Here is a 57279-nt window from a genome sequence, read left to right as displayed (position 1 = left end):
TGGCGCTGAAACCGGCACTTTTTAGCATGGAGCCATAATCTTTAGCATGATAAGTATGCCCAAGAGTGATACCTCCTGCCTGAATAGCTTTACGGGTAAATTCTGCACAACGCTTTTGAGAATGGCTGCCTGCATGAGATTTTGCATAATTTGTTGCTGCTGTTTTATCCCAGCTCATCACGACTCCTGTTAAGAGAATATTTAATAAGTTCGTGTATTGCTTTAACAGGATTTAATCTGACGAGAATGACCGATAGTGCTATTAATATCGAAAATACATTTACTTGAAATATTAATTAATCCGTTTGGTAAATTATTGGTGATAAATTTATAATTTATGTTTATTCTTTATAACCGTTTTTTTGTTGATTTAGAGAGATAGCGTGACGGCCAAATGACGTCCGGCGTAGTTTCCAGCGCCTGGGCGATGATCTGTTCTGCGCGCGGCCAGCTTCGGGTAAATACATTACGCAGCGAATCAGGAGATAAACCCGCCGAACGTGACAATTCTCTGAGCGTAATGCCTCTTTTTTCCAGTGCACTTTTAATATCTGCACGATGCCAGTCTTGGCTTTTGTGTTCCATTCTGTAATCCTAAGAAGATGTGTTATCGGCGCCGATATTTTCAGGGTATAAATTAGAAAGGCAAAAAGAATGTAACTTTCTTTTTGTCGTTGGAATATTGCCAGAATTAATCTGAAATTTCGCGCAAAAGAAAAAATATTTTTATTTCATCAGCGGAAAGGAAAATAACTGATGGTAAAAGAGTGGTTTACGGTGAAGGAGTGTCTTGAATTGCCTGGGTTTCCGAGAAGCGCACCAGCCGTTCGCTTGCGATTAAATACCTACAGTGAAGGGAAGGAGGGCGTTAAGCGCAAGCGTGCGAAGTCTAAGGCTGAGGAATTCCATATTTCTGTGTTTCCGCTGTACGTCCGCTCGTATCTGAATAAAAATGAGCAAACAGAAGTGCCTGATCGTAACATCGTGCAGGAAGCCGAGCCCAAAGAGATTTGGGATATGATGTTCCGGCTCCTGACGCCGCAGCAGCGTGAACAGGTAACCGGGTTGTTCAGAACGAAGGGAATTGACGCTGTATTTCCCTTTTTGTTCGTAGACAAGTCATCGTTTTGATGCGTGTAGCTATGCTTTCACAGTTGACAGCCAGGGCCCCTCACAGGCAGACTCCAGCTTCAACATTATCCTCTTGATAATGCGTAAGCGTTTAACGTTATCCAACGCACCTTAATCCTGAAAGTCAGGTAGAGGGGGCGTGGGCATTCCTCGCCTTACTCTGCATTTTGGAGTAACGCATGACAGCAGTAACCCAACAAGAAAAAACACCGTCGGCGAACTTTTCGCTGTTTCGTATCGCTTTTGCGGTTTTCCTGACCTACATGACGGTCGGTCTGCCTTTGCCCGTCATTCCTCTGTTTGTGCACCACGAGCTGGGCTATGGCAACACCATGGTTGGTATCGCCGTAGGCGTACAGTTTTTGGCAACGGTCTTAACCCGCGGCTACGCCGGGCGCTTAGCCGATCAATATGGCGCTAAACGTTCGGCGCTACAGGGGATGTTTGCCTGTGCGCTGGCGGGGGCGGCGTGGCTTTTAGCCGCGCTATTGCCTGTCTCTGTCCCGGTGAAATTTGCGTTGTTAATCGTCGGGCGTTTGATCCTCGGCTTTGGCGAAAGCCAACTGCTCACCGGAACCCTGACCTGGGGACTGGGGCTGGTTGGCCCAACGCGATCCGGTAAAGTAATGTCGTGGAACGGGATGGCGATTTACGGTGCGCTGGCTGCCGGTGCGCCGTTGGGCTTGCTGATCCATAGCCACTTTGGCTTCGCGGCGCTGGCGGGAACCACGATGGTATTACCGCTGCTGGCCTGGGCATTCAACGGCACCGTTCGTAAAGTGCCTGCGCATGCCGGGGAACGACCTTCACTGTGGAGCGTGGTCGGGCTTATCTGGAAACCGGGCCTGGGTCTGGCATTGCAGGGCGTGGGTTTTGCCGTCATCGGTACGTTTATTTCGCTCTATTTTGTCAGCAATGGCTGGACGATGGCGGGATTCACCCTGACCGCGTTTGGCGGGGCATTTGTGCTGATGCGCATTCTGTTTGGCTGGATGCCGGACCGGTTCGGCGGCGTGAAGGTCGCCGTTGTTTCATTGCTGGTTGAAACTGCGGGCCTGATCCTGCTGTGGCAGGCTCCCTCTGCCTGGGTTGCTCTGCTCGGGGCGGCATTAACCGGGGCCGGGTGTTCGCTTATCTTCCCGGCATTGGGCGTTGAAGTTGTGAAGCGAGTGCCAGCACAGGTTCGTGGTACGGCGTTAGGCGGTTACGCCGCATTTCAGGATATCTCCTACGGCGTAAGCGGCCCTGTCGCCGGGGTGCTGGCCACCGCGTACGGTTATCCCTCGGTATTCCTTGCCGGGGCGATATCCGCCGTGGTGGGGATTGTTGTGACGTTGCTGACTCTGCGAAAAGGCTAAGCGACCAGCCAGAAAATGGCTAACGCAATCATCAAGGCAATAAATATCAGTCCCGGTCGTGCCGACAGTGATTTAACCGTTTCAATCATCGGCGCGAACGGGCTGTAAATGGGTTGGGGATGGCGCGGATCGTTTAATTCCTGCTCCCGGTCACGTTCCACGCGGCGCAGGAAGATTTGATTCAGCAAGTCCAGCACCTGAACTGTGGTCAGAATCGATTGTGGTTGGATCTGATATGTCTGCTGCGCGTACTCTTTGATTGCCGTCAGCTCATTGGGCTCTAACGGCAGCTTCAGCGCCGCCTGCAGCGTTTGTAGCGTCGGGGCATTTTGCAGACTGAGCGTCTGGCGCGCCTGCAGCCAGGTGACCAGATGCGTAAATTGTTTGGCGGGGATTAGCTCTCCGCTTTTTACCCCAGACAGCTCCAGCATAGATTGCCAGATCATCTTACCGGATTCTCCCGTAGCCGCCGCCAGCTTGGTAACTAACTGGTTCAGCGTATTGTGCTCTGCGGGTAATAACGGGCGATCGGTAGCCGGACGCTGCTGCGGCTGCGGTATTGAAAGCTGACCTTGTTGCAACAGGGTCAGCACGTTCTTCAATTGTTCTGGCGTGAGTTGGCTAAGCGCCGTCTGCCCATACTGCTGGCGAATAAAATCACTCACCGCCTGACGGTTATTTCCCTGACTTAACAGTTCAGTAAGCTGCGACAGCACCTGACGATTAGCATGGTTCTGCTGTGCGACTTCCAGCCGCTGGTTCAGGTTTTGCTCTGCGGCAGGAAAGTGACGTGACTGCAACGGTGTGTCACTTTTAACGCCCAGATCGTGTTTCATTCCAGCCCACACCTCAGCGCTTTGCTGTTGGGTGAGCGAAATCAAACGGGTAATCAGCCGTTCCAGCACGGTACGTTGTAACGTGGATAACGGTTGCTCACCTGCAACGGAGGGGACATTTTGGCCTTCGCCGGGAGGGCGAGCGGGCGTACCTGAAATGGGCTGCATCGTCTCTGTTCCTTAAATCTGTGCTGACCAGGTCTCGCAGTATGCCTGGCGGCGAGATTATGGCACACTTGCCCGGTTAACTCTCGTTCTCAAACAGGTGCGAAAGACGTGAAAATCCTCGTTGATGAAAATATGCCCTATGCCCGCGAACTGTTCAGTCGTTTGGGGGAGGTCAAAGCGGTTCCTGGTCGTCCGATTCCCGTTGCTGAACTGGATGATGCGGATGCTTTAATGGTGCGCTCGGTGACGAAAGTCAATGAATCACTGCTCAGCGGAAAACCGGTTAAATTTGTTGGTACGGCAACCGCAGGCACGGACCATGTGGATGAGGCCTGGCTTGCGCAGTCGGGAATCGGTTTTTCCGCAGCGCCCGGATGTAATGCGATTGCGGTCGTAGAATATGTTTTTTCAGCGTTGTTAATGCTGGCGGAGCGCGACGGTTTTGCGTTACGCGATCGTACCGTGGGTATCGTCGGTGTTGGCAACGTAGGTGGACGTTTGCAGGCGCGACTGGAAGCGCTGGGGATGCGTACTTTGCTGTGCGATCCGCCAAGAGCCGATCGCGGTGACGAGGGCGATTTCCGCTCGCTGGACGAACTGGTACAGCAGGCCGATGTGCTGACTTTCCATACGCCACTATTTAAAGACGGCCCGTATAAGACACTGCACCTGGCGGATGACGCGCTGATGAGTCGACTGAAGCCCGGCACTATTCTGATCAACGCCTGCCGTGGGCCGGTTATCGACAATACGGCATTACTGAACCGGCTTAACACCGGGCAGGCGCTGAGCGTGGTGCTGGATGTCTGGGAAGGCGAGCCGGATCTCAATGTGGCGTTGCTGGAGAAAGCCGATATCGGCACCGCGCACATTGCCGGATATACCCTGGAAGGAAAAGCACGTGGGACCACGCAGGTCTTTGAGGCCTATAGCAAGTTTATTGGTCGCGAGCAGCACGTGGCGCTGAACACCCTGTTACCTGCGCCGGAATTCGGTCGTATCACGTTGCACGGCCCGTTAGATCAGCCAACGCTGAAAAGGTTGGCGCATTTAGTGTATGATGTGCGCCGCGATGATGCGCCGCTGCGTAAAGTCGCTGGAATTCCGGGTGAATTTGATAAACTGCGTAAAAATTATCTTGAGCGCCGTGAATGGTCGTCTTTATACGTGATGTGTGACGACGAGACGACAGCCACCTTGCTGTGTAAGCTGGGTTTTAACGCTGTTCATCACCCGGCACATTAATGTCTTCTTAATGCTCCCTGTCGAATAATGCGACAGGGACGCTTATGTATTTCTGGAGTAAATCACCATGTCTGAAGGCTGGAACATTGCCATTCTGGGCGCAACGGGCGCCGTAGGCGAAGCCCTGCTCGATACGCTGGCTGAACGCCAGTTCCCGGTCGGTGAAATTTTTGCGCTGGCGCGTAACGAAAGTGCCGGTGAGCACCTGCGTTTTAACGGTAAATCGGTCATTGTTCAGGATGTTGCAGACTTTGACTGGACGCAGGCACAACTGGCATTTTTTGTTGCGGGCGCTGAGGCCACCGCTGCATGGGTGGAAGAAGCAACCAATGCCGGTTGTCTGGTTATCGACAGCAGTGGTTTGTTCGCACTTGAGCCTGACGTTCCGCTGGTGGTTCCGGACGTTAACCCGTTCGTGTTGGCAGATTACCGCAACCGCAATGTGATTGCGGTCCCTAATAGCCTGACCAGTCAACTGTTGTCTGCGCTGAAACCGCTGATTGATGATGGTGGTCTTTCACGTATTACGGTGACCAATATTCTGTCGGCCTCTGCGCACGGTAAAAAAGCGGTGGATGCGTTGGCAGGGCAAAGTGCGAAACTGCTCAATGGTATCCCGATTGACGAAGACGATTTCTTTGGTCGCCAGCTGGCATTCAATATGCTGCCGCTGCTGCCAGATCGCGAAGGTAGCGTGCGTGAAGAACGTCGTATCGTTGATGAAGTGCGCAAAATTATGCAGGATGACGGTCTGCTTATCTCCGCTAGCATCGTACAGTCACCGGTATTCTACGGTCACGCGCAGATGGTGAATTTTGAAGCTCTGCGTCCATTAGCTGCGGAAGAAGCGCGCGATGCGTTTTCTCGCGCTGAAGACGTGGCGTTGTCGGAAGAGACCGATTTCCCGACTCAGGTTGGCGATGCGTCAGGTACGCCACATCTTTCCATCGGCTGTGTACATAACGATTACGGTATGCCGGAGCAGGTTCAGTTCTGGTCCGTGGCAGACAACGTGCGTTTTGGCGGCGCGTTGATGGCGGTGAAAATTGCGGAGAAACTGGTGCAGGAGTATCTGTACTAATGTCGGACCTGCAACAGCCGCTAACCCATAAAATTGCGCTGGGCATTGAGTATGACGGCAGCAAATATTATGGCTGGCAGCGCCAGAACGAAGTGCGTAGCGTTCAGGAAAAGCTGGAAAAAGCGCTTTCTCAGGTCGCGAATGAGCGTATCAATGTCTTTTGTGCGGGGCGCACGGATGCGGGCGTTCATGGCACAGGGCAGGTCGTGCATTTTGAAACGCACGCTGTGCGTAAAGACGCCGCCTGGACGTTGGGCGTAAATGCGAATTTACCTGGTGACATCGCCGTGCGCTGGGTGAAAGCTGTACCTGATGATTTTCATGCCCGATTTAGCGCCACGGCTCGCCGTTATCGCTACATCATCTACAATCATCGGTTGCGCCCTGCGGTTTTGGGCAAAGGGGTAACCCATTACTATGAGCCGCTGGATGCTGAACGTATGCATCGTGCAGCCCAGTGTCTGATCGGCGAAAATGATTTTACCTCGTTTCGTGCGGTGCAGTGCCAGTCGCGCACACCGTGGCGTAACGTGATGCACATTAACGTTGAACGTTTTGGTGCATATGTGGTGGTGGATATTAAAGCGAATGCCTTTGTACATCATATGGTCAGGAATATTGTCGGCAGCCTGATGGAAGTAGGCGCCAACAACCAGCCGGAGAGCTGGATAGCAGAACTGTTAGCAGCGAAGGACAGAACGCTGGCAGCGGCAACGGCGAAAGCGGAAGGACTGTATTTGGTTGCGGTAGATTACCCTGACCGGTTCGACCTGCCAAAACCGCCAATGGGCCCGCTATTTCTGGCGGACTAATTTGAGTCGTATAAAGGCAAAACTATGGACCTGATTTACTTTCTTATCGATTTTATTCTGCACATTGATGTGCACCTGGCAGAGCTGGTCGCGGAATACGGTATCTGGGTATACGCGATTCTGTTTCTGATCCTGTTCTGTGAAACCGGGCTGGTAGTGACGCCGTTCCTGCCGGGGGACTCACTGCTGTTTGTTGCTGGCGCGCTTTCTGCGCTGCCAACTAACGATCTCAATGTTCATCTGATGGTGGCGTTGATGATTGTGGCTGCGATTGTCGGCGATGCGGTGAACTATACGATTGGCCGGTTGTTCGGTGAAAAACTCTTTAGTAACCCGAACTCCAAAATTTTTCGTCGCAGCTACCTGGATAAAACCCATGCGTTCTACGAGCGTCATGGCGGAAAAACGATTATCCTGGCGCGTTTCGTGCCTATCGTGCGGACATTTGCGCCATTTGTTGCCGGTATGGGACACATGTCCTACCGCCACTTTGCGATGTATAACGTTGTAGGCGCACTGCTGTGGGTATTGCTGTTCACCTATGCAGGCTATCTGTTTGGCGATCTGCCCATCGTTCAGGAAAACCTGAAATTATTGATTGTGGCGATTATCGTCCTTTCCGTATTGCCGGGTGTGATTGAAGTAATTCGTCATAAACGGGCTGCGTCACGGGCTGCAAAATAGAAAGTAACTCAGCGGTTCGACCACTTTTTTATCCAAAGTTTCGGGCTGTTATGTTTTAATGTGCAACATTCATGGTCTGTTAGGGGCAAAAATGGCATTATGCGCCCCTTATAACAAAGCTGACTAGGGTTCAGGCAGAAAGGTCACCAATGAGCTGGATTGAACGAATTAAAAGCAACATTACTCCCACCCGCAAGGCAAGCATTCCTGAAGGGGTGTGGACCAAGTGTGATAGCTGCGGTCAGGTTTTATACCGTGCTGAGCTGGAACGTAATCTTGAGGTCTGTCCGAAGTGTGACCATCATATGCGCATGTCGGCGCGCAATCGCCTGCATAGCCTGTTAGATGAAGGTACTCTTGTGGAACTGGGTAGCGAACTTGAGCCGAAAGACGTGCTGAAGTTTCGTGACTCCAAAAAGTACAAAGACAGACTGGCCTCAGCACAGAAAGAAACCGGCGAGAAAGATGCGCTGGTGGTGATGAAAGGCACGCTTCACGGTATGCCGGTCGTTGCGGCTGCATTCGAGTTCGCGTTTATGGGCGGCTCCATGGGTTCTGTCGTCGGTGCGCGTTTCGTCCGTGCCGTTGAGCAGGCGCTGGAAGACAACTGTCCGCTAATCTGCTTCTCCGCTTCTGGCGGGGCGCGTATGCAGGAAGCGCTGATGTCTCTGATGCAGATGGCGAAAACCTCTGCTGCGCTGGCGAAAATGCAGGAACGCGGTTTACCGTACATTTCTGTACTGACCGACCCAACGATGGGCGGTGTTTCCGCAAGCTTCGCGATGCTGGGCGATCTCAACATTGCCGAACCGAAAGCGTTGATCGGCTTTGCGGGTCCGCGTGTTATCGAGCAAACCGTACGTGAGAAACTGCCGCCGGGATTCCAGCGCAGCGAGTTCCTGATTGAAAAAGGCGCTATCGATATGATCGTCCGCCGTCCGGAAATGCGTCTGAAACTGGCAAGCATTCTGGCGAAGCTGATGAATCTTCCGGCGCCGAATCCGGATGAGCCGCGTGAAGGCGAGGTGGTACCTCCGGTACCCGATCAGGAATCAGAGGCCTGATAACTGAAAAGGGCAGGGCCACAGGCGCTGCCCTTTTGCTTTTCTCAACGTAAAGAATCTACAGGCATCATGGACAATAAACGTATTCCTCAAGCCGCGTCGCCCCTGGCGTCGTGGCTTTCTTATCTGGAAAACCTGCACAGTAAAACCATCGATCTGGGCCTTGAACGCGTCAGTCAGGTGGCGCGTAAATTGGGTGTGTTGAAACCCGCGCCATTTGTCTTTACGGTGGCGGGAACCAACGGAAAAGGCACGACCTGCCGTACGCTGGAATCGGTGCTGACCGCAGCAGGTTATAAAGTCGGAGTATACAGTTCGCCGCATCTGGTGCGTTACACGGAACGCGTGCGCGTGCAGGGGCGTGAACTGCCGGAATCCGCGCATACCGCTTCGTTTGCTGAGATTGAAGACGCACGTGGCGATATTTCCCTGACCTACTTTGAATACGGTACGCTATCGGCGCTTTGGTTGTTTAAACAGGCTCAGTTGGACGTAGTCATTCTGGAAGTGGGGTTAGGCGGTCGCCTTGACGCGACGAATATCGTCGATGCCGATGTTGCGGTCGTCACCAGTATTGCGCTTGATCATACTGACTGGCTGGGCCCGGATCGCGAGAGCATTGGTCGTGAGAAAGCGGGGATTTTCCGCGCAGAGAAACCGGCCATCGTTGGCGAACCGGAAATGCCATACACTATTGCGGATGTGGCGCAAGAGTGCGGGGCGATTTTGCAACGCTGTGGTGTGGACTGGCGCTATACGGTAACGGAGAACGACTGGTCCTTTACGGACGCTCACGGCACGTTGGCGCATCTGCCATTGCCACAGGTTCCACAACCGAACGCTGCGACCGCACTGGCTGCGCTGCGTTCCAGTGGTCTTGACGTCAGCGAGCAGGCAATTCGTGACGGAATCAAACAGGCGATTTTACCGGGGCGCTTCCAGATTGTGAGCGAGTCGCCGCGGGTGATTTTTGATGTTGCCCATAACCCGCATGCGGCGGAATATCTGACCGGACGTCTGAAAAAGTTAGTGAAAAGCGGGCGTGTACTTGCAGTTATCGGTATGCTACATGATAAAGATATTGCCGGTACGTTGGCCTGGTTAAAAAGCGTGGTCGATGTCTGGTACTGCGCGCCACTGGAAGGGCCGCGTGGCGCAACGGCAGAACAGCTGTTAGAACATCTGGGCAAAGGTGAAGCCTATGACAGCGTGGCGCAGGCATGGTCTGCGGCACTGGCCGAGGCGAAGCCAGAAGATACCGTGTTGGTGTGTGGATCGTTTCACACTGTCGCACATGTCATGGAAGTGATAGACGTGGGGAGAAGCGGTGGCGAGTAAGTTTCAGAATCGATTAGTTGGCACAATTGTGCTGGTCGCGCTTGGGGTGATTGTGCTCCCCGGACTGCTTGACGGGCAAAAAAAACATTATCAGGATGAGTTTGCTGCGATCCCTCTGGTGCCCAAACCGGGCGATCGCGACGAACCGGACATGATGCCTGCGGCAACGCAGGCGCTGCCGACGCAACCGCCTGAAGGGGCGGCAGAAGAGGTGCGCGCGGGCGATGCCGCCGCGCCATCGCTGGACCCATCGCGCATGGCAACGGCAAACAGCGCGGAGTTAGATCCTGTCCCTGCACCTGTTGAACCGCCGAAACCTAAACCGAAGCCGCAACCCGTTGCCGCCACACCGGCACCAACCCCTGCGCCTGCTCCAGCACCGAAACCAGTCGCGGAAGACGCGCCAGCCCCGACCGGCAAAGCGTATGTTGTGCAGCTCGGCGCGCTGAAAAATGCGGATAAGGTCAATGAGATCGTGGGTAAACTTCGTGGCGCGGGCTTCCGGGTATATACTTCCCCGTCAACGCCGGTACAGGGTAAAATAACCCGCATTCTCGTAGGGCCTGACGCCTCCAGAGATAAGCTGAAGAACTCGCTGGGCGAGCTGCAGAAGATCTCTGGTCTGAGTGGGGTTGTGATGGGGTATACCCCTAATTAAGGGGCCGTCTCATGTCGGCCGGATACGGTGTTTTCATCGCTATCCGGCAGTGTCCGAAGAGGCATAAAACCGTATGGCGTTGAAGATTTTTTCAGCGCCATTTTTATTTACGCGTGGAAAGGAAATCCCTACGCAAACGTTTTCTTTTTCTGTTAGAATGCGCCCCGAACAGGACGACAGGGCGTAAAATCGTGGGACACTTATGGTCTGGATTGATTACGCCATTATCGCGGTGATTGGTTTTTCCTGTCTGGTTAGCCTGATCCGTGGCTTTGTTCGTGAAGCATTATCGTTGGTGACTTGGGGTTGTGCTTTCTTTGTCGCCAGCCATTACTACACTTACCTGTCTGTCTGGTTTACGGGCTTTGAAGACGAACTGGTTCGAAATGGGATTGCTATCGCGATACTGTTCATCGCGACACTTATCGTCGGCGCTATCGTTAACTTTGTGATAGGCCAACTGGTAGAGAAAACAGGTTTGTCGGGTACCGACAGGGTGTTGGGGGTTTGCTTTGGTGCTCTGCGAGGAGCGCTGATCGTCGCCGCCATACTGTTCTTTCTCGATACGTTTACCGGTCTGTCGAAAAGTGAAGACTGGAGTAAGTCGCAGCTGATCCCGCAGTTCAGTTTCATCATCAGATGGTTCTTTGACTATCTGCAAAGCTCGTCAAGTTTCTTGCCCAAAGTATAAACTTTGGGTCGTTGCTGAACGAGGAAAAGACGTATGTGCGGTATTGTCGGTATCGCCGGTGTTATGCCGGTAAACCAGTCGATTTATGACGCGTTAACGGTGCTCCAGCATCGTGGTCAGGATGCTGCGGGCATCATCACTATTGATGCCAACAACTGCTTCCGCTTGCGTAAAGCAAACGGAATGGTGAGCGATATTTTTGAAGCGCGCCATATGCAGCGTTTGCAGGGCAATATGGGCATCGGTCATGTGCGTTACCCAACGGCTGGCAGCTCCAGCGCCTCCGAAGCTCAACCTTTTTACGTTAACTCACCGTATGGCATCACGCTTGCCCATAACGGCAACCTGACCAATGCGCATGAGCTGCGTAAAAAGCTGTTTGAAGAAAAGCGCCGCCACATCAATACCACTTCAGATTCTGAAATCCTGCTGAATATTTTCGCCAGCGAACTGGATAACTTCCGCCATTACCCGCTGGAAGCAGACAATATTTTTGCGGCCATTGCGGCAACCAACCGCCAGATCCGTGGCGCCTATGCCTGCGTGGCGATGATTATTGGCCACGGTATGGTTGCCTTCCGCGATCCTAACGGTATTCGCCCACTGGTACTGGGCAAACGCGATATTGGCGACGGTCGCACCGAGTATATGGTGGCTTCCGAGAGCGTGGCGCTGGATACGCTGGGCTTTGAATTCCTGCGCGATGTAGCACCTGGCGAAGCGGTGTACATCACCGAAAAAGGCCAGCTGTTTACCCGCCAGTGCGCCGATAACCCGGTCAGCAATCCGTGCCTGTTCGAATACGTTTACTTTGCGCGTCCTGACTCCTTTATCGACAAGATTTCCGTCTACAGCGCCCGTGTGAATATGGGAACTAAGCTCGGCGAAAAAATTGCCCGCGAGTGGGAAGATCTGGATATCGACGTGGTGATCCCGATTCCGGAAACCTCTTGTGATATCGCGCTGGAAATCGCCCGTATTCTCGGCAAGCCGTACCGTCAGGGGTTTGTGAAAAACCGCTATGTGGGGCGTACCTTTATCATGCCGGGCCAGCAGCTGCGTCGTAAATCCGTGCGCCGTAAACTGAACGCCAACCGTGCGGAGTTCCGTGATAAGAACGTGCTGCTGGTGGATGACTCTATCGTACGTGGCACCACCTCAGAACAGATTATCGAGATGGCGCGTGAAGCCGGGGCGAAGAAGGTGTATCTGGCCTCTGCCGCACCGGAAATTCGCTTCCCGAACGTGTATGGTATCGATATGCCGACGGCGACGGAGCTGATTGCCCACGGTCGCGAAGTGGACGAGATTCGTCAGATAATCGGCGCAGACGGGCTTATCTTCCAGGACCTGAACGATCTGATTGAGGCCGTTCGCGCTGAGAACCCAGATATTCAGCAGTTTGAATGTTCAGTGTTTAACGGCGTCTATGTCACCAAAGACGTTGACCAGCAGTATCTCGATTTCCTCGATTCCCTGCGTAATGACGATGCCAAAGCGATATTGCGTCAGAATGAAGCGGAAAACCTTGAGATGCACAACGAAGGTTAATGTTTGCTCGCAAGCAAGGGCGCAATCCGCACCCTTGCTTGCAACTCCCCATAAATTCCTGCAAAGTCGGCCCTGAAGCAAGCAAGGGCGATTAAACATGAAACGACTCATCATTGGTATTTCTGGCGCAAGTGGGGCTATTTACGGCGTGCGCCTGCTGCAGGTTTTGCGTGACGTTACTGATGTGGAAACCCATCTGGTGATGAGCGCCGCTGCCCGGCAGACGCTGGCGCTGGAAACGGATCTCTCTGTGCGCGACGTGCAGGCGCTGGCGAATGTGACTCACGATACGCGCGATATCGCCGCCAGTATTTCCTCTGGCTCTTTTCAGACCGCCGGGATGGTTATCCTGCCCTGTTCAATTAAAACGCTTTCTGGCATCGTTCATAGCTATACCGATGGGCTGCTCACCCGTGCGGCTGACGTGGTCCTGAAAGAGCGTCGTCCGCTGGTGCTGTGCGTGCGCGAAACGCCATTGCATCTGGGGCATCTGCGGCTAATGACGCAGGCGGCAGAAATTGGGGCGGTGATTATGCCACCGGTGCCGGCGTTTTATCATCGCCCGCAAACCCTCGATGACGTGATTAATCAAACGGTTAATCGTGTCCTTGACCAGTTTGATATCTCCCTTCCTCATGACCTCTTCACCCGCTGGCAAGGGGCGTAAGCCGTTCCATCAGGGTGCAAAGAAACATCCGTTGCCCTGTTTCAGGGCAATTTTGTAACCGCGATCATATCCTCAACATTTAATTCGTCAAAACTCAACGAAACGCTGCGTTTCAACCGTCAGACCTGCTATCTTCAAAATCAGGACAATATTGCAACGTTTTATTAACATATTTAACGTCGAATATCCTCAACGACGCGAAAATGGCATAAGACCTGCATGAAAAAGTCTGCAAACACACAACACAACGTAAAACATAATAAAATTACGCCACTTGAGGGTTATGTATGAAGAAGACGGTTCTTGCTTTGTCTTTGCTGGTAGGACTTTCCGCAACCGCGGCCAGCTACGCAGCACTTCCGCAGACAGTTCGTATTGGTACAGATACCACGTATGCACCTTTTTCCTCTAAAGATGCCAAAGGCGATTTCGTCGGTTTTGATATCGATCTGGGAAATGAGATGTGTAAGCGCATGCAGATCAAATGTACCTGGGTTGCCAGCGACTTTGATGCACTGATCCCGTCGCTCAAAGCGAAAAAAATTGATGCCATCATCTCCTCGCTTTCCATCACCGAGAAGCGTCAGCAAGAGATTGCCTTCTCAGACAAGCTTTACGCCGCAGATTCTCGTTTGATCGCCGCGAAAGGTTCGCCGATTCAACCGACTCTGGACTCCCTCAAAGGTAAACACGTAGGCGTACTACAAGGCTCTACTCAGGAAGCCTATGCCAATGATAACTGGCGCAGCAAAGGCGTGGATGTGGTGGCCTACGCGAACCAGGACCTGATCTATTCTGACCTGACGGCGGGACGTCTGGATGCGGCATTGCAGGATGAAGTCGCGGCCAGCGAAGGTTTCCTGAAACAACCGGCAGGTAAAGACTACGCTTTTGCCGGTCCTTCAGTTAAAGATAAAAAATACTTTGGCGACGGAACCGGGATTGGCTTGCGCAAAGATGATGCGGAGCTGAAGGCGGCTTTCGATAAAGCGCTGGGTGAACTGCGCAAAGACGGCACCTACGACAAAATGGCGAGTAAGTATTTTAACTTTAATGTCTACGGCGATTAATTCATCGACGTGGGGAGTTGGCTGCACCATGGCGGGTAACCATTATGGTGCATCATAAATTCAGTGCACTGTTTTGGTGCCTTTATCGCTGACTTAATAAGCATGAGTGCATACTTAAGCGCTTTTCATGCAAATAAATACCGCCGACAAGGTAGAATGCTTTGCCTTGTCGGCCTGATTAATGGCACGATAACTGCACCTGGTCCTGTAAAGATCCCCTATAAAAGACAGTCTGTTGAGGATAGTTATGAAAAAACTGGTGTTGTCTCTTTCTTTGGTCCTGGCTTTCTCCAGTGCTACCGCAGCATTTGCAGCCATTCCGCAAAAAATTCGTATCGGCACCGATCCTACTTATGCGCCGTTCGAATCGAAAAATGCGCAGGGTGAATTAGTCGGTTTTGATATCGATCTGGCTAAAGAGCTATGCAAACGTATTAATACACAATGTACCTTCGTGGAAAACCCGCTGGATGCGCTGATCCCTTCGCTAAAAGCGAAGAAAATCGATGCGATTATGTCCTCGCTTTCCATTACTGAAAAACGTCAGCAGGAAATCGCGTTTACCGACAAGCTTTATGCAGCTGACTCGCGTCTGGTTGTCGCTAAGGATTCTGCTATTCAGCCGACCATTGAATCGCTGAAAGGCAAACGTGTCGGCGTGCTGCAGGGTACCACTCAGGAAACGTTCGGCAACGAACACTGGGCGCCAAAAGGCATTGAAATTGTCTCCTATCAGGGACAAGACAACATCTATTCTGACCTGACAGCCGGGCGTATTGACGCCGCATTCCAGGATGAAGTCGCTGCCAGCGAAGGCTTCCTGAAACAGCCAGTTGGTAAAGATTACAAATTCGGCGGCCCGTCTGTGAAAGACGAGAAATTGTTTGGCGTGGGTACCGGTATGGGACTGCGTAAAGACGATAACGAGCTGCGCGAAGCACTGAATAAAGCCTTTGCTGAGATGCGCGCCGACGGCACTTACGAGAAGCTGGCTAAAAAGTACTTCGATTTTGATGTTTACGGCGGTTAATCACCGCAGGTGCTGATAAAGCCCGTAGATTTTTGACGCGTTAAATTTATGCCTGATGGCGCTGCGCTTATCCGGCCTACATTGATTTTGTAGGCCGGATAAGGCAAAGCCGCCATCCGGCATTGAACGGTTAGTCTGAAATCAAAAGAGGCTTATTACTCCACCACACACGACAGGACAGGCAGCATGTTGTATGGCTTTTCAGGTGTTATTTTACAGGGCGCAATTGTTACGCTTGAGCTGGCGCTCAGTTCAGTGGTGCTGGCGGTTCTGATAGGCCTTGTCGGCGCGGCAGCAAAACTGTCGCAAAGCCGGGCGTTGGGGCTTATTTTCGAAGCGTACACCACGCTTATCCGCGGCGTGCCCGATCTGGTCTTAATGTTGCTCATCTTCTATGGATTACAAATCGCGCTGAATACCATTACCGATGCAATGGGGGTCAGCCAGATTGATATCGATCCGATGGTAGCGGGGATAATCACGCTCGGATTTATCTACGGGGCCTACTTTACGGAAACGTTCCGCGGCGCGTTTATGGCTGTGCCCAAAGGCCATATTGAAGCCGCGACGGCATTCGGCTTTACCAGTTCACAAATTTTTCGCCGCATTATGTTCCCGGCAATGATGCGCTATGCCTTACCGGGAATTGGTAATAACTGGCAGGTTATTCTCAAAGCCACTGCGTTGGTATCGCTGCTCGGTCTGGAAGATGTGGTGAAAGCGACTCAGCTTGCCGGGAAAAGTACCTGGGAGCCGTTCTATTTTGCCGTCGTGTGCGGGGTCATCTATCTGGTGTTTACCACAGTTTCTAATGGTGTGCTGCTGTACCTTGAGCGCCGCTACTCCGTGGGTGTGAAGAGGGCTGACCTGTGATTGAGATTATTCAGGAATACTGGAAGTCCCTGCTGTGGACCGACGGATACCGCTTTACTGGCGTGGCTATCACCCTGTGGCTTCTGATTTCGTCGGTGGTGATGGGCGGGATACTGGCGCTGTTTTTGGCGATTGGTCGCGTTTCCAGCAATAAATTTATCCAGTTCCCGATCTGGTTATTTACCTATGTTTTTCGTGGCACGCCGCTGTATGTACAGCTGCTGGTGTTTTATTCCGGGATGTATACGCTGGAGATAGTCAAAGGAACGGACTTCCTCAACGCATTTTTCCGCAGCGGGTTGAATTGCACTGTACTGGCGTTGACGCTGAATACCTGCGCCTATACGACGGAGATTTTCGCCGGGGCGATTCGTTCTGTGCCGCACGGCGAGATTGAAGCCGCGCGCGCTTACGGTTTCTCGTCATTCAAACTGTATCGCTGCATAATTTTGCCTTCCGCGCTGCGTATTGCGCTGCCGGCATACAGCAATGAAGTGATTTTAATGCTGCATTCCACGGCGCTGGCGTTTACCGCCACGGTGCCTGATTTGTTGAAAATTGCCCGCGATATCAACTCGGCAACGTATCAACCGTTTACCGCTTTCGGTATTGCCGCGGTGCTGTATTTGATTATTTCGTATGTCCTGATCAGTCTGTTCCGTAAAGCGGAAAAACGCTGGTTGCAGCATGTATCCTCTAAATAATTCGAGTAACACGATGTCTGAGAATAAATTAAACGTTATCGATTTACATAAGCACTACGGCGAACATGAAGTGCTGAAAGGGGTTTCGCTGCAGGCTAATGCGGGTGATGTCATCAGTATTATCGGCTCGTCAGGTTCCGGTAAGAGTACCTTTCTGCGCTGCATTAACTTTCTTGAAAAACCGAGTGCTGGTTCCATTGTCGTCAGTGGGCAGAACATTGGTCTGGTGCGAGACAAAGATGGCCAGCTCAAGGTTGCGGACAAAAATCAGCTGCGTTTGCTGCGCACAAGACTAACCATGGTCTTTCAGCACTTTAATCTGTGGAGCCACATGACGGTGCTGGAAAACGTCATGGAAGCGCCGATTCAGGTACTGGGACTGAGCAAGCAGGAAGCCCGCGCACGCGCGGTGAAGTATCTGGCTAAAGTGGGTATTGATGAGCGAGCGCAGGGCAAATATCCGGTGCATTTGTCTGGTGGTCAGCAGCAGCGCGTTTCTATTGCGCGTGCGCTGGCGATGGAACCGGAGGTGTTGCTGTTTGATGAACCCACCTCGGCGCTTGACCCAGAGCTGGTCGGCGAGGTGCTACGCATTATGCAGCAACTGGCCGAAGAGGGGAAAACCATGGTGGTCGTGACCCATGAAATGGGGTTTGCCCGAAATGTCTCCACGCACGTGATTTTTCTGCATCAGGGGAAAATCGAAGAAGAGGGTGACCCGGAGCAGGTATTCGGCAACCCGCAAAGCCCACGCTTGCAGCAGTTCCTCAAAGGATCGCTGAAGTAATTCAGTTGCCCGGAGGCGCCATGCTTTCCGGGCCTACCGCTTTAACGCATCGCACTCCAGGCGATAAACCCAGTCGTCGTGCGCGATCCCATTAATCTCATACGCTTTTTCCAGCACCTGCGTTCGTACAAAGCCTGTCTTTTCCAGAACACGTATCGAACCCTTATTCTCTGCCAGCACGTAAGCATTTATCGCCGTGACGCCAGCATGTTCAAAGGCATATTGGCACACCGCGTTCACGGCATCGCTGGCAATACCTTTCCCCTGTGCATGTGGCATGATGGCGTAACCGAGGTCGGCCTCATGCGGATAAAGATGACTGATTTGCAGACCAATATCGCCGAGCGGCGTCGGGTTGTTATGCTCGCGAATAACAAATGTTTGCTGTGCGGCAAGGCGTCTGGCGAATAACAGACGCGTATCCTTCGCTGGGGCGATGTCGCCCATATAGCGCATGACTTCAGGGCTTTCACGTAATCTCTGGAAAAATGACCAGTCAGAAAATTGAAACAAAGAGAGGGTAAGACGGGGAGTCGATATTTTTGCCATAACGTCGCCATTGCGGAAGTCAGATCTATAACCTTACCATCGCAACGGCGAATGTGAATAGCGCTTAGTAACTATTGGATAACATCCGCTAGCGCCTCTTCTAAATCGTACCAGCGAAACGCGAAACCGGACGCTTCCAGACGTTTGGGTAACGCCCGCTGTCCGCCGAGAACCAGCACGGAAGACTCGCCCATCAGTAGACGTATTACGCCAGCGGGAACGCGCAGAATGGCTGGGCGGTTTAAGGCATGGCCCAGCGCGTGGGCAAACTGCTCATTGTGTACCGGGTAAGGTGAAACCATATTGAAGGGGCCACGAAGATCGTTATCCAGCAGCCAGATAATGCCGTTGACCATATCATCAATATGGATCCAGGCCAGATACTGGCGTCCGTTACCCATCGGGCCGCCTAAACCAAGACGAAATGGTGGGACCATTTTCCCCAGAATCCCGCCAGCAGAGGCCAATACCACGCCGGTACGCAACATACACACGCGGGTTTTGTCACTTTGCGCTGTGCTGGCAATTTGCTCCCAGCGGGCGCACAGTTTATGGGTAAATTCGTTATGCGGCGGCTCTTCTTCCGTGACAACAACTTCGCCCAGATCGCCGTAGTAACCGGTAGCGGAACCGGATATTAACACCTCGGGCGGCGTCTCGCTGGCGTGGATTAAATCGACCAGTTTCTGCGTGATGCCCCAGCGACTCTGACATAGGCGCTCCTTTTGCTCAGCGCTCCAGCGCTTATCTGCAATAGGCTCTCCGGCAAGATTAATCACGGCATCAATGCCATTGAGATTTTGCTGCTCTGTCAGCCCCTTCCACAACGTGACCCGAGAGCCGAGAATCTGACGCGCCTTATCAGGGTTACGTGTCACTACGGTTATCTGATGCCCCAGTTCGAACAGGCGGGGGATCAGATGACGTCCAATCAGGCCAGTACCGCCGGTAATCAGAATCTGCATGTCGCCTCCCGGGTTACGTTTAGCGCTGCCAGCTCAGCGTCATGGATACTGAGTCGGCGTAACGCAATGCGTGAAGTTTATCGATCTCTACTTCAGCATAAGTGACCCAGTGATGTTCGCGTGCGATATCGAGCACATCTTGAGTTAATTTTTCTAATAGTGAGAAGCGGTTACTCTCCACGTGCGCAATGATGCTTTTGGTGATAGTGCGATAATTCAGCGCGTCGTTGATGTCTTCGCTGATACGGGCTTTGTCTGCCGGATAATGAATGGCAATGTTGATGACGATATCCTGGCGGTTAAGGATCTCCTCTTCTTTGATGCCGATAAAGGTGCGCAGACGAAGGTTTTTTATACGAATAATAGCGTCAGGTTGTGACATTGCAGGTTTCCTCCATGTATGAACCTATTCATGATACACGAGAATCGAATCGTGTTACCGCTTCTCACTCTGCGCTTGCTGCATGGCGCGTTCCGTGGCAGGCCGCGTACGGATGCGCTCATGCCAGTTATTAACCGCCGGGTAATTGTCGAGGTCGATACGCTGACGCTGGTGGGCATGAATCCATGGCCAGCAGGCTATGTCAGCAATGCTGTAGTGATCGCCCCCCAGCCAGGGGGAGGTTTCCAGACGTTTATTCATCACGTTATACAGGCGCTGAGTTTCAACCTGGTATCTTTCAATGGCGTAGGGGATCGTCTGCGGGGCGTAATGACTGAAATGGTGATTCTGACCGAGCATGGGCCCCAGGCCGCTGACCTGCCAGAACAGCCATTGCAACGTGGCGTGGCGCTCACGTAACTCACCGCTCAGCAGCTTGCCGCTCTTTTCCGCCAGATAGAGTAAAATTTCTCCGGACTCAAACAGGCTGATCGGGCTTCCGCCGTCCTGCGGTGCATTGTCGATAATGGCCGGGATTTTATTGTTCGGCGAGATCTGCAGAAAATCAGGACGAAACTGGCTACCTTTGTTGATATCAACATGAATCAGACGGTATTGCAGCTGCGTCTCTTCAAGAAACAGCGTGATTTTGTGACCGTTTGGCGATGGCGTGTAATAGAGATCGATCATTTTCAGCGTCCGTTTTGTCATGAACCGGGTCATTACAAGTATAGAGGCTGTTAGCGTGCGTGAGTTTTCATCAAGTGACAGCGAGAGAAAGACTCTATATTTTGAAGGCAAGCCAATACACTTCAGAGGACGTTATGAGCAAACCTGCAATTACGCTGTGGTCAGATGCCAATTTTTTCTCCCCTTACGTGCTGTCTGTTTATGTCGCTCTGCAAGAGAAAGGACTACCTTTTACGCTGAAAACTGTTGATCTCAACAGCGGTGAACACTTGCAACCTTCATGGCAAGGTTATGCGTTGACGCGCCGCGTGCCGGTCCTGGAGATTGACGATTTCGAGCTAAGCGAATCATCAGCAATTACTGAGTTTCTGGAAGAGAGCTTTGCCCCGCCGCAGTGGGAGCGCATCTACCCACACGATGTGCAAAAGCGCGCGCGGGCTCGCCAGGTGCAGGCGTGGATCCGCAGCGATCTGATGCCTATTCGTGAAGAACGTTCAACGGATGTAGTTTTTGCTGGCGTGAAAAAAGCGCCGTTGAGCGAAGCCGGAAAAGCCAGTGCAGAAAAATTGTTCGCCACTGCGAGCAGTTTACTGAGCCACGGTAAACAAAATTTATTTGGCGAATGGTGTATCGCTGATTGCGATTTAGCGCTAATGCTTAATCGTCTGGTCCTTAACGGCGATGAGGTGCCAGAAGCGCTTGCGGAATATGCCACCTTCCAGTGGCAGCGCGCTTCCGTTCAGCGTTTTATCGCGCTTTCAGCGAAGCGTTCCTGCTGACCATCGAAGCGTAATCCAGTATCATTACAAGGTACTTTTCAACGAGGAGTGAGTGATGAAACTGATGTTCGCATCGGACATTCATGGTTCGTTGCCAGCCACGGAACGCGTACTCGAACTGTTTACCGCAAGCGGAGCGCAATGGCTGGTGATATTGGGTGATGTTTTAAATCACGGACCGCGTAATGCCTTGCCGGAAGGCTATGCGCCCGCGCAGGTTGCAGAGCGGTTGAATGAACTGGCAGCGCGGATTATTGCGGTGCGTGGCAATTGCGACAGTGAAGTGGATCAGATGCTCCTGCATTTTCCGATAACCGCGCCGTGGCAGCAAATTCTGACAGAAAACCAGCGACTCTTTTTGACGCACGGGCATCTTTTTGGCCCGCAAAATATGCCAGCGCTCAGCGCGGGAGATGTACTGGTTTATGGCCATACGCATCTGCCGGTTGCCGAGTTGCAAGGGGATGTCTATCACTTTAACCCCGGCTCGGTAAGCATCCCGAAAGGAGGCTTTGCGGCAAGCTACGGGATTCTGGATGATAATGTTCTCAGCGTCATGGCACTCAATGATCAAAGTGTTATTGCGCAGATCGAGATTAATCCGTAATTTACCCCACAAACATAAACGCGCCGTAAGAGCGCCAGAAAAAAGAAGGTTTCCTGATGGTGGAACAGCGTCATTTGGCAAGTACGGAATGGGTGGATATTGTGAACGAAGACAACGAAGTCATCGCACAGTCCAGCCGGGAACAAATGCGGGCGCAGCGCTTACGCCATCGTGCGACGTATATCGTGGTGCACGATGGTATGGGCAAAATTCTGGTTCAGCGTAGGACTGAGACAAAAGACTTTTTGCCCGGCATGCTGGATGCCACCGCTGGCGGTGTTGTTCAGGCTGACGAGCAGCTACTGGACTCAGCGCGCCGTGAAGCGGAAGAGGAGTTGGGGATTGCGGGCGTGCCGTTTGCCGAGCACGGTCAGTTTTATTTTGAAGACCAGAATTGTCGCGTCTGGGGTGGGCTGTTTAGCTGTGTGTCCCACGGACCGTTCGCGTTACAGGAAGAAGAGGTCAGTGAAGTTTGCTGGCTTACGCCGGAAGAAATTACCGCACGCTGCGACGAATTTACGCCGGACTCTCTGAAAGCGCTGGCGCTGTGGATGACCCGCAACGCCAAGAATGAAGGGGCAAAAGCCGAAAAGCAGGAAGAAGCCGAGTAACGTCTGCTCATCCGGCCTACAGCGTCGAGAAATCATGTAGGCCGGGCAATCATTTTTTAATGGTAACCCATTATCTGCGCACCAATCACCACCACGCTGGACATAATAAACAGCAGGCCTAACAGCGTGGCACCTACTTTCAGCCAGTTACGAAAATCCACCCGACAAACGCCTAACGTTGCCATCAATGATGCCGACGTCGGATAGATAATGTGGCTGAATCCGTCGCCAAACTGGAAGGCCAGTACGGTGACCTGACGGTTTACGCCAACCAGATCGCCCAGCGGCGCTAATAACGGCATGGTCAATGCAGCCTGGCCAGAGCCGGACGTAACGAAGAAATTAAATACCGCCTGGAACAGCAGCATAAACCATGCAGCGATAGCGTTATCCAGCCCGCTGATACCGTTGGCAATACTGTGCAGCAGGGTATTTAATACGCTGGCTTCGCCCGCCTCTCCGTTACCGACCAGCAGTAATATGCCCTTGGCGAAACCGACCAGCAGGGCGGGAGCAATCATCATTCGCGCACCTTCAGTGAAGGAAGATGCCATGACGTTGACCGTCATACCGTTGAGACGGAACACCACACCGATGATGCCAATCACCAGTCCCATCGTGAAGAACTGGCTGGCGATCTCAGGAATAAACCACGCGTTGACGATAACGCCCCAGACGACCCAAATCATCACCGCGGTCAGTACCAGCAATACCAGCCAGTCGCCCAGCGTGAAGCGTCGTTCTACAACCTCGTCCTGCTGCTCACGAAAGAAGCGGTCGGACTCATGTACCCGGGAGAGAAGCGGATTTTTTTTGATGCGCGCTGCGTAGGCCAGGGTGAAGGTCAACCCTATCAGGGTCGAAACGACCCATACTACGATACGCAGACCGGAACCAGAGAGCACCGGGACACCTGCAATACCCTGCGCGACCACCACGCAGAACGGGTTCATCCATGAACTGGCAAAACCAATTTGGGTAGCGATATAGGTGACCAGCACGGTGGTGATACTGTCGTAACCTAAGCGTACCATCAAAGGCGCAATGATAATGGCAAAAGCAACCGCCTCTTCGCCCATGCCAAACACCGCGCCGCCTAATGAGAAGAGAATAAACAGCACCGGGATAAACAGAACTTCGTTACCCCGCGTATGACGAATGAGCGCCAGAATGCCATTATCAATGGTTCCGGTACGCATAACGATGCCAAATGCGCCGCCAATCACCAGCATAAACATGATGATACCAACCGCCGTGCCGAACTTAGAGCCGGAGGTTAACCCTTCAAACGGAAAATTCATCAGGCCGGGGCGTTCATCTCCGGTGGTGAAAAACTGCACCCGGTGATACTGCTCTTCACCCGCGTCGTTGGTCAGAATACGAAAAGAGTGGGGGTCGACAACGTTACGGGTTTTGGTCTGTCCATCAACCTGATACTGCACTTCCTGGCTGTCGAACATCCCGACCGGAACTACCCATGTCGCCAGGCTGGTTAAAATGGCGACGAAAAAAATAATCACCAGCGTATCGGGCATCGCCCATTTTTTGGCTGGCTGTGATTCTGTGACTGCTGACATGAAAGACTATCCCTGTTGCAATGCAAAAGAGAGTAAGTATGCAAACAGAAGAATAGTTATTCATTGATGCAGCGCATCCTGGCAAATATTTCAGAATGTACCAAAGAAAAAACAGATATAAAAAAACCGGAAATATCAGCTATTTCCGGTTTGATAAGCAGAGGTGTTGCCGGATAAGAGATCCGGCACACTGCAGCAAATTACTGCTGCTGGGAAGACTGGATCGCGGTCAGGGCGATGGTATAGACGATATCGTCTACCAGCGCGCCACGGGACAGGTCGTTCACCGGCTTGCGCATACCCTGCAGCATTGGCCCGATGGAGATCAGGTCGGCAGAACGCTGTACCGCTTTGTAGGTGGTGTTACCGGTGTTCAGATCCGGGAAGATGAACACGGTAGCGCGACCTGCAACCGGCGAGTTCGGCGCTTTGGATTTCGCTACGTCAGCCATAACTGCGGCGTCGTACTGCAACGGACCGTCGATCATCAGGTCAGGACGTTTTTCCTGCGCCAGACGAGTCGCTTCGCGAACTTTCTCTACGTCGCTACCTGCACCAGAGGTACCGGTGGAGTAGGAGAGCATCGCAACGCGCGGTTCGATACCGAAGGCGATGGCGGATTCAGCGGACTGAATGGCGATTTCTGCCAGCTGTTCAGCAGTTGGATCCGGGTTGATCGCACAGTCACCGTAAACGTAAACCTGTTCCGGCAGCAGCATGAAGAACACGGAAGACACCAGAGAGCTACCCGGCGCAGTTTTGATCAACTGCAGCGGCGGACGAATGGTGTTTGCGGTGGTGTGAACGGCACCAGAAACCAGACCGTCAACGTCGTCCTGCTCCAGCATCAGGGTACCGAGAACCACGTTGTCTTCCAGCTGTTCGCGGGCAACGGTTTCGGTCATGCCTTTGTTCTTACGCAGCTCAACCAGGCGAGCAACGTAGCTTTCGCGAACCACATCCGGGTCAACGATTTCTACGCCAGCGCCCAGCTCAACGCCCTGAGAGGCCGCAACGCGGGTGATCTCGTCCGGGTTACCCAACAGAACGCAGGTAGCGATACCGCGTTCAGCACAGATAGCAGCCGCTTTAACGGTGCGCGGTTCGTCGCCTTCCGGCAGAACAACGCGTTTGCCCGCTTTACGCGCCAGCTCGGTCAGCTGATAACGGAACGCCGGCGGAGACAGACGACGGCTGCGCTCAGAGGTCGCGGTCAGAGATTCAATCCAGTCAGCGTTGATGTAGTTAGCAACGTATTCCTGAACTTTTTCGATGCGCTCGTGATCGTCAACCGGAACTTCCAGGTTGAAGCTCTGCAGGCTCAGAGAGGTCTGCCAGGTATTGGTGTTCACCATGAATACTGGCAGGCCGGTAGCGAATGCACGTTCGCACAGTTTGTTGATGCGCGCGTCCATTTCGTAGCCGCCGGTCAGCAGCAGTGCACCGATTTCTACACCGTTCATCGCTGCCAGACATGCTGCAACCAGCACGTCAGGACGGTCGGCAGAAGTCACCAGCAGAGAACCTGCGCGGAAGTGCTCCAGCATGTGCGGAATGCTGCGTGCGCAGAAAGTCACAGACTTCACGCGGCGGGTGTTGATATCGCCTTCGTTAACGATGGTGGCGTTCAGGTGACGCGCCATATCGATTGCACGGGTAGCGATCAGATCGAAGCTCCATGGCACCGCGCCCAGAACCGGCAGCGGGCTGGATTCTTGCAGTTTAGCCGGATCAACTTTGATCACCTGCGCCTTGGAAGAGTCGTCGAAAATCTCGGACAGATCCGGGCGAGTACGGCCCTGGTCATCAACCGGCGCGTTCAGTTTGTTAACGATAACGCCAGTGATGTTGGTGTTTTTCGCGCCGCCGAAGCTGCTGCGAGTCAGTTCAATACGCTCGTTCAGCTGTTCCGGAGTATCGGTGCCCTGAGACATCACGAAGACGATTTCCGCATTCAGCGTTTTCGCGATTTCGTAGTTCAGAGACTGCGCGAACTGATGTTTACGGGTTGGGACCAGGCCTTCAACCAGTACGACTTCAGCATCTTTGGTGTTCGCGTGGTAATTCGCGATGATCTCTTCCATCAGCACATCTTTCTGATTGCTGGAGAGCAGAGATTCAACGTGGCTCATCTTCAGCGGCTCAGCAGCTGGCAGGTTAGAGTTAGCACGAACGATAGTAGTAGTCTGGTCTGGCGCATCGCCACCGGCACGAGGCTGAGCGATTGGCTTAAAGACGCTCAGACGAACGCCTTTGCGTTCCATAGCGCGGATCACGCCGAGGCTGACGCTGGTCAGGCCGACGCTGGTTCCGGTAGGGATCAGCATAATAATACGGGACACGGTTTATCCTCTTTCGTTACCGCCCATTTCAGGCGGGTTACAAAACAGCACCGCCAGCTAGGCTGGCGGTGTGAAATCAGGCAGTCAGACGGCTCGCGTCTTGCGCGATAACCAGTTCTTCGTTGGTTGGGATAACCACCGCAGGACGGGTACCTTCTTTGTTGATGAAACCAGATTTGCCGAAACGTGCGGCCAGGTTACGTTCGTGGTCAACTTCAAAGCCCAGAACGCCCAGTTTGCCCAGAGACAGTTCACGAACCATCGCTGCGTTTTCACCGATACCACCGGTGAAGACAACCGCATCCAGACGACCATCCATCAGCGCAGTGTAAGAACCGATGTACTTCGCCAGACGGTGGCAGTAAACGTCCATTGCACGTTTAGCGTCTTCTTTGGTTGCGTAGTTATCTTCAACATAACGGCAGTCGCTGGTGACTTCGGTCAGACCCAGCAGGCCGGACTCTTTGGTCAGCATTTTGTTGATCTGGTCAACGCTCATGCCCAGGGTGTCGTGCAGGTGGAAGATGATCGCCGGGTCGATGTCACCGGAACGCGTACCCATCACCAGACCTTCCAGCGGGGTCAGACCCATGGAGGTATCAACACATTTACCGTTACGGATAGCAGATACAGAACCGCCGTTGCCCAGGTGGCAAGTGATGATGTTCAGTTCATCAACCGGTTTGTTCAGCATTTTTGCCGCTTCCTGAGTAACAAAGAAGTGGCTGGTACCGTGCGCGCCGTAACGACGAACGCCGTGTTCTTTGTACAGGCTGTACGGCAGAGCATAGAGGTAAGACTCTTCCGGCATAGTCTGATGGAACGCGGTGTCGAATACAGCCACGTTTTTGTCTTTCAGGCTTGGGAAGGATTTCAGCGCTTCTGCGATACCGATGAGGTGAGCAGGGTTATGCAGCGGTGCGAAAGAGGCAGAATCTTTGATGCCCTGGATAACAGAATCATCGATAACCACAGAGCTGGTATACTTCTCGCCGCCGTGTACGATACGGTGACCGATAGCGGTCAATTGCGCAGACAATTCTGGTTTTTGTGCCAGAATAGTGTTAACGATAAAGTTCAGCGCTTCACTGTGAGCGGCGCCTGCACCTAAAGCCGCTTCTTGTTTACCGCCGTCCATTTTCCACTTGATGCGTGCTTCTGGGAGATGGAAACATTCGGCTAAACCAGAGAGGTATTCTTCACCGTTTACTGCATCGATGATGGCAAATTTCAGTGAGGAGCTACCGCAGTTCAGAACCAGTACTAACTTACTCGACATGGAAGTACCTATTTATGATACGTGGCTAAAAAAACGTCAGGGAGCCATAGAGCGTAGCGCATGATGACACCGACGTTTATGATTAACATCATGCGCCATAGTTTTTTTGGGCACGATGGAATAAATACCTTTGAGTCTATGTCATTTTGCGTATTTTTCAGCCAGTGGCATACTGTATGCCAATTTGACGACTCAATGATTTTGGACTAAAGGCCTTACAGGCCGGCACAGGATACCTGAATGTGGGTATCAAAGACAAAATGTTTTGAACGATGTCCCTTGTAGTTGTTGTTTTGCACAAATTTTTTAATTTTTATATGTGAAGTTGAGGTAACCGCCATGTCGACACCGGATAATCGTTCCGTCAATTTTTTTAGTTTGTTTCGCCGGGGGCAGCACTATGCGAAGACGTGGCCAATGGAAAAGCGCCTCGCGCCCGTGTTTGTTGAGAACCGCGTGATCCGCATGACGCGTTACGCAATCCGTTTTATGCCGCCCATCGCTGTTTTCACCTTATGCTGGCAAATTGCTTTAGGCGGGCAGTTGGGACCGGCCGTGGCGACAGCGCTGTTTGCACTCAGCCTGCCGATGCAGGGCATGTGGTGGCTGGGTAAGCGTTCTGTCACGCCGCTGCCGCCTTCAATACTCAACTGGTTCTACGAAGTTCGGGGTAAATTGCAAGAGGCCGGACAGGCGCTCGCTCCGGTAGAAGGAAAGCCTGATTATCAGGCGCTGGCTGACACGCTTAAGCGCGCCTTCAAACAACTGGATAAAACTTTCCTCGATGATTTGTAATTGACCCCTGATTACGCATATAAAAGAAGGCACAAGATGCCTTCTTTTTTTTCATCGCAGTAGTAGTGATACAGGAGTCCCAAATGGAAATGACCAACGCTCAACGTCTGATTTTGTCGAATCAGTACAAAATGATGACTATGCTCGATCCCACTAACGCCGAGCGTTATCGTCGTTTGCAGACGATTATTGAACGCGGTTACGGCTTGCAGATGCGTGAGTTGGATCGTGAGTTTGGTGAGCTGACGGAAGAAACCTGTCGTACGATTATCGATATTATGGAGATGTATCACGCATTACATGTCTCCTGGACCAATCTAAAAGACGCGCAGTCTATTGATGAGCGACGCGTGACCTTCCTCGGTTTTGACGCCGCAACGGAAGCCCGTTTCCTCGGGTACGTTCGTTTTATGGTCAATGTGGAAGGGCGTTATACCCACTTCGATGCGGGTACGCATGGTTTCAACGCCCAGACCCCGATGTGGGAAAAATATCAGCGTATGCTGAATGTCTGGCACTCTTGCCCGCGCCAGTATCACCTGAGCGCGAATGAAATTAACCAAATCATTAATGCCTGAGGGGGCGAGCGTGCAGTGCAAAGGTTTTCTGTTTGATCTGGATGGAACGCTGGTCGATTCCTTACCCGCAGTAGAACGCGCGTGGTGCAACTGGGCCGATCGTTTTGGCCTCGATCACGCCGAGGTGCTCGGCTTTATTCATGGTAAGCAGGCCATTACCTCCCTGCGACACTTTATGGTGGGCAAGTCCGAGGCGGAGATCGCTGCGGAGTTCACCCGCCTGGAGCAGATCGAAGCGACGGAAACCGCGGGGATCACCGCGCTGCCAGGGGCGGTTGATTTGCTCAACCATCTCAACAAAGCGGGCATCCCATGGGCGATTGTGACTTCAGGATCAATGCCGGTCGCACGGGCGCGCCATCGTGTCGCAGGACTTCCTGCTCCTGAGGTGTTTGTCACTGCCGAACGGGTAAAAAGAGGTAAACCAGAGCCTGACGCCTATCTGTTAGGCGCTCAGTTACTGGGCCTGGCGCCACAGGAATGCGCGGTAGTCGAGGATGCGCCCGCAGGGGTGCTCTCGGGACTGGCTGCAGGGTGCCATGTAATAGCGGTAAATGCGCCAGCGGACACGCCGCGTCTGGATGAGGTCGATTTTTCGCTGACCAGTCTGGAACATATTTCTGTCACCAAACAGCCCAACGGAAATGTGGTCGTTGTAAGAAATACCTGATCATGATTTAGCCCCAGATTGTTGGGGCTTTTTTATGGCAGAATCGGTCCATCCCTCTCATTTAACAAGGATATGTTGTGAACGGTGAATTGATATGGGTTCTCTCATTGCTGGCGATTGCCGTCGTCTTGTTTGCAACTGGCAGAGTGCGTATGGACGCGATCGCTTTGCTGGTCATTATTGCCTTTGTTCTGAGTGGAACATTGAGCATCACAGAAGCTTTTTCCGGGTTCAGCGATCCTAACGTTATTTTGATCGCGGCTTTATTTATTATCGGCGACGGTCTGGTGCGTACCGGGGTGGCGACGGTGATGGGGGCCTGGCTGGTGAAGGTCGCCGGCAGCAGTGAAGTCAAAATGCTGGTGTTGCTGATGATAACCGTGGCCGGGCTCGGTGCGTTTATGAGTTCGACCGGCGTGGTTGCTATCTTTATACCGGTTGTCTTAAGCGTTTCCATGCGCATGCAAATTTCTCCCTCACGTCTGATGATGCCGCTGAGCTTTGCCGGATTGATAAGCGGCATGATGACGCTGGTGGCGACACCGCCAAACCTGGTCGTCAACAGTGAGTTGCTACGCGAAGGACTTAACGGTTTCAGCTTTTTTAGCGTCACTCCGCTGGGGTTGGTGGTTCTGGTGCTTGGCATAATTTATATGCTGCTGATGCGCTTTATGCTGAAGGGCGAAGATTCCGGGCAGCCAGGAGACGGTTGGAAACGCCGGACTTTTCGCGATTTAATCAAAGAGTATCGCCTTACGGGGCGTGCCCGCCGTCTGGCTATTCGCCCTGGTTCACCGATGATTGGCCAGCGTCTGGACGACCTGAAACTGCGTGAGCGTTACGGAGCAAACGTGATTGGTGTGGAGCGCTGGCGGCGCTTTCGTCGCGTGATTGTTGACGTTAACGGGGTTTCTGAGTTTCGCGCCCGTGACGTGCTGCTGATTGATATGTCTGCAGCGGATGTTGATCTGCGAGAATTTTGCAGTGAGCAACTGCTGGAGCCGATGGTGCTGCGCGGGGAATACTTCTCCGAGCAGGCGTTGGATGTGGGCATGGCCGAGATCTCACTGATCCCAGAATCGGAACTGATTGGCAAAACGGTACGGGAGATAGCCTTTCGTACGCGTTACGGTCTGAATGTGGTCGGCCTGAAACGCGATGGTACGGCGCTGGCAGGCGCGGTGGTGGATGAACCGTTGCTGATGGGGGATATCATTCTGGTGGTGGGTAACTGGAAGCTCATCACACTGCTGGGACAAAAAGGGCGCGACTTCGTGGTGTTGAACATGCCAGCTGAGGTCAGTGAAGCTTCCCCGGCGCACAGCCAGGCGCCGCATGCCATTTTCTGCCTGGTGCTGATGGTCGCCCTGATGCTTACCGATGAAATTCCTAATACGGTTGCCGCAATTATCGCCTGCCTGCTGATGGGGAAATTCCGCTGTATCGATGCCGAAAGCGCCTATAAAGCGATTCACTGGCCAAGCATTATTTTGATCGTCGGGATGATGCCCTTCGCATTGGCGCTACAAAAAACTGGCGGTGTCGATCTGGTGGTAAAAGGACTGATGGACGTTGGCGGCGGGTATGGCCCGTACATGATGCTGGGCTGCCTGTTCGTCCTGTGCGCGAGCATCGGGTTATTTATCTCTAACACTGCAACGGCGGTACTCATGGCGCCAATCGCCCTGGCGGCGGCAAAGTCGATGGGGGTTTCGCCGTATCCTTTTGCGATGGTGATTGCAATGGCGGCATCCGCAGCCTTTATGACACCGGTCTCTTCGCCGGTAAACACGCTGGTGCTGGGACCGGGTAACTATAGCTTTAGCGATTTCGTGAAAATTGGCGTGCCGTTTACGGTGATCGTGATGGCGGTGTGCGTGGTGATGATCCCGATGCTGTTCCCGTTTTGATTTTTATGTGCCGGATAAGACGTTGACGTCGCCATCCGGCAAAATCGTTTAAAGCGGTGAATCCTGGCTGATCTCATCTAATGAGAGGTGAAAGCTCGGGACAAACACCTCCATAAAATAGTCCATCTCTTCGCTGCGCCGCGACTCCAGCGTTTTTTCCAGCCGCGTTTTCGCCAATAGGAACTCATTATTGCCCGCCGAAAGTTCCTCCAGACACTTCAGATAGGCGCACAGCGCATCGGCCTGTTTGACGATAGATTTCTCTTCTTCGCTGTAAGCATGTTCATCAATCAGCGGAGCAAAAATATCGCGCAGCTCGTCGGGCACCATATCGACCAGCTTTTGCTGGGCAATTTTCTCTATCGCTTTATATTCCTGGGCGATTTGTGAGTTGAAGTATTTTACCGGGGTAGGGAGGTCACCGGTCAGCACCTCTGAAGCATCATGGTACATTGCCAACAGGGCAATGCGCTCTGCATTAAGCTGACCACCAAATTTACGGTTTTTAATCGCGGCCAACGCATGAGCGACCATGGCAACTTGCAAACTATGCTCGGACACGTTTTCGGTGCGCACGTTGCGCATCAGCGGCCAGCGGTTAATGAGCTTCAGGCGGGAGAGGTGGGCAAAAAAGTGGCTCTGCTTCATAACGACCCTTATATGATGGCAACCTGTGAGTCATTGTGCGCAGAGAAGGCTGTCAGATGCAAATACTCGTCATACTGATCCAACAGCCCGTGTTTTATTACAGCTGGTGATACCCTGACAGGAAGCGCTCAAATTTACTCAGCGACATTTCGATATCGTCAATGCGCGGGAGCGTGACGATGCGGAAATGATCCGGCCACGGCCAGTTGAACGCCGTTCCCTGAACCAGCAGCACTTTTTCCTGCAACAGGAAGTCGAGCACCATTTTCTGGTCGTCATGAATGTTGAAGCGTTTAGCGTCGATTTTTGGGAACATATACAGCGCGCCGCGCGGTTTCACGCAGGAGACGCCGGGAATATCATTGAGTAACTCCCAGGCGCGGTTGCGTTGTTCATACAGGCGCCCGCCAGGCATGATAAATTCACTGATGCTCTGGTATCCGCCCAGCGCGGTCTGAATCGCATGTTGCGCCGGAACGTTAGCACATAAGCGCATAGAGGCCAGCATCTCAAGACCTTCGATGTACCCCTTGGCATGTTTCTTCGGCCCGTTCAGCACCATCCAGCCCTGACGGAAACCGGCAACGCGATAGGTTTTTGACAGGCCATTGAAGGTGATAGTCAGCAGGTCCGGAGCCATTGCGGCGATCGAGTGGTGTTCAGCGTCATCGTAGAGAATTTTGTCGTAAATCTCGTCCGCAAAAATGATGAGATTGTTCTGGCGAGCAATTTCAACAATCTCCATCAGCAGCTCTTTGGAGTAAACAGCGCCGGTTGGGTTGTTGGGGTTAATGATGACGATCCCACGCGTGCGCGGGGTAATTTTTGCGCGAATGTCGTCCAGGTCCGGGAACCAGTCAGATGATTCGTCACACAGGTAGTGCACGGCATTACCGCCGGAGAGCGATACCGCCGCCGTCCACAGCGGGTAATCAGGTGCCGGAACGAGCATTTCGTCCCCACTGTTCAGCAATGCCTGCATGGCCTGCACAATCAATTCGGAAACGCCGTTACCGATATAGATATCTTCCACGGTCACATCGCGCATCCCGCGGGCCTGGTAATGCTGCATGATCGCTTTACGGGCTGAATAGAGACCTTTTGAGTCGCAATATCCTTGCGCTGTTGGCAAATTGCGGATCACATCAACCAGAATTTCATCTGGCGCTTCAAACCCGAATGGCGCCGGGTTGCCGATGTTCAGTTTCAGAACTTTATTGCCTTCTTCTTCCAGGCGCTTTGCTTCCTTCAGAACCGGGCCGCGAATGTCATAACAGACGTTTTCTAATTTGCTGGATTTTTCAATGGGGGACATGAACGTTGACCTTTTTAGCTGTGAATGCCACTCCCTGCCATGGAAGTCAGCCCAGCACAATGTACTCCCACGACGGTAAGTTTTGAAGGGTCTTTAGTAGAAGATTTTGAAAATCCATGAAGTTATAATTAACTGTTAATAACTAAATAACGCAATTATCATGAAATAATAATCTGGTTAATTGTATTATATTGGTGATATGTTTTGTGGTGTTGGTTTAGGTGTGGTGGTTTGTCTGGTCAAAAAAACTTAACTCTGTAAAGCAAAAGATCGCCGACACATAAGCGGTATGACGTCATTCGAAAATACTGAGGTTTTATCTGCGAGGGCTGTTATCGGCCTGATCCGCGCGTGGTACGGTGTGAATTCATTGTTAAGCATAATTAATGAATTGAGGGATTCTTAATTAATTATTATTTAATATTTAAATCGCATTAATTTTAATGGACTAATAATACGAAAACCTCAGTTCTGACATAACGCCTTGTTGCCTCGAATTATTCGCGATAACACTTATAAATATAGTGGTTTTAGGTTAAGATAAGTCTCATGAAATGGTGCGTAGTAAGAATTTTACGATAATTCAAATGTTTGTTGGTTGTTCCTAACATACTGAAAAGTTAGTTTTTAATGTGTAAATTATTGTTCGTTAACTTTTTTTAAATTTACATGTTTTCCATTAGTCAGAATCATCCAGCAGCTAAAAATATGGCCCTTTCTCGTTGCTATATTCCGATGAGTGTCACGGTTATTATATAGCGTAGAAAGAGAATTGTTTCGTTTGTTAAACCAAATACATCCTTATTTTCACTTGGTTACACTAAGCGAAACTGCAAGGAAGGCAGGCAGATAACAAATGGAGTTGTTTGATTCTGAATGCACAGCATTAACACGGTATGACCCGCGAGTAAGTGAAAAACTATGATAAATGCAAATCGTCCGATAATTAACCTCGACCTCGATCTGCTGAGAACCTTCGTTGCTGTTGCCGACCTGAATACCTTCGCGGCTGCGGCAGCTGCGGTATGTCGCACTCAGTCTGCGGTGAGTCAGCAAATGCAGCGTCTTGAGCAACTCGTGGGGAAAGAGTTGTTCGCGCGCCATGGACGCAACAAACTGCTGACCGAACATGGTATACAGCTGTTGGGTTACGCCAGAAAAATCTTGCGTTTTAATGATGAGGCATGCTCATCATTAATGTTTAACAATCTTCAGGGAGTGTTAACTATCGGAGCTTCTGATGAATCTGCCGATACTATACTGCCTTTCCTGCTCAACCGTATAAGTTCGGTTTATCCGAAGCTTGCATTGGATGTGAGGGTCAAGCGCAACGCCTATATGGTGGATATGCTGAAGTCGCAAGAAGTGGATTTGGTGGTAACGACTAACCGTCCGGGCGATTTTGAATGCCTGAATCTGCGCACTTCACCGACGCACTGGTATTGTGCAGCTGAATATATCCTGCAAAAAGGTGAGCCGGTTCCGTTGGTTCTGCTGGACGATCCGAGCCCGTTCCGCGATATGGTGTTGGCAACGCTGAATGCTGCACAGATCCCGTGGCGCTTAGCGTATGTTGCTTCAACATTGCCTGCGGTTCGTGCTGCGGTCAAAGCCGGTCTGGGCGTTACTGCGCGTCCCGTTGAAATGATGAGTCCTGATTTACGCGTACTGGGCGCGGCGGACGGATTACCGCCACTGCCTGATACCGAGTATCTGTTGTGCTGCGATCCGGCTACGCAAAATGATTTAGCTCAGGTTATCTTTAACTCGATGCAGACTTATCAAAATCCTTGGCAATACAATCAGTTTACCCCCGAAGGGGGAGATGATTCGCTCCTTGTTGAAGGGGACTTCGAGTAACGCGTCACAAAAAACGTTTTAAAATGTAAGTGTAAAAAAAGAGCCGCTAATGATGAAAAAACATCCAGCGGCTCTTTTTTTAAGTAAATAACGTTGGTTTATGTCATTTGCTATACTAAAACTTAACAAAATCAGCGGGTAAAAAAACAGCCTGCAAACAGGGTGAAAAATAAGCAGCAGAAGTGTTAATTGTTTCCATGTTAAAAAACTAGAGAAATTGTTGCTGTTTTTTATGGTGAATTAACAAAAGCGTGTCACAGATCAAGAAAATACTCCCATTTAGGGGGAGGCATTAGTGTGAATTCCTGTCAAAATAGACGTGTATTATCTTTTTTACTTCACTACGGACACGATTCAACAACATTAAAAAAGACCGATGATGCGATCGAAATGGGTCTAAACAGCACTTTATGTTAATGAAGTTGGAACAGTGTAAAATAATGTGAGGAAACTTTTGTTAAAGTTGACAAAAGGTTATAGAAAGGAGTAAAAAACCCCATCAATTGGCTGTATAAAATGGTTTTCTACAGTGATTGTAAGGTTTTTTTTATTCCTCCCCATGAATCGATGTGGCGTTCATCTGCCGAAAAGAGCAGAGAATTTGGCGCTACTTTTGATGAGTAAGCAATGAGTATGTCAACATCCACTGAAATCATCGCTCATCACTGGGCATTCGCTATCTTTCTTATTGTCGCCATTGGCCTGTGCTGCCTGATGCTCGTCGGCGGCTGGTTTTTAGGTGGTCGCGCGCGCGCGAGATCTAAAAACGTGCCGTTTGAATCAGGTATCGACTCGGTCGGCACCGCCCGCTTGCGCCTGTCTGCCAAGTTTTATCTGGTAGCCATGTTCTTCGTTATCTTCGACGTTGAAGCGCTGTATCTGTTCGCATGGTCAACATCTATCCGTGAAAGCGGTTGGATTGGCTTTGTGGAAGCTGCAATTTTTATTTTTGTGTTACTGGCTGGTCTGGTTTATCTGGTGCGTATTGGCGCGCTGGACTGGACGCCCGCGCGTTCACGCCGCGAGCGTATGAACCCGGAAACGAACAGTATCGCTAATCGTCAACGCTAACCGCGAGGCATTAAGATGGATTATACGCTCACCCGCATAGATCCTAACGGTGAGAACGACCGTTACCCCCTGCAAAAACAGGAGATCGTAACCGACCCCCTGGAGCAAGAAGTTAATAAAAATGTGTTCATGGGTAAGCTCCATGACATGGTTAACTGGGGCCGTAAAAACTCAATTTGGCCATATAACTTTGGCCTTTCCTGCTGCTACGTTGAGATGGTGACCTCGTTTACCGCCGTGCACGATGTGGCCCGTTTTGGTGCGGAAGTACTGCGTGCCTCGCCGCGTCAGGCTGACCTGATGGTCGTGGCTGGAACCTGCTTTACCAAAATGGCTCCTGTTATTCAGCGCCTCTACGATCAGATGCTGGAACCAAAATGGGTTATTTCCATGGGCGCATGCGCCAACTCCGGCGGTATGTACGACATCTATTCTGTGGTGCAGGGCGTTGATAAATTTATTCCGGTTGATGTGTACATCCCGGGATGTCCGCCGCGTCCGGAAGCGTATATGCAGGCTCTGATGCTGCTGCAGGATTCCATTGGCAAAGAACGCCGTCCGCTCTCCTGGGTGGTTGGCGATCAGGGCGTTTATCGCGCCAATATGCAGTCAGAACGCGAGCGTAAACGCGGCGAACGTATTGCTGTAACGAATCTTCGTACACCAGACGAGATTTAATTTGCGCATGTCGGCAGCAGCCCTTCCTTCGCTTATCACTACATAAATAGCGCGAAGCACTGCCGACTACCACGGACCATTTGCAATGGTGAACAATATGACCGACTTAACCGCGCAAGACGCTGTATGGCAAACACGGGATCACCTTGATGACCCAGTCATTGGCGAACTGCGCAACCGTTTTGGGCCGGATGCCTTTACCGTTCAGGCGACTCGCACCGGGGTACCCGTTGTTTGGGTCAAGCGTGAACAATTACTGGAAGTTGGCGATTTCTTAAAGAAACTGCCGAAACCTTACGTCATGCTGTTTGACTTACACGGCATGGACGAACGTCTGCGTACGCACCGCGAAGGGTTACCTGCCGCGGATTTTTCCGTTTTCTATCACCTGATTTCCATTGAACGCAATCGCGATATCATGCTCAAGGTGGCTTTGTCTGAAAACGATCTGCGTGTACCGACGTTTACCAAACTGTTCCCGAACGCCAACTGGTATGAGCGTGAAACCTGGGAAATGTTTGGCATTGATATCGAAGGTCACCCGCACCTGACGCGTCTGCTGATGCCGCATACCTGGCAAGGTCACCCGCTGCGTAAAGACTACCCGGCGCGTGCGACCGAATTCGATCCGTTTGAGCTGACCAAAGCCAAACAGGATCTGGAGATGGAGTCTCTGACCTTCAAACCCGAAGACTGGGGCATGAAACGTAGCACCGAAAACGAGGACTTCATGTTCCTCAACCTCGGTCCTAACCACCCGTCTTCTCACGGTGCGTTCCGTATTGTGCTGCAGCTTGATGGCGAAGAAATCGTCGACTGTGTACCTGACATCGGCTACCACCACCGTGGCGCTGAAAAGATGGGTGAACGTCAGTCCTGGCACAGCTACATTCCTTACACTGACCGTATCGAATACCTCGGCGGCTGCGTCAACGAAATGCCTTACGTACTGGCGGTTGAGAAACTGGCGGGCATCACCACGCCGGATCGCGTCAACGTGATTCGCGTGATGCTGTCTGAACTGTTCCGTATCAACAGCCACCTGCTGTACATCTCCACGTTCATTCAGGACGTCGGCGCGATGACGCCGGTCTTCTTCGCCTTTACCGACCGTCAGAAAATCTATGACGTCGTAGAAGCGATTACCGGTTTCCGTATGCACCCGGCCTGGTTCCGTATCGGCGGTGTCGCACACGATCTGCCGCGCGGTTGGGACAAGCTGCTGCGTGACTTCCTCGACTGGATGCCAAAACGTCTGGATTCCTACGAGAAAGCCGCACTGCGTAACACCATCCTGAAAGGTCGTTCCCAGGGCGTTGCCGCCTATGGCAAGAAAGAAGCGCTGGACTGGGGTTGTACCGGTGCCGCGCTGCGTGCGACCGGTATTGATTTCGACGTGCGTAAAGCCCGTCCATACTCTGGCTACGAAAACTTTGACTTTGAAGTTCCGGTTGGCGGCGGCGTATCCGACTGCTATACCCGCGTAATGCTGAAAGTTGAAGAGTTGCGCCAGAGTCTGCGCATCCTTGAGCAGTGCCTCAACAACATGCCGGAAGGCCCGTTCAAAGCGGATCACCCGCTGACGACGCCGCCGCCGAAAGAGCGCACGCTGCAACATATCGAAACCCTGATCACCCACTTCCTGCAGGTTTCGTGGGGACCGGTTATGCCGGCAAACGAGTCCTTCCAGATGGTGGAAGCGACCAAGGGTATCAACAGTTACTACCTGACCAGCGATGGCAGCACCATGAGTTATCGTACTCGTATCCGTACCCCGAGCTATGCGCACCTGCAGCAGATCCCGGTAGCGGTACGTGGCAGCCTGGTGTCCGACCTTATCGTCCATCTGGGTAGTATTGATTTTGTTATGTCAGATGTGGACCGCTAATTATGCACGAGAATCAACAACCACAAACCGAGGCTTTTGAGCTGAGTGCGGCTGAGCGTGAAGCGATTGAGCACGAGAAGCACCACTACGAAGACCCGCGTGCGGCGTCCATTGAAGCGCTGAAGATCGTTCAAAAGCAGCGTGGCTGGGTGCCGGATGGCGCGATCTATGCGATCGCGGATGTGCTGGGTATCCCGGCGAGCGACGTAGAAGGTGTTGCCACGTTCTACAGCCAGATCTTCCGCCAGCCGGTAGGTCGCCACGTGATCCGCTATTGCGACAGCGTGGTGTGCCATATCAATGGTTATCAGGGGATTCAGGCTGCGCTGGAGAAAAAACTCAACATCAAGCCGGGGCAGACGACCTTTGATGGTCGCTTTACGCTGCTGCCGACCTGCTGCCTGGGGAACTGCGACAAAGGGCCGAACATGATGATCGATGACGACACTCATGCTCACCTGACCCCGGAAGGCATTCCTGAACTGCTGGAGCGGTATAAATGAAAGACATTATCCGTACTCCCGAAACACATCCGCTGACCTGGCGCCTGCGTGATGACAAACAGCCGGTCTGGCTGGACGAATACCGTAGCAAAAACGGTTACGAAGGTGCGCGTAAGGCCCTGACCGGCCTGTCACCGGACGAAATCGTCAATCAGGTAAAAGACGCTGGCCTGAAAGGGCGCGGCGGCGCAGGCTTTTCTACCGGCCTGAAGTGGAGCCTGATGCCGAAAGACGAATCCATGAACATCCGTTACCTGCTGTGTAACGCCGATGAAATGGAACCGGGTACCTATAAAGACCGTCTGCTGATGGAACAACTGCCGCACCTGCTGGTTGAAGGGATGCTGATTTCCGCGTTTGCGCTGAAAGCATACCGTGGTTACATCTTCCTGCGCGGTGAATATATCGAGGCGGCTGTGCATCTGCGCCGCGCGATCGCCGAAGCAACCGAAGCCGGTCTGCTTGGCAAAAACATCATGGGCACGGGTTTCGATTTCGAACTGTTTGTCCACACCGGGGCAGGGCGTTACATCTGCGGTGAAGAAACTGCGCTGATTAACTCCCTCGAAGGTCGTCGTGCTAACCCGCGCTCCAAGCCGCCGTTCCCGGCAAGCTCTGGCGCATGGGGTAAGCCGACCTGCGTAAACAACGTCGAAACGCTGTGTAACGTACCGGCCATCCTCGCCAACGGCGTGGAGTGGTACCAGAACATCTCGAAGAGCAAAGATGCGGGCACCAAGCTGATGGGCTTCTCCGGTCGCGTGAAGAACCCTGGCCTGTGGGAACTGCCTTTCGGTACTACCGCGCGTGAGATCCTCGAAGATTACGCGGGCGGCATGCGCGATGGTCTGAAGTTCAAAGCCTGGCAGCCTGGCGGCGCGGGGACAGACTTCCTGACCGAAGCACACCTCGATCTGCCGATGGAATTCGAAAGCATTGGTAAAGCAGGCAGCCGTCTGGGCACCGCGCTGGCAATGGCTGTCGATCACGAGATTGGCATGGTACCGCTGGTGCGTAACCTCGAAGAGTTCTTCGCCCGCGAGTCCTGCGGCTGGTGTACGCCGTGCCGTGACGGTCTGCCGTGGAGCGTGAAAATTCTGCGTGCGCTGGAGCGTGGCGAAGGCCAGCCTGGGGATATCGAGACACTTGAGCAACTGTGTCGTTTCCTCGGCCCGGGTAAAACCTTCTGTGCACACGCACCGGGCGCGGTGGAGCCGCTACAGAGCGCCATTAAATATTTCCGCGAAGAATTCGAAGCTGGCATCAAGCAGACATTCAGCAATACCCACGCTATTGGTGGTATTCAGCCGAACCTGCTGAAAGAGCGCTGGTAATTGCAGGTTACCCCTGCATCGCGATAAGTAATTCGATTAACGCTTAGTCCCTGACTAAGCCAACTGGAAGCATGCTGACTATGGCTACGATTCATGTAGACGGCAAAGAATATGAGGTCAACGGAGCGGACAACCTGCTGGAAGCTTGTCTGTCTCTCGGCCTTGATATTCCGTACTTTTGCTGGCACCCGGCGCTGGGCAGCGTCGGTGCTTGCCGCCAGTGTGCGGTGAAGCAATATCAAAACGCGGAAGATACGCGTGGTCGCCTGGTGATGTCTTGTATGACACCAGCCACCGAAGGCACCTTTATTTCTATTGATGACGAAGAAGCGAAACAGTTCCGCGAAAGCGTTGTGGAGTGGTTGATGACTAACCACCCGCACGACTGTCCGGTCTGCGAAGAGGGCGGTAACTGCCACCTGCAGGATATGACCGTCATGACCGGTCATAGCTTCCGTCGCTATCGCTTCACGAAGCGTACGCACCGCAACCAGGATCTGGGGCCGTTCATCTCTCACGAAATGAACCGCTGCATCGCCTGCTATCGCTGCGTACGTTACTACAAAGATTACGCCGATGGCGCGGATCTGGGCGTGTATGGCGCGCATGACAACGTCTACTTCGGTCGCCCGGAAGACGGTACGCTGGAAAGCGAATTCTCCGGTAACCTGGTCGAGATTTGCCCGACCGGCGTGTTCACCGATAAAACGCACTCCGAGCGCTACAACCGTAAGTGGGACATGCAGTTTGCGCCGAGCATCTGCCAGCAGTGTTCCATTGGCTGTAACACCAGCCCGGGCGAACGCTATGGTGAACTGCGTCGTATCGAAAACCGTTACAACGGTACCGTTAACCACTACTTCCTCTGCGACCGTGGTCGTTTTGGCTATGGTTACGTGAACCTGAAAGACCGTCCGCGTCAGCCGGTACAGCGTCGTGGCGATGACCTGATCACGCTCAACGCCGAACAGGCGATGCAGGGCGCGGCAGATATTCTGCGCCAGTCGAAGAAAGTGATTGGTATCGGCTCCCCGCGTGCCAGCGTTGAAAGCAACTTCGCACTGCGTGAACTGGTCGGGGCGGATAACTTCTATACCGGTATCGCCCAGGGTGAGCAGGAACGTCTGCAACTGGCGCTGAGCGTTCTGCGTGACGGCGGTATTCATACCCCGGCACTGCGTGAAATCGAGTCTTACGATGCGGTTCTGGTGCTGGGCGAAGACGTCACCCAGACCGGCGCGCGCGTTGCGCTGGCGGTGCGTCAGGCGGTGAAAGGTAAAGCACGCGAAATGGCGGCGGCGCAGAAAGTGGCTGACTGGCAGATCGCGGCAATCCTTAACATCGGCCAACGTGCTAAGCACCCGCTGTTTGTCACTAACGTCGATAACACCCGTCTGGATGATATCGCCGCGTGGACCTACCGCGCACCGGTAGAAGATCAGGCGCGTTTAGGCTTCGCTATCGCTCATGCGCTGGACAACAACGCCCCGGCGGTTGACGGTATCGATCGTGACCTGCAGAACAAAATTGACGTGATTGTTCAGGCATTAGCCGGAGCGAAGAAACCACTGATTATTTCCGGCACCAACGCCGGTAGCGCCGAAGTGATTCAGGCTGCTGCCAACGTGGCGAAGGCGCTGAAAGGTCGTGGCGCTGACGTCGGCATCACCATGATTGCGCGCTCTGTTAACAGCATGGGCCTGGGTATGATTGGCGGTGGTTCTCTTGACGATGCGCTGACCGAGCTGGAAACAGGTCGTGCTGACGCCGTTGTGGTGCTGGAAAATGACCTGCATCGCCATGCTTCAGCAACGCGCGTTAATGCCGCGCTGGCGAAAGCGCCGTTGGTACTGGTTGTTGACCATCAGCGTACGGCAATTATGGAGAACGCCCATCTGGTGCTTTCCGCCGCGAGCTTTGCCGAAAGCGATGGGACGGTGATTAACAACGAAGGCCGCGCGCAGCGCTTCTTCCAGGTCTATGACCCGTCCTACTATGACAGCAACACCGTGATGCTGGAAAGCTGGCGCTGGCTGCACTCGCTGCACAGCACCGTGCAGAGCCGGGAAGTGGACTGGACGCAGCTCGACCACGTTATCGACGCGGTTGTTGAGAAGTTGCCGCAACTGGCTGGTATTAAAGATGCCGCGCCGGATGCAAGCTTCCGTATCCGTGGACAGAAACTGGCGCGTGAGCCGCACCGCTACAGCGGTCGTACCGCGATGCGCGCTAACATTAGCGTCCATGAACCACGTCAGCCGCAGGATAAAGACACCATGTTCGCCTTCTCGATGGAAGGGAACAACCAACCGTCTGCGCCGCGTTCACAAATTCCGTTTGCCTGGGCTCCGGGCTGGAACTCCCCACAGGCGTGGAACAAGTTCCAGGATGAGGTGGGCGGGAAACTGCGTCATGGCGATCCGGGCGTGCGTCTGATCGAAGCTTCTGCGGATGGTATGGATTACTTCACTACCGTTCCGGCGAGCTTCGAGGCTCAGGATGGTCAGTGGCGTATCGCGCCGTACTACCATCTGTTTGGTAGTGACGAATTGTCTCAGCGTGCGCCGGTCTTCCAGACCCGTATGCCACAGCCGTACATCAAACTTAACCCGGCAGACGCCGCGAAGTTGGGTGTTAATGCCGGTACCCGTGTTTCTTTCAGCTACGATGGCAATACGGTCACGCTGCCGGTTGAAATCGCTGAAGGATTAACGGCAGGGCAGGTTGGTTTGCCGATGGGTATGCCTGGCATCGCGCCGGTTCTGGCAGGTGCGCGTCTTGAGGATCTGCAGGAGGCACAACAATGAGTTGGATTACACCCGATCTGATTGAGATCCTGCTGAGCATTCTCAAAGCGGTCGTGATCCTGCTGGTGGTGGTCACCTGCGGGGCATTCATGAGCTTTGGCGAACGTCGTCTGCTGGGTCTGTTCCAGAACCGTTACGGACCGAACCGTGTTGGCTGGGGCGGTTCGCTCCAGCTGGTTGCGGACATGATCAAGATGTTCTTTAAAGAAGACTGGATCCCGAAATTCTCGGATCGCGTCATCTTTACCCTGGCACCGATGATCGCCTTTACGTCACTGCTGCTTGCTTTCGCCATCGTGCCGGTGAGTCCAAACTGGGTGGTTGCTGACCTGAACATCGGCATCCTGTTCTTCCTGATGATGGCGGGCCTCGCGGTATACGCGGTGCTGTTCGCTGGCTGGTCCAGTAACAACAAATACTCCCTGCTTGGTGCGATGCGTGCTTCTGCGCAGACGCTGAGCTATGAAGTGTTCCTTGGGCTGTCCCTGATGGGCGTGGTGGCGCAAGCCGGTTCATTCAATATGACCGACATCGTCAATAACCAGGCTGATATCTGGAACGTTATTCCGCAGTTCTTTGGTTTTGTCACCTTTGCCATCGCGGGCGTGGCGGTATGTCACCGTCATCCGTTTGACCAGCCAGAAGCCGAGCAGGAACTGGCCGACGGTTACCACATTGAATATTCCGGCATGAAATTCGGTCTGTTCTTCGTGGGCGAGTACATCGGTATCGTCACCATTTCTGCACTGATGGTTACCTTGTTCTTCGGTGGCTGGCATGGCCCGTTCTTACCGCCATTCGTCTGGTTCGCGCTGAAAACCGCGTTCTTCATGATGATGTTCATTTTGATTCGTGCGTCGTTACCGCGTCCTCGTTATGACCAGGTAATGTCCTTCGGCTGGAAAGTCTGTCTGCCGCTGACGCTCGTCAACTTGTTGGTAACGGCGGCTGTCATTCTGTGGCAGGCGCAATAAGGGACACAAAGACCATGACCTTAAAAGAATTGTTCGTAGGTTTCGGCACCCAGGTACGCAGTATCTGGATGATCGGCCTGCATGCGTTCGCGAAACGTGAAACGCAGATGTACCCGGAAGAGCCGGTCTATCTCCCGCCCCGTTTTCGTGGTCGTATCGTTCTGACCCGCGACCCGGACGGTGAAGAGCGCTGCGTTGCCTGTAACCTGTGCGCGGTAGCATGTCCGGTAGGCTGTATCTCTCTGCAAAAAGCAGAGACCAAAGACGGCCGCTGGTATCCGGAGTTTTTCCGCATTAACTTCTCACGCTGCATTTTCTGCGGCCTGTGCGAAGAAGCCTGTCCGACAACGGCTATTCAGCTGACTCCAGATTTCGAGCTGGGTGAGTACAAGCGCCAGGACCTGGTTTACGAGAAAGAGGATCTGCTGATCTCCGGTCCGGGCAAATACCCGGAATATAACTTCTACCGGATGGCAGGTATGGCAATCGACGGCAAAGATAAGGGCGAAGCAGAGAACGAAGCTAAGCCTATCGACGTCAAGAGCCTGTTACCGTAAGGAGAGGGGCAATGGAGTTCGCTTTTTATATCTGTGGCCTGATAGCCATTCTCGCAACCTTGCGGGTGATCACCCACACCAATCCGGTACACGCGCTGCTGTATCTGATTATTTCGCTGCTGGCGATTTCTGGGGTGTTCTTCTCGTTAGGCGCTTACTTCGCCGGTGCGCTGGAAATTATCGTCTACGCGGGCGCCATCATGGTGCTGTTCGTGTTCGTGGTAATGATGCTCAACCTCGGTGGCTCTGAAATTGAACAGGAACGCCAATGGCTGAAACCACAGGTGTGGATTGGTCCGGCAATTCTGTCGGCCATCATGCTGGTGGTGATTGTGTACGCCATTCTTGGCGTTAACGATCAGGGCATCGACGGTACGCCAATTAGCGCGAAAGCGGTGGGTATTACCCTGTTTGGACCGTATGTACTGGCGGTCGAACTGGCTTCGATGCTGCTGCTGGCGGGCCTGGTTGTGGCCTTCCACGTTGGTCGCGAAGAGCGTTCAGGTGAAGTGCTGAGCAATCGCACCGATGACCGTGCGAAAAGAAAAACGGAGGAGCACGCATGATCCCCTTACAACATGGACTGATCCTCGCGGCTGTCTTATTCGTGCTGGGCTTAACCGGTCTGGTTATCCGCCGCAATCTGCTGTTTATGCTGATTGGGCTGGAAATCATGATTAACGCCTCCGCGCTGGCCTTTGTGGTCGCCGGAAGCTACTGGGGCCAGACCGATGGTCAGGTGATGTACATTCTCGCCATCAGCCTTGCGGCTGCGGAAGCGAGCATTGGACTTGCACTGTTGCTGCAACTTCATCGCCGTCGCCAGAACCTGAACATCGATTCAGTAAGTGAGATGCGTGGATGAACATGCTTGCCTTAACCATTATTCTGCCATTTATTGGCTTTGTATTACTGGCGTTCTCTCGCGGTCGTTGGTCAGAAAATCTGTCCGCTACCGTGGGCGTTGGTTCTATTGGCCTGGCTGCGCTGGTGACGGCGTTTGTTGGCGTTGACTTCTTTGCTAATGGTCAACAAGCCTACAGTCAGCCGCTGTGGACGTGGATGTCTGTCGGTGACTTCAACATCGGCTTCAACCTGGTGCTGGACGGCCTGTCGCTGACTATGCTCAGCGTGGTGACCGGCGTCGGTTTCCTGATCCATATGTTCGCCTCCTGGTATATGCGTGGGGAAGAGGGCTACTCTCGTTTCTTCGCTTACACCAACCTGTTTATCGCCAGCATGGTGGTTCTGGTACTGGCGGATAACCTGCTGCTGATGTACCTCGGTTGGGAAGGCGTGGGCCTGTGCTCCTATCTGCTGATCGGTTTCTATTACACCGATCCGAAGAATGGCGCTGCGGCAATGAAAGCCTTCGTGGTGACCCGTGTCGGTGATGTGTTCCTCGCCTTCGCGCTGTTCATCCTCTACAACGAGCTGGGCACGCTGAACTTCCGCGAAATGGTCGAACTGGCGCCTGCGCACTTTGAAGCGGGTAATAACATGCTGATGTGGGCAACCCTGATGCTGCTGGGTGGTGCGGTGGGTAAATCCGCGCAGCTGCCGTTGCAGACCTGGCTTGCTGACGCGATGGCCGGCCCGACGCCTGTCTCCGCGCTGATCCACGCCGCGACGATGGTTACCGCTGGTGTCTACCTGATTGCACGTACCCATGGTCTGTTCCTGATGACCCCGGAAATCCTGCATCTGGTGGGGATTATCGGTGCGATCACGCTGGTGCTGGCGGGTTTTGCCGCGCTGGTACAGACCGACATCAAACGCGTTCTCGCTTACTCCACCATGAGCCAGATTGGCTACATGTTCCTGGCGCTCGGCGTTCAGGCATGGGATGCGGCGATTTTCCACCTGATGACGCACGCCTTCTTTAAAGCGCTGCTGTTCCTGGCATCCGGCTCGGTTATCCTGGCTTGCCACCACGAACAGAACATCTTCAAGATGGGCGGCCTGCGTAAGTCGATTCCGCTGGTGTATGTCTGCTTCCTGATTGGTGGCGCGGCGCTGTCGGCTCTGCCGTTGATTACCGCGGGCTTCTTCAGTAAGGATGAGATTCTGGCCGGTGCGATGGCGAACGGTCATATTAATCTGATGGTTGCAGGTCTGGTCGGTGCGTTTATGACCTCGCTGTACACCTTCCGTATGATTTTCATCGTGTTCCACGGTAAAGAACAAATTCACGCTCACGCCGGGAAGGGGATTACCCATCATCTGCCGCTGATTGTGCTGATGATCCTGTCTACCTTTGTTGGCGCGCTGATTGTGCCGCCGCTGCAGGGAGTATTGCCTGCAACGACCGAACTTGAGCATGGTCGCGTCATGACGCTGGAAATTACCTCCGGCATCGTAGCGATTGCGGGCATCCTGATCGCAGCGTGGCTGTGGCTGGGTAAACGTACGCTTGTTACGTCGATTGCCAACAGTGCGCCGGGCCGCCTGCTGGGTACCTGGTGGTATAACGCCTGGGGCTTCGACTGGCTGTACGACAAAGTGTTCGTTAAGCCGTTCCTGGGCATTGCCTGGCTGCTGAAGCGCGACCCGCTGAACTCAATGATGAACATTCCGGCTGTCCTTTCCCGCTTTGCAGGTAAAGGCCTGCTGTTAAGCGAGAACGGTTATCTGCGCTGGTATGTGGCATCAATGAGCATCGGCGCTGTCGTTGTGCTGGCACTGTTGATGGTACTGCGTTGATCGTAAAGTGAATTTTATCCAAATTCGTTGAAAATCAGGCCTCTGTCAGAGGCCTTAAAAAGGAATAAAAATCGCCATGTTACTACCCTGGCTAATATTGATTCCCTTTATCGGTGGCTTCCTGTGCTGGCAGACCGAACGCTTTGGCGTGAAGGTGCCGCGTTGGATCGCGCTGATTACCATGGGACTGACGCTGGCGCTTGGCCTGCAACTGTGGTTGCAGGGCGGCTATTCACTGACGCAATCCGCGGGTATTCCGCAGTGGCAGTCTGAGTTTGTCCTGCCGTGGATCCCACGTTTTGGCATCTCTATCCATTTAGCAATCGACGGCTTGTCGCTGCTAATGGTAGTGCTGACCGGTCTGCTCGGCGTTCTGGCGGTCCTTTGCTCCTGGAATGAAATCGAAAAATACCAGGGCTTCTTCCACCTGAACCTGATGTGGATCTTAGGCGGCGTGATCGGCGTGTTCCTGGCCATCGACATGTTCCTGTTCTTCTTCTTCTGGGAAATGATGCTGGTGCCGATGTACTTCCTGATCGCGCTGTGGGGGCATAAAGCTTCTGACGGTAAAACGCGTATCACGGCGGCAACCAAGTTCTTCATTTACACCCAGGCGAGTGGTCTGGTGATGTTGATTGCCATCCTGGCGCTGGTGTTTGTGCACTATAAAGCGACCGGCGTATGGACCTTCAATTATGAAGAGCTGCTGAATACCCCGATGTCCCACGGCGTGGAATATCTGCTGATGCTCGGCTTCTTCATCGCCTTCGCGGTGAAAATGCCGGTGGTTCCGCTGCACGGCTGGTTGCCGGATGCGCACTCCCAGGCACCGACCGCGGGTTCCGTTGACCTGGCGGGGATCCTGCTGAAAACCGCAGCCTACGGTCTGCTGCGTTTCTCTCTGCCGCTGTTCCCGAACGCGTCGGCGGAGTTTGCGCCTATCGCCATGTGGCTTGGCGTAATCGGTATCTTCTACGGCGCGTGGATGGCCTTTAATCAGTACGACATCAAACGTCTGATTGCCTACACCTCCGTATCCCACATGGGCTTCGTGCTGATTGCTATCTACACCGGCAGCCAGCTGGCGTACCAGGGTGCTGTTATCCAGATGATTGCGCACGGTCTGTCCGCAGCCGGTCTGTTCATTCTGTGTGGTCAGCTGTACGAACGTCTGCACACGCGTGATATGCGTATGATGGGCGGCCTGTGGGGCAAAATGAAATGGTTGCCTGCGCTGTCGATGTTCTTCGCAGTGTGTACGCTGGGTATGCCGGGTACAGGTAACTTCGTTGGCGAATTTATGATTCTGTTCGGCAGCTACCAGGTGGTTCCGGTCATTACCGTGATCTCGACCTTTGGTCTGGTGTTTGCCTCTGTATACTCGCTGGCGATGCTGCATCGCGCTTACTTTGGTAAGGCGAAGAGCCAGATTGCCAGCGTAGAACTGCCAGGGATGTCGCTGCGTGAGCTGTTTATCATCCTGTTGCTGGTCGTGCTTCTGGTACTGCTTGGCTTCTATCCGCAGCCGATTCTGGATACCTCGCATTCTGCGATGAGCAACATCCAGCAGTGGTTTGTTAATTCCGTTACTACTACAAGGCCGTAAATCGCCATGACAATAACTCCACAACACCTGATTGCGCTGCTACCGCTGCTGATCGTCGGCTTGACGGTGGTGGTTGTGATGCTCTCCATTGCGTGGCGACGCAATCACTTCCTCAATGCCACGCTGTCGGTCATTGGGCTTAACGCCGCGTTGGTTTCGCTCTGGTTTGTTGGCCAGGCGGGCGCCATGGACGTCACCCCGCTGATGCGGGTTGACGGTTTCGCCATGCTCTACACCGGGCTGGTGCTGCTGGCGAGTCTTGCCACCTGTACCTTTGCTTACCCGTGGCTGGAAGGCTATGACGACAACCGGGAAGAGTTCTATCTGCTGGTATTGATTGCTGCCCTGGGCGGTATTTTGCTGGCAAATGCTAACCATCTGGCGGCGCTGTTCCTCGGTATCGAACTGATTTCTCTGCCGCTGTTTGGTCTGGTTGGCTATGCGTTCCGTCAGAAACGTTCGCTGGAAGCCAGTATCAAATACACCATTCTGTCTGCCGCAGCGTCTTCCTTCCTGCTGTTCGGTATGGCGCTGGTGTACGCGCAGTCTGGCAACCTGTCGTTTGTTGCGCTCGGTAAGAGTCTTGGTGACGGCATGCTGCACGAACCGCTGCTGCTGGCGGGCTTCGGTCTGATGATTGTTGGCCTCGGCTTTAAACTCTCGCTGGTTCCGTTCCACCTGTGGACGCCAGACGTATACCAGGGCGCTCCGGCTCCGGTTTCCACCTTCCTGGCGACGGCGAGCAAAATCGCTATCTTCGGCGTGGTGATGCGTCTGTTCCTGTACGCACCGGTTGGCGACAGCGAAGCGGTACGTACCGTGCTGGGCGTGATTGCCTTTGCCTCCATCATCTTCGGTAACCTGATGGCGCTGAGCCAGACCAACATCAAGCGTCTGCTCGGTTACTCCTCCATCTCTCACCTCGGCTATCTGTTGGTGGCGTTGATTGCCCTGCAGAGTGGCGAAATGTCGATGGAAGCGGTTGGCGTTTACCTGGCCGGTTATCTGTTCAGCAGCCTCGGCGCGTTCGGTGTGGTCAGCCTGATGTCCAGCCCGTACCGCGGCCCGGATGCCGATTCTCTGTTCTCCTACCGTGGTCTGTTCTGGCATCGTCCGATCCTCGCGGCAGTGATGACGGTAATGATGCTGTCTCTGGCGGGTATCCCGATGACGCTGGGCTTTATTGGTAAGTTCTACGTGCTGGCGGTCGGTGTGCAGGCTAACCTGTGGTGGCTGGTTGCTGCCGTGGTGGTCGGTTCCGCAATTGGTTTGTACTACTACCTGCGTGTTGCCGTGAGCCTGTACCTGAGCGCACCGCAACAGCTGAACCGCGATGCGCCGTCTAACTGGCAGTACAGCGCGGGCGGGATCGTGGTGCTGATTTCTGCTCTTTTGGTGCTGGTATTGGGTATCTATCCGCAACCGCTGATCAGCATTGTGCAGTTAGCGACGCCGCTGATGTAAGCGACCCGCTAAAACGAAAAAAACCCGCCTTGGCGGGTTTTTTTATGCGTGAAATACGGTCAGTTTAATAGCTGCCTGCTCACCAGCGGACCGCTAATGTCTTTCGCTGCGCGCTCCATGACTTCCTGAATGACAGAAGAGAGTTCATTGACCTCAAATTTTGCCACGTAGCCATCAGCTTTAACCCGGCGAACGTGATCTTCATTGGCACTACCGGAAAGCGAGGAGTGGATAACGACCGGGATTTTCTTCAGGCGTTCGTCGGTCTTGATCTTACGGGTAAGCGTAAAACCGTCCATCTCCGGCATTTCCAGGTCGGTGAGCACCAGGGCTATCTTCTCGGTGATTGGCTTGCCTTCCGCCTGCGCTTCTGCGGAAAGCTGCTGGATTTTTTCCCATGCATCCTTACCTGTCACATGCATCTGATGCGGGATTTCCATGGCATTAAGCCCTTTCTCCAGCATCGCGCGAGCGACTTTCGAATCTTCTGCTACAATCGCCACCGCACCCGGCGTGATGTTGAATTTACTGGTTTTCAGGTCTGTCGCGCGTAAATCGTGATTGGACGGTACGATGTCGTAAAGGATTTGCTCAACGTCGAGCACCAGCGCCAGGTTGTTGGTCTCTTTATCGTCATCCAGGCAGGCGATACTGGTGATGTAGCGGCCGTTGACGGCTTTCTCGGCGGTATGCACCTGTTGCCAGTCCAGACGCATAATGTTTTCCACTGATTCCACCGCAAACGCCTGTACGCTGCGGGCGTATTCTGTAATGAGCAGGATGTTGAGTCCGGTCTCGGGTTTACAGCCCGCCACCGCCGGCAGGTCAATCACCGGAATCACTTGATCGCGAATGTTCACCATACCTAACAGCGGAGCTTTCATTCCCGCCGGACGCGTAAACGTCGGCATCGGCACGATTTCACGTAGTTTAAATACGTTGATGCCAAACAGCTCTGATTTCTGCTCCTCAACAGATTTGCCGAGGCGAAACAGTAGCAGTTCAAAACGGTTAGACAGGGTTAGGTTGGTCCTGTCATCAATATCTTTCTGGAAATTGTTCATCCTGTCCTCAGTGTGAAAGCCAGCCTTTTCACTGTTATCGGCACTGAGGCGAAAAAATAGAGCATTAAACGGTGAAAATGGCGAAATCGTGAGCCAGTTCTGTTGCCGGGAACAGCGTTCTGCACTCTTCGAGTAATCGCTGACAGCCTTTTTCATCGTAGCGTGAGCTAACGTGGGTCATGATCAAGCGTCCGACACCTGCTTTAAGCGCCAGAAGCGCGGCTTGTCGGGTTGAGCTGTGTCCACGACTATTGGCCTTCTCCTCCATTGACGAGTCCAGCGTAGTTTCATGCACCATCACATCCACACCTTTTGCCAGTTCGAGGGCGCTTGCGCACGGGCCTGTATCGCCGAAAATAGCCACCGATTTTCCCCTGGTGGCCGGGGCAAGAAAGTCGGCACCGTTAATCGCGCGACCATCTTCCAGGACGATGGTTTTCCCGGCTTTCAAATCCTGAAACCACGGGCCGGATTTAACACCAGCCGCCTTCAGAGCACTGGCGTCAAGTGCACCGGGTTTGTCGTGCTCTTCAATGCGAAAACCATAGCATTCCAGCGGATGTTCTAGTGGATATGCCGTTACCTTACGCAGGCCGTCATCCACGATTTCACCTGCGGTGATTTCCACAATATCCAGAGGATAATCAGTCCATGAACCGCTCAGACGCAATGCGGTTTCGGTAAATTCCCGTAATCCTTTTGGTCCGTAAAGCGTCAGTGGCTTCACGTTCCCGGCCATCGAACGACTGCATAGCAGACCAGGTAAACCAAACAGGTGGTCGCCATGCAGGTGGCTGATAAAAATACGGTCGAGTTTTCCCGGATTGAACGGCGTGGCGAGCATCTGATGCTGTGTTCCTTCGCCACAATCGAAAAGCCACAGCCCCGGCTGAGTCGGGTGTTGCAGATTGAGTAAAATTGCCGTTACATTGCGTGAGCGGGTAGGAACTCCCGCTGACGTGCCTAAAAATAGTAATTCCATCTTTGCGTTACACTTTTCGCCATCAATAAGGCAGGGTGTTCAGGTTATCACAACAAAGGGGCAGACAATGATTCACTGGCAAGATCTCCACCATGCAAAGCTGAGTACACAAGAACTGTATGCGATTCTTCAGCTTCGCTGCGCGGTGTTTGTTGTTGAACAACAGTGTCCATATCAGGATGTGGATGGCGACGATCTGGTTGGCGAAAATCGGCACATTCTGGGCTGGCACAATGATGAGTTGGTGGCGTATGCGAGGATTCTGAAAAGCGATGACGATCTGGAGCCGGTGGTCATTGGCCGGGTGATTGTCAGCGAAGCGCTACGCGGCGCAAAACTTGGGCAACAGCTGATGACCCAGACGCTGGCATCCTGTGCGCAACACTGGCCGCACAAGGCGCTGTATCTGGGGGCGCAGGCGCATCTGCAATCGTTTTATGCGCGCTTTGGTTTTATACCGGTGACGGATATTTATGACGAAGACGGGATTCCGCACATCGGGACGGCGCGAGAAGCACATCAGGCATAAACAGGCGCAAACGGTCCAGGTTGTCTATAGTTAGCGGATACGTCAATAGAAAGGGAGAATACAATGTCTTTTCAATCTTATGAATCACGTATCGATGATGATCTGGAGCTCTTGAGCGAAACGCTGGAAGAGGTGCTGCGTTCTTCCGGCGATCCGGCCGATCAAAAATATCTTGAGTTAAAAGCGCGGGCAGAGCGGGCGTTAGAAGAGGTGAGAAATCGCGTCAGCCATGCCTCTGACAATTATTATTTCCGCGCGAAAAAGGCCGTTTGCCGTGCAGATGACTATGTGCATGAAAAACCCTGGCGTGGAATCGGCGTTGGCGCCACGGTCGGTTTAGTGATGGGATTGTTGTTAGCACGGCGATAAATTCCGCTCCGTCAGCGCATTTGTTCGTACTCCCTAACTGGGGGTACTGCTTTTTCTGTTCAGTACCCCGTATAATAAGAGGTTTTTAACAGGGAGAGGTCCGCGTGCAATCAATCACTACTGCGCTGGAAGGTCTGATGCGTCATTTGTCGCAAGAGATACCGGCAGCACCTGGAATTCGTATTTACGACATACCTTTCCCTCTGAACGATGCGTTTGACGCTTTAGGATGGCTGGCCAGTCAACCCGTCTGGCCCCAGTTTTACTGGCAGCAGCGTAACGGCGACGAAGAAGCCGCTGTGCTGGGTGCCGTTGCCACGTTTTCCTCGCTGGCATCCGCTCAACAGTTTTTACGTCAGCACGACAACCAACCTGACCTGCGTATCTGGGGCCTTAATGCGTTCGAGCCCCGGCACGGCAATTTGTTGTTACCGCGACTGGAATGGCGACGCTGCGCCGGGGTGGCAAGCTTACGGCTACACCTGTACAGCGATGTTTCGCTGCGTGAAGACGCCGCACGCGCGGTTGAATTTATCTCCACGCTGGCCAATGTTAAACCGTTGCCCGCGTTGCGTTTGAGTTTGACGGGAGAACAACACTGGCCAGATAAATCCGGCTGGATAGACCTGATAAAACTTGCCACGCACACCATCAATGGCGAAGAACTCGACAAAGTTGTGCTGGCGCGAGCGACAGATTTACAGTTTTCACAGTCGGTGAATGCCGCTGCGGTGATGGCTTCCAGCCGTCGCCTGAACCTCAACTGCTACCATTTCTTTATGGCATTCTCTGCCGACTCCGCTTTTCTTGGCTCTTCCCCTGAACGTTTGTATCGGCGGCGTGATACGGCGCTGCGCACCGAAGCGCTGGCCGGAACCGTTGCCAATCACGCTGAGGATCATCGCGCCTGGCAGTTAGGCGACTGGTTGATGAAAGATGATAAAAACCAGCGTGAGAATATGCTGGTGGTCGAAGATATTTGCCAGCGGCTGCAAAGCTGTACGCAAACCCTTGATGTGCTCCCCCCGCAGGTGCTCAGACTGCGCAAGGTGCAGCATCTACGCCGTTGTATCTGGACGGAACTGAATCAGGCCGACGATACGCTTTGCCTGATGCAGCTCCAGCCTACTGCGGCAGTTGCAGGCATTCCGCGTGAGCTGGCGCGCGAATTTATCCAGCAAAATGAACCCTTTGAACGCGAGTGGTATGCCGGCTCTGCGGGTTATCTTTCTCTGCGCCAAAGTGAATTCTGCGTGTCATTACGTTCGGCGAAAATTAACGCCAACGTGGTCCGGCTGTATGCCGGCGCGGGGATCGTGCGTGGTTCAGATCCTGAGCAAGAATGGCAAGAAATAGACAATAAAGCGGCAGGACTGCGCACTTTATTACAGATGGAAGGGTAATGAGTTGTATATTACCGACTCATATCAAAAATCCATTTATTCGATTCTTTATACTGTGTCGCAATATTGATACCGGACAATCTCATGTCAGTAAGCGCATTTAACCGACGCTGGGCGGCGGTCATACTGGAAGCACTCACTCGCCACGGCGTCAGGCATATCTGCATTGCCCCTGGCTCTCGTTCTACACCGTTGACGCTGGCAGCCGCGGAAAATCCTGCTTTCATCCACCATACCCATTTTGATGAGCGTGGTCTTGGGCATCTGGCCTTAGGTCTGGCAAAAGTGAGTCGCCAGCCTGTCGCCGTGATTGTCACGTCCGGTACGGCGGTGGCGAACCTGTATCCCGCATTGATTGAAGCGGGCCTGACCGGTGAAAAACTGATTTTACTCACGGCTGACCGACCGCCAGAACTTATTGACTGTGGCGCTAATCAGGCGATTCGTCAGGCCGGCATGTTTGCTTCTCATCCGTCGCAAACGCTCTCCTTACCGCGTCCAACTCAGGACATTCCGGCAAGCTGGCTGGTGTCTACCATTGATAATGCCCTGGCCGCGCTGCATAGCGGAGCGGTTCATATTAATTGCCCATTTGCGGAACCGCTGTATGGCGACATGGACGAAACGGGGATCGCCTGGCAGCAGCGCCTCGGCGACTGGTGGCAGGATGATAAACCCTGGCTACGTGAAGCGCGTCGGCTGGAAAGCGACAAACAACGTGACTGGTTTTTCTGGCGACAAAAGCGCGGCGTAGTCATTGCCGGTCGTATGAGTGCGGAAGAGGGCAAGAAAGTTGCGCAATGGGCGCAGATGCTTGGCTGGCCGCTGATTGGCGATGTGTTGTCGCAAACCGGACAACCCCTGCCGTGTGCTGACCTGTGGTTGGGGAATGCGAAGGCGGTGACTGAGTTACAGCAGGCGCAGATAGTGGTGCAGCTTGGCAGTAGCCTGACCGGAAAACGACTCCTGCAATGGCAGGCCAGTTGCGATCCGCAGGAATACTGGATTGTCGATAATATCGAAGGTCGCCTCGATCCGGCGCATCATCGTGGACGCAGGCTGGTGGCGAAGGTTGGTGACTGGCTGGATCTGCATCCGGCGGAAAAACGCCAACCCTGGTGCGTGGAAATCCCGCGTCTGGCGCAACTGGCGTGGCAGGCGGTAGAAGCCCGTCGCGACGTGTTTGGTGAAGCGCAATTAGCGCATCGTATTCACGAGTATCTGCCCGAACAAGGGCAACTGTTCGTGGGTAACAGTCTGGTGGTGCGCCTGATTGATGCACTGTCGCAGCTTCCGGCTGGTTTCCCGGTCTATAGCAACCGCGGCGCGAGCGGCATTGACGGTCTGCTGTCAACGGCGGCGGGGGTACAGCGCGCCAGCGCAAAATCAACGTTGGCTATCGTCGGCGATTTATCTGCACTGTATGACCTCAACGCGCTGGCGTTATTGCGTCAGGTTTCCGCGCCGTTTGTCCTGATAGTGGTCAATAATAACGGTGGGCAGATATTTTCCCTGCTACCGACGCCGGCAAGTGAACGTGAACGGTTCTATCTTATGCCGCAGAACGTGCACTTTGAGCATGCCGCAGCCATGTTTAACCTTAAATATCAGCGCCCAGAAAACTGGGAGCAACTGGAGAGCGCGTTGACAAATGCCTGGCGTACTCCTGCGGCAACGGTGATTGAGCTGGTGGTGAACGAAACTGACGGGGCGCAAACCCTGCAGCAACTGCTGGCGCAGGTAAGCCATCTATGATCCTGCATGCCCAGGCGACCGTAAGCCAGAGTGGAGCACCCTGGCTGGTTTTCCTGCACGGTTTCTCCGGCGACTGTCGGGAATGGCACACGGTCGGCGAAGCGTTTCAGGATTATTCGCGGCTATATATCGACCTGCCGGGACACGGCGGTTCCGCCGAGATTAAGGTGAGCGGGTTCAATGATGTCTGTGCGTTATTGCGTAATACCTTGCTTAGTTACAACATACTTAGCTACTGGCTGGTGGGATACTCTCTTGGCGGCAGAGTCGCGATGATGGCGGCCTGT

General features: G+C 53.1%; 57 protein-coding genes (2 of these 57 only partly in view). 43 read left to right on the top strand and 14 right to left on the bottom strand.

All coding sequences use genetic code 11. The features are described 5' to 3' along the window. Together FDX04_RS23030 and FDX04_RS23025 are read right to left on the bottom strand one after the other, a co-directional pair. Positions 1-178, bottom strand: the 5' end (the start) of a protein-coding gene (locus tag FDX04_RS23030; protein ID WP_137371507.1) for an NlpC/P60 family protein. 191 nt of this gene lie to the left of the window's left edge; the window shows 178 of its 369 coding nt (coding positions 1-178); its start codon is at positions 176-178; the stop codon falls past the left edge of the window. A gap of 170 nt (positions 179-348) precedes the next feature. Continuing rightward, entirely contained in the window at positions 349-585 is a 237-nt protein-coding gene (locus FDX04_RS23025; protein WP_137360968.1) for a helix-turn-helix domain-containing protein, read from the bottom strand. A gap of 171 nt (positions 586-756) precedes the next feature. Here FDX04_RS23025 and FDX04_RS23020 point away from each other — a divergent pair, with 171 nt between their 5' ends. Then, positions 757-1131 (top strand): DNA-binding protein, encoded by a 375-nt coding sequence (locus FDX04_RS23020; protein WP_137371506.1) that lies wholly within the window; start codon positions 757-759, stop codon positions 1129-1131. 179 nt (positions 1132-1310) lie between these two features. After that, positions 1311-2489: an MFS transporter gene (locus FDX04_RS23015; RefSeq protein ID WP_061382126.1), complete on the top strand. Its 1179-nt coding sequence runs from the start codon at positions 1311-1313 to the stop codon at positions 2487-2489. Here FDX04_RS23015 and flk read toward each other — a convergent pair. Next, positions 2486-3493 carry a flagella biosynthesis regulator Flk gene (flk, locus tag FDX04_RS23010; protein ID WP_137371505.1) on the bottom strand — a complete coding sequence of 336 codons (1008 nt, stop codon included), beginning with the start codon at positions 3491-3493 and terminating at the stop codon, positions 2486-2488. The two genes, FDX04_RS23015 and flk, sit on opposite strands and share 4 nt — an antisense overlap. A gap of 108 nt (positions 3494-3601) precedes the next feature. Between flk and pdxB the strand changes: the two genes are divergently transcribed. The 15 genes from pdxB to hisP all read left to right on the top strand — a co-directional run bounded on the left by pdxB (position 3602) and on the right by hisP (position 17748). Next, positions 3602-4738, top strand: coding sequence for a 4-phosphoerythronate dehydrogenase PdxB (gene pdxB / locus FDX04_RS23005; protein WP_137371504.1), 1137 nt, complete (start codon positions 3602-3604; stop codon positions 4736-4738). A gap of 67 nt (positions 4739-4805) precedes the next feature. Then, the gene (locus FDX04_RS23000; RefSeq protein ID WP_042307061.1) at positions 4806-5819 is read left to right on the top strand and encodes an aspartate-semialdehyde dehydrogenase; all 1014 of its coding nucleotides are present in this window, start codon (positions 4806-4808) and stop codon (positions 5817-5819) included. Beyond that, positions 5819-6631 carry a tRNA pseudouridine(38-40) synthase TruA gene (truA, locus tag FDX04_RS22995; RefSeq protein WP_042307062.1) on the top strand — a complete coding sequence of 271 codons (813 nt, stop codon included), beginning with the start codon at positions 5819-5821 and terminating at the stop codon, positions 6629-6631. Before FDX04_RS23000 ends, truA begins: the two co-directional genes overlap by 1 nt. Positions 6632-6655: 24 nt before the next feature. After that, on the top strand, positions 6656-7315 hold the full coding sequence (locus tag FDX04_RS22990) for a DedA family protein (protein ID WP_003028140.1): 660 nt from the start codon (positions 6656-6658) through the stop codon (positions 7313-7315). Between the two features lie 149 nt (positions 7316-7464). Next, positions 7465-8379 carry an acetyl-CoA carboxylase, carboxyltransferase subunit beta gene (gene accD / locus FDX04_RS22985; protein ID WP_006683629.1) on the top strand — a complete coding sequence of 305 codons (915 nt, stop codon included), beginning with the start codon at positions 7465-7467 and terminating at the stop codon, positions 8377-8379. A 69-nt stretch (positions 8380-8448) separates the two neighbouring features. Further along, positions 8449-9717 carry a bifunctional tetrahydrofolate synthase/dihydrofolate synthase gene (gene folC, locus FDX04_RS22980; protein ID WP_137360961.1) on the top strand — a complete coding sequence of 423 codons (1269 nt, stop codon included), beginning with the start codon at positions 8449-8451 and terminating at the stop codon, positions 9715-9717. Next, positions 9707-10375 (top strand): cell division protein DedD, encoded by a 669-nt coding sequence (gene dedD / locus FDX04_RS22975; RefSeq protein ID WP_137360960.1) that lies wholly within the window; start codon positions 9707-9709, stop codon positions 10373-10375. The genes folC and dedD overlap by 11 nt, the downstream gene beginning before the upstream one ends. 202 nt (positions 10376-10577) lie before the next feature. Next, positions 10578-11066: a colicin V production protein gene (gene cvpA / locus FDX04_RS22970; RefSeq protein WP_006683632.1), complete on the top strand. Its 489-nt coding sequence runs from the start codon at positions 10578-10580 to the stop codon at positions 11064-11066. Positions 11067-11099: 33 nt separating this feature from the next. Continuing rightward, entirely contained in the window at positions 11100-12617 is a 1518-nt protein-coding gene (gene purF, locus FDX04_RS22965; protein ID WP_005129677.1) for an amidophosphoribosyltransferase, read from the top strand. Positions 12618-12714: 97 nt separating this feature from the next. Then, positions 12715-13284 (top strand): UbiX family flavin prenyltransferase, encoded by a 570-nt coding sequence (locus tag FDX04_RS22960; RefSeq protein ID WP_042307071.1) that lies wholly within the window; start codon positions 12715-12717, stop codon positions 13282-13284. Between the two features lie 287 nt (positions 13285-13571). After that, entirely contained in the window at positions 13572-14354 is a 783-nt protein-coding gene (gene argT, locus FDX04_RS22955; protein ID WP_006683634.1) for a lysine/arginine/ornithine ABC transporter substrate-binding protein ArgT, read from the top strand. A gap of 247 nt (positions 14355-14601) precedes the next feature. After that, positions 14602-15384 (top strand): histidine ABC transporter substrate-binding protein HisJ, encoded by a 783-nt coding sequence (hisJ, locus tag FDX04_RS22950; protein ID WP_003028120.1) that lies wholly within the window; start codon positions 14602-14604, stop codon positions 15382-15384. Between the two features lie 186 nt (positions 15385-15570). Continuing rightward, positions 15571-16257 (top strand): histidine ABC transporter permease HisQ, encoded by a 687-nt coding sequence (locus FDX04_RS22945; protein WP_038642334.1) that lies wholly within the window; start codon positions 15571-15573, stop codon positions 16255-16257. Next, positions 16254-16961 carry a histidine ABC transporter permease HisM gene (gene hisM, locus FDX04_RS22940; protein WP_038642332.1) on the top strand — a complete coding sequence of 236 codons (708 nt, stop codon included), beginning with the start codon at positions 16254-16256 and terminating at the stop codon, positions 16959-16961. Before FDX04_RS22945 ends, hisM begins: the two co-directional genes overlap by 4 nt. Positions 16962-16974: 13 nt before the next feature. Continuing rightward, complete coding sequence (hisP, locus tag FDX04_RS22935; RefSeq protein WP_038642330.1) at positions 16975-17748, top strand: histidine ABC transporter ATP-binding protein HisP; 774 nt, start codon at positions 16975-16977, stop codon at positions 17746-17748. Between the two features lie 33 nt (positions 17749-17781). On the opposite strand, the gene FDX04_RS22930 is transcribed toward hisP, so the two are convergent. The 4 genes from FDX04_RS22930 to yfcG form a co-directional block, all read right to left on the bottom strand. Then, on the bottom strand, positions 17782-18297 hold the full coding sequence (locus tag FDX04_RS22930) for a GNAT family N-acetyltransferase (protein WP_137360959.1): 516 nt from the start codon (positions 18295-18297) through the stop codon (positions 17782-17784). A gap of 71 nt (positions 18298-18368) precedes the next feature. Beyond that, positions 18369-19262 (bottom strand): TIGR01777 family oxidoreductase, encoded by an 894-nt coding sequence (locus FDX04_RS22925; RefSeq protein ID WP_137360958.1) that lies wholly within the window; start codon positions 19260-19262, stop codon positions 18369-18371. A 19-nt stretch (positions 19263-19281) separates the two neighbouring features. After that, positions 19282-19644, bottom strand: a complete 363-nt coding sequence (gene folX / locus FDX04_RS22920) for a dihydroneopterin triphosphate 2'-epimerase (RefSeq protein WP_038642324.1) — start codon at positions 19642-19644, stop codon at positions 19282-19284. A gap of 54 nt (positions 19645-19698) precedes the next feature. Continuing rightward, positions 19699-20334 (bottom strand): GSH-dependent disulfide bond oxidoreductase, encoded by a 636-nt coding sequence (gene yfcG, locus FDX04_RS22915; protein ID WP_137360998.1) that lies wholly within the window; start codon positions 20332-20334, stop codon positions 19699-19701. 134 nt (positions 20335-20468) lie between these two features. On the opposite strand from yfcG, the gene yfcF reads away from it, so the two are divergent. The 3 genes from yfcF to yfcD are packed head-to-tail and all read left to right on the top strand — an operon-like array spanning position 20469 to position 22331. Then, complete coding sequence (gene yfcF / locus FDX04_RS22910; RefSeq protein ID WP_042307079.1) at positions 20469-21113, top strand: glutathione transferase; 645 nt, start codon at positions 20469-20471, stop codon at positions 21111-21113. A gap of 55 nt (positions 21114-21168) precedes the next feature. Next, positions 21169-21720, top strand: coding sequence for a phosphodiesterase (gene yfcE / locus FDX04_RS22905; protein WP_042307082.1), 552 nt, complete (start codon positions 21169-21171; stop codon positions 21718-21720). A gap of 56 nt (positions 21721-21776) precedes the next feature. Continuing rightward, positions 21777-22331, top strand: a complete 555-nt coding sequence (gene yfcD, locus FDX04_RS22900) for an NUDIX hydrolase YfcD (protein ID WP_042307083.1) — start codon at positions 21777-21779, stop codon at positions 22329-22331. Between the two features lie 56 nt (positions 22332-22387). Here the strand turns inward: yfcD and yfcC are convergent, their stop codons facing one another. From yfcC to ackA, 3 genes are all read right to left on the bottom strand, one after another. Continuing rightward, positions 22388-23908 carry a putative basic amino acid antiporter YfcC gene (yfcC, locus tag FDX04_RS22895; protein WP_137371503.1) on the bottom strand — a complete coding sequence of 507 codons (1521 nt, stop codon included), beginning with the start codon at positions 23906-23908 and terminating at the stop codon, positions 22388-22390. Between the two features lie 200 nt (positions 23909-24108). Continuing rightward, on the bottom strand, positions 24109-26250 hold the full coding sequence (gene pta / locus FDX04_RS22890; RefSeq protein ID WP_042307087.1) for a phosphate acetyltransferase: 2142 nt from the start codon (positions 26248-26250) through the stop codon (positions 24109-24111). A 76-nt stretch (positions 26251-26326) separates the two neighbouring features. Further along, complete coding sequence (ackA, locus tag FDX04_RS22885; RefSeq protein WP_042307090.1) at positions 26327-27529, bottom strand: acetate kinase; 1203 nt, start codon at positions 27527-27529, stop codon at positions 26327-26329. A gap of 339 nt (positions 27530-27868) precedes the next feature. On the opposite strand from ackA, the gene yfbV reads away from it, so the two are divergent. From yfbV to FDX04_RS22865, 4 genes are all read left to right on the top strand, one after another. Beyond that, positions 27869-28324: a terminus macrodomain insulation protein YfbV gene (yfbV, locus tag FDX04_RS22880; protein ID WP_038642312.1), complete on the top strand. Its 456-nt coding sequence runs from the start codon at positions 27869-27871 to the stop codon at positions 28322-28324. An 83-nt stretch (positions 28325-28407) separates the two neighbouring features. Next, a complete protein-coding gene (locus FDX04_RS22875) occupies positions 28408-28902 on the top strand; it encodes a YfbU family protein (RefSeq protein ID WP_006683652.1) in 495 nt (164 codons plus the stop codon). After that, positions 28895-29572, top strand: a complete 678-nt coding sequence (locus FDX04_RS22870) for a sugar phosphatase (protein ID WP_087051296.1) — start codon at positions 28895-28897, stop codon at positions 29570-29572. Before FDX04_RS22875 ends, FDX04_RS22870 begins: the two co-directional genes overlap by 8 nt. Before the next feature lie 77 nt (positions 29573-29649). Next, entirely contained in the window at positions 29650-31482 is a 1833-nt protein-coding gene (locus tag FDX04_RS22865) for an SLC13 family permease (protein ID WP_038642308.1), read from the top strand. A gap of 48 nt (positions 31483-31530) precedes the next feature. Here FDX04_RS22865 and yfbR read toward each other — a convergent pair whose 3' ends face one another. Continuing rightward, on the bottom strand, positions 31531-32130 hold the full coding sequence (gene yfbR / locus FDX04_RS22860) for a 5'-deoxynucleotidase (protein ID WP_042307093.1): 600 nt from the start codon (positions 32128-32130) through the stop codon (positions 31531-31533). 97 nt (positions 32131-32227) lie between these two features. Next, a complete protein-coding gene (gene alaA / locus FDX04_RS22855) occupies positions 32228-33445 on the bottom strand; it encodes an alanine transaminase AlaA (protein ID WP_005129483.1) in 1218 nt (405 codons plus the stop codon). A gap of 921 nt (positions 33446-34366) precedes the next feature. Here alaA and lrhA point away from each other — a divergent pair. From lrhA to nuoN, 14 genes are all read left to right on the top strand, one after another. Next, the gene (gene lrhA, locus FDX04_RS22850; RefSeq protein ID WP_042307095.1) at positions 34367-35305 is read left to right on the top strand and encodes a transcriptional regulator LrhA; all 939 of its coding nucleotides are present in this window, start codon (positions 34367-34369) and stop codon (positions 35303-35305) included. 627 nt (positions 35306-35932) lie between these two features. Beyond that, positions 35933-36376 (top strand): NADH-quinone oxidoreductase subunit NuoA, encoded by a 444-nt coding sequence (gene nuoA, locus FDX04_RS22845; protein WP_003028077.1) that lies wholly within the window; start codon positions 35933-35935, stop codon positions 36374-36376. A 15-nt stretch (positions 36377-36391) separates the two neighbouring features. After that, positions 36392-37054 carry an NADH-quinone oxidoreductase subunit NuoB gene (gene nuoB, locus FDX04_RS22840; RefSeq protein WP_003028075.1) on the top strand — a complete coding sequence of 221 codons (663 nt, stop codon included), beginning with the start codon at positions 36392-36394 and terminating at the stop codon, positions 37052-37054. Positions 37055-37139: 85 nt separating this feature from the next. Beyond that, positions 37140-38942: an NADH-quinone oxidoreductase subunit C/D gene (gene nuoC, locus FDX04_RS22835; RefSeq protein WP_137360955.1), complete on the top strand. Its 1803-nt coding sequence runs from the start codon at positions 37140-37142 to the stop codon at positions 38940-38942. A gap of 2 nt (positions 38943-38944) precedes the next feature. Further along, positions 38945-39445 (top strand): NADH-quinone oxidoreductase subunit NuoE, encoded by a 501-nt coding sequence (nuoE, locus tag FDX04_RS22830; protein WP_006683660.1) that lies wholly within the window; start codon positions 38945-38947, stop codon positions 39443-39445. Then, positions 39442-40779, top strand: coding sequence for an NADH-quinone oxidoreductase subunit NuoF (gene nuoF, locus FDX04_RS22825; protein WP_003839356.1), 1338 nt, complete (start codon positions 39442-39444; stop codon positions 40777-40779). Before nuoE ends, nuoF begins: the two co-directional genes overlap by 4 nt. Positions 40780-40859: 80 nt before the next feature. Beyond that, entirely contained in the window at positions 40860-43586 is a 2727-nt protein-coding gene (nuoG, locus tag FDX04_RS22820) for an NADH-quinone oxidoreductase subunit NuoG (protein ID WP_042307216.1), read from the top strand. Continuing rightward, positions 43583-44560, top strand: coding sequence for an NADH-quinone oxidoreductase subunit NuoH (gene nuoH, locus FDX04_RS22815; RefSeq protein ID WP_003028063.1), 978 nt, complete (start codon positions 43583-43585; stop codon positions 44558-44560). Before nuoG ends, nuoH begins: the two co-directional genes overlap by 4 nt. 14 nt (positions 44561-44574) lie before the next feature. Then, positions 44575-45117, top strand: a complete 543-nt coding sequence (gene nuoI, locus FDX04_RS22810) for an NADH-quinone oxidoreductase subunit NuoI (RefSeq protein WP_003028062.1) — start codon at positions 44575-44577, stop codon at positions 45115-45117. Positions 45118-45128: 11 nt separating this feature from the next. After that, complete coding sequence (gene nuoJ, locus FDX04_RS22805; protein WP_042307097.1) at positions 45129-45683, top strand: NADH-quinone oxidoreductase subunit J; 555 nt, start codon at positions 45129-45131, stop codon at positions 45681-45683. Then, entirely contained in the window at positions 45680-45982 is a 303-nt protein-coding gene (gene nuoK / locus FDX04_RS22800; protein ID WP_006683663.1) for an NADH-quinone oxidoreductase subunit NuoK, read from the top strand. The genes nuoJ and nuoK overlap by 4 nt, the downstream gene beginning before the upstream one ends. After that, complete coding sequence (gene nuoL, locus FDX04_RS22795) at positions 45979-47820, top strand: NADH-quinone oxidoreductase subunit L (RefSeq protein WP_042307099.1); 1842 nt, start codon at positions 45979-45981, stop codon at positions 47818-47820. The genes nuoK and nuoL overlap by 4 nt, the downstream gene beginning before the upstream one ends. 76 nt (positions 47821-47896) lie before the next feature. After that, on the top strand, positions 47897-49426 hold the full coding sequence (gene nuoM / locus FDX04_RS22790) for an NADH-quinone oxidoreductase subunit M (RefSeq protein ID WP_003027692.1): 1530 nt from the start codon (positions 47897-47899) through the stop codon (positions 49424-49426). A 6-nt stretch (positions 49427-49432) separates the two neighbouring features. Further along, complete coding sequence (nuoN, locus tag FDX04_RS22785) at positions 49433-50890, top strand: NADH-quinone oxidoreductase subunit NuoN (protein ID WP_042307100.1); 1458 nt, start codon at positions 49433-49435, stop codon at positions 50888-50890. Positions 50891-50949: 59 nt separating this feature from the next. Here nuoN and FDX04_RS22780 read toward each other — a convergent pair whose 3' ends face one another. Further along, complete coding sequence (locus tag FDX04_RS22780) at positions 50950-51954, bottom strand: chemotaxis protein (protein WP_042307102.1); 1005 nt, start codon at positions 51952-51954, stop codon at positions 50950-50952. 64 nt (positions 51955-52018) lie between these two features. Further along, positions 52019-52936, bottom strand: coding sequence for a ribonuclease BN (rbn, locus tag FDX04_RS22775; protein ID WP_042307104.1), 918 nt, complete (start codon positions 52934-52936; stop codon positions 52019-52021). 67 nt (positions 52937-53003) lie between these two features. Here rbn and FDX04_RS22770 point away from each other — a divergent pair, with 67 nt between their 5' ends. The 5 genes from FDX04_RS22770 to menH all read left to right on the top strand — a co-directional run. Further along, positions 53004-53465 (top strand): GNAT family N-acetyltransferase, encoded by a 462-nt coding sequence (locus FDX04_RS22770; protein ID WP_137371502.1) that lies wholly within the window; start codon positions 53004-53006, stop codon positions 53463-53465. A gap of 63 nt (positions 53466-53528) precedes the next feature. After that, the gene (gene elaB / locus FDX04_RS22765; RefSeq protein WP_006683669.1) at positions 53529-53834 is read left to right on the top strand and encodes a stress response protein ElaB; all 306 of its coding nucleotides are present in this window, start codon (positions 53529-53531) and stop codon (positions 53832-53834) included. Positions 53835-53938: 104 nt separating this feature from the next. Further along, the gene (menF, locus tag FDX04_RS22760) at positions 53939-55237 is read left to right on the top strand and encodes an isochorismate synthase MenF (RefSeq protein WP_137360954.1); all 1299 of its coding nucleotides are present in this window, start codon (positions 53939-53941) and stop codon (positions 55235-55237) included. A gap of 84 nt (positions 55238-55321) precedes the next feature. Further along, the gene (gene menD / locus FDX04_RS22755) at positions 55322-56992 is read left to right on the top strand and encodes a 2-succinyl-5-enolpyruvyl-6-hydroxy-3-cyclohexene-1-carboxylic-acid synthase (protein ID WP_038642282.1); all 1671 of its coding nucleotides are present in this window, start codon (positions 55322-55324) and stop codon (positions 56990-56992) included. Further along, positions 56989-57279: the beginning of a 2-succinyl-6-hydroxy-2,4-cyclohexadiene-1-carboxylate synthase gene (gene menH / locus FDX04_RS22750; RefSeq protein WP_137371501.1), read on the top strand. Its footprint extends 468 nt past the window's final position; only the first 291 of its 759 coding nucleotides appear in the window; its start codon is at positions 56989-56991; its stop codon lies beyond the right edge, outside the window. The genes menD and menH overlap by 4 nt, the downstream gene beginning before the upstream one ends.

It is taken from the genome of Citrobacter sp. wls615 (genome assembly GCF_005281355.1).
In the GTDB taxonomy this organism is placed as follows: Bacteria; Pseudomonadota; Gammaproteobacteria; order Enterobacterales; family Enterobacteriaceae; genus Citrobacter; species Citrobacter werkmanii.
This window is presented reverse-complemented; position numbering and strand designations above follow the sequence as displayed.

Coding starts and splice junctions, on each gene's coding strand:
- FDX04_RS23025 (WP_137360968.1), bottom strand. CDS start 585: ATGGAACACAAAAGCCAAGACTGGCATCGTGCAGATATTAAAAGTGCA.
- FDX04_RS23020 (WP_137371506.1), top strand. CDS start 757: ATGGTAAAAGAGTGGTTTACGGTGAAGGAGTGTCTTGAATTGCCTGGG.
- FDX04_RS23015 (WP_061382126.1), top strand. CDS start 1,311: ATGACAGCAGTAACCCAACAAGAAAAAACACCGTCGGCGAACTTTTCG.
- flk (WP_137371505.1), bottom strand. CDS start 3,493: ATGCAGCCCATTTCAGGTACGCCCGCTCGCCCTCCCGGCGAAGGCCAA.
- FDX04_RS23000 (WP_042307061.1), top strand. CDS start 4,806: ATGTCTGAAGGCTGGAACATTGCCATTCTGGGCGCAACGGGCGCCGTA.
- truA (WP_042307062.1), top strand. CDS start 5,819: ATGTCGGACCTGCAACAGCCGCTAACCCATAAAATTGCGCTGGGCATT.
- FDX04_RS22990 (WP_003028140.1), top strand. CDS start 6,656: ATGGACCTGATTTACTTTCTTATCGATTTTATTCTGCACATTGATGTG.
- accD (WP_006683629.1), top strand. CDS start 7,465: ATGAGCTGGATTGAACGAATTAAAAGCAACATTACTCCCACCCGCAAG.
- folC (WP_137360961.1), top strand. CDS start 8,449: ATGGACAATAAACGTATTCCTCAAGCCGCGTCGCCCCTGGCGTCGTGG.
- cvpA (WP_006683632.1), top strand. CDS start 10,578: ATGGTCTGGATTGATTACGCCATTATCGCGGTGATTGGTTTTTCCTGT.
- purF (WP_005129677.1), top strand. CDS start 11,100: ATGTGCGGTATTGTCGGTATCGCCGGTGTTATGCCGGTAAACCAGTCG.
- FDX04_RS22960 (WP_042307071.1), top strand. CDS start 12,715: ATGAAACGACTCATCATTGGTATTTCTGGCGCAAGTGGGGCTATTTAC.
- argT (WP_006683634.1), top strand. CDS start 13,572: ATGAAGAAGACGGTTCTTGCTTTGTCTTTGCTGGTAGGACTTTCCGCA.
- hisJ (WP_003028120.1), top strand. CDS start 14,602: ATGAAAAAACTGGTGTTGTCTCTTTCTTTGGTCCTGGCTTTCTCCAGT.
- FDX04_RS22945 (WP_038642334.1), top strand. CDS start 15,571: ATGTTGTATGGCTTTTCAGGTGTTATTTTACAGGGCGCAATTGTTACG.
- hisP (WP_038642330.1), top strand. CDS start 16,975: ATGTCTGAGAATAAATTAAACGTTATCGATTTACATAAGCACTACGGC.
- FDX04_RS22930 (WP_137360959.1), bottom strand. CDS start 18,297: ATGGCAAAAATATCGACTCCCCGTCTTACCCTCTCTTTGTTTCAATTT.
- FDX04_RS22925 (WP_137360958.1), bottom strand. CDS start 19,262: ATGCAGATTCTGATTACCGGCGGTACTGGCCTGATTGGACGTCATCTG.
- folX (WP_038642324.1), bottom strand. CDS start 19,644: ATGTCACAACCTGACGCTATTATTCGTATAAAAAACCTTCGTCTGCGC.
- yfcG (WP_137360998.1), bottom strand. CDS start 20,334: ATGATCGATCTCTATTACACGCCATCGCCAAACGGTCACAAAATCACG.
- yfcF (WP_042307079.1), top strand. CDS start 20,469: ATGAGCAAACCTGCAATTACGCTGTGGTCAGATGCCAATTTTTTCTCC.
- yfcE (WP_042307082.1), top strand. CDS start 21,169: ATGAAACTGATGTTCGCATCGGACATTCATGGTTCGTTGCCAGCCACG.
- yfcD (WP_042307083.1), top strand. CDS start 21,777: ATGGTGGAACAGCGTCATTTGGCAAGTACGGAATGGGTGGATATTGTG.
- yfcC (WP_137371503.1), bottom strand. CDS start 23,908: ATGTCAGCAGTCACAGAATCACAGCCAGCCAAAAAATGGGCGATGCCC.
- ackA (WP_042307090.1), bottom strand. CDS start 27,529: ATGTCGAGTAAGTTAGTACTGGTTCTGAACTGCGGTAGCTCCTCACTG.
- yfbV (WP_038642312.1), top strand. CDS start 27,869: ATGTCGACACCGGATAATCGTTCCGTCAATTTTTTTAGTTTGTTTCGC.
- FDX04_RS22875 (WP_006683652.1), top strand. CDS start 28,408: ATGGAAATGACCAACGCTCAACGTCTGATTTTGTCGAATCAGTACAAA.
- FDX04_RS22870 (WP_087051296.1), top strand. CDS start 28,895: ATGCCTGAGGGGGCGAGCGTGCAGTGCAAAGGTTTTCTGTTTGATCTG.
- yfbR (WP_042307093.1), bottom strand. CDS start 32,130: ATGAAGCAGAGCCACTTTTTTGCCCACCTCTCCCGCCTGAAGCTCATT.
- alaA (WP_005129483.1), bottom strand. CDS start 33,445: ATGTCCCCCATTGAAAAATCCAGCAAATTAGAAAACGTCTGTTATGAC.
- lrhA (WP_042307095.1), top strand. CDS start 34,367: ATGATAAATGCAAATCGTCCGATAATTAACCTCGACCTCGATCTGCTG.
- nuoA (WP_003028077.1), top strand. CDS start 35,933: ATGAGTATGTCAACATCCACTGAAATCATCGCTCATCACTGGGCATTC.
- nuoB (WP_003028075.1), top strand. CDS start 36,392: ATGGATTATACGCTCACCCGCATAGATCCTAACGGTGAGAACGACCGT.
- nuoC (WP_137360955.1), top strand. CDS start 37,140: ATGGTGAACAATATGACCGACTTAACCGCGCAAGACGCTGTATGGCAA.
- nuoE (WP_006683660.1), top strand. CDS start 38,945: ATGCACGAGAATCAACAACCACAAACCGAGGCTTTTGAGCTGAGTGCG.
- nuoF (WP_003839356.1), top strand. CDS start 39,442: ATGAAAGACATTATCCGTACTCCCGAAACACATCCGCTGACCTGGCGC.
- nuoG (WP_042307216.1), top strand. CDS start 40,860: ATGGCTACGATTCATGTAGACGGCAAAGAATATGAGGTCAACGGAGCG.
- nuoH (WP_003028063.1), top strand. CDS start 43,583: ATGAGTTGGATTACACCCGATCTGATTGAGATCCTGCTGAGCATTCTC.
- nuoI (WP_003028062.1), top strand. CDS start 44,575: ATGACCTTAAAAGAATTGTTCGTAGGTTTCGGCACCCAGGTACGCAGT.
- nuoJ (WP_042307097.1), top strand. CDS start 45,129: ATGGAGTTCGCTTTTTATATCTGTGGCCTGATAGCCATTCTCGCAACC.
- nuoK (WP_006683663.1), top strand. CDS start 45,680: ATGATCCCCTTACAACATGGACTGATCCTCGCGGCTGTCTTATTCGTG.
- nuoL (WP_042307099.1), top strand. CDS start 45,979: ATGAACATGCTTGCCTTAACCATTATTCTGCCATTTATTGGCTTTGTA.
- nuoM (WP_003027692.1), top strand. CDS start 47,897: ATGTTACTACCCTGGCTAATATTGATTCCCTTTATCGGTGGCTTCCTG.
- nuoN (WP_042307100.1), top strand. CDS start 49,433: ATGACAATAACTCCACAACACCTGATTGCGCTGCTACCGCTGCTGATC.
- FDX04_RS22780 (WP_042307102.1), bottom strand. CDS start 51,954: ATGAACAATTTCCAGAAAGATATTGATGACAGGACCAACCTAACCCTG.
- rbn (WP_042307104.1), bottom strand. CDS start 52,936: ATGGAATTACTATTTTTAGGCACGTCAGCGGGAGTTCCTACCCGCTCA.
- FDX04_RS22770 (WP_137371502.1), top strand. CDS start 53,004: ATGATTCACTGGCAAGATCTCCACCATGCAAAGCTGAGTACACAAGAA.
- elaB (WP_006683669.1), top strand. CDS start 53,529: ATGTCTTTTCAATCTTATGAATCACGTATCGATGATGATCTGGAGCTC.
- menD (WP_038642282.1), top strand. CDS start 55,322: ATGTCAGTAAGCGCATTTAACCGACGCTGGGCGGCGGTCATACTGGAA.